A 57,671-nucleotide genomic window follows, 5' to 3' on the forward strand; every position below is an offset into this window, starting at 1 on the left:
ACCGAGGTGGCAACGGTGCTGGCCCAATTGGCGGCACTCGAAGATCCGAAGATCCGCGCGGTGAACGCCAAGCACGGCGACGATCACGCCGTGAATCTCACCAAGCTGCGCGCGGTGGCCAAGGAACTGAAGACGCAACAGGAACTGGCCGTGCGACTCTGGGCGACCGGCGACAGCGCGGCACGGCTGGTGGCATTGCTGATCTGCCGGCCGAAGGCGTTCACCGGCGACGAACTGGACGCGATGGTGCGCGCGGCGGGCACGCCCAAGGTGCACGACTGGCTGGTGAATTACGTGGTGAAGAAGAGCCCGCACGCCGAGCAGCTGCGGGTGGCGTGGCTGGCGGACCCGGATCCGGTGGTGGCGAGCGCGGGGTGGGCGCTGACCAGCGAGCGGGTGGTGAAGAAGCCGGCGGGGCTGGATCTGGCCGGGCTGCTCGATGTCGTCGAGGCCGAGATGCGGGACGCGCCGGACCGGTTGCAGTGGGCGATGAACCACACCCTCGCCCAGATCGGCATCGAGCACCCCGAGCACCGGACCAGGGCGGTCGGCATCGGCGAACGGCTGCGCGTGCTCGAGGACTACCCGACGCCGCCGGGCTGCACCTCACCGTTCGCGCCCACCTGGATCGCCGAGATGGTGCGCAGGCGCGAGGCCTAGCTTTCGCCGCTTCGCTTGCTCAACACGATCGCAATACTCCATGATCGTCGTACCTCCATGTTCCGAGGCTTGTGTCGATGTTGAGAGCTCGTTTCTGGGCGCACGACGGCCAGGGGTGGGCGCGGCGAGAGAGGCAAGATTTCGTGAGTAGTAGTCGTATTCCCCGGTGGGCCGCGCACGCGGCGATCTGCGCGGCGGCGGTCGGGGCCGCGGTGGCGGCACCGGTGCAGGCCGAACCCCTGTGGCCGGGCGGGCCCGATGTGCCCGGGGTGCCCGCCATCATTCCCGCGCCCGAACCGGAACCGGTGGTGGCGCCGTGCAGCGAGCAGGCGCGCGCGTGCCTGCAGCTGTCGACCAACAATGCCTGGCTGATGGACAACGGGAAGGTCACCTTCGGGCCCAGCCCGATGTCGCACGGCCGCCCCGGCTACGAGACCCCCACCGGCGTGTTCAAGGTCGCGTTCAAGAAGCCGTTCCACTGGAGCACGCTGCACAACGCGCCGATGGAGTACGCGGTGTTCTTCAACGGCGACATCGCCTATCACATCGGCCCTACCGAGGAGCAGTCCCACGGCTGCATCCGGCTGACCCCGGAAGGTGCGAAGGCGCACTACGACTGGCTCGAGCCCGGCGATATCGTCGAAGTCGTGCCCTGAGTTCGCCCGGCGCGCACGGGGAGGCCGGAATCCGGTCTCCCCGTGGCGTTCTCCGCGTCAGGACACCGACCCGGCGAGGGCCGCGGTCAACGCGTCGAACAGCCACAGCTGTGCCGCCCCGGAGGGGACGGGGTCACCGGTGATGGCGCCGGTGAGCCGCCAATAGCGGCGGACCCGGTGATCGGCGCCCGCGGCGTCGGCGAGGAGTCCGCGCCGGAAGTCCGGGGTGTCGCGGCGATCGCGGGCCTCGGCATGGATGCCGACGTAGTGATCCAGTTCGGGTCCGGGGCCCGGCGGGTCGCCCGCGGCGACCCGTGGCGCCACGGCGACGCAAGCATCGGCGATATCGAGCAGCAGGCGGCGTTCGTCGCGGATCCCCGGGGTGCGGCGGTGCCGGATGGTGTCGTAGACGGCCTGAGATACCGCCGGATCCGTCACTGTCGCCAGCAGTTCGGCGTAGGCGACGAGCTCCTCGGGGCGTGCGTCCGCGGTCAGCTCGGGAACGTTCATGTCGAGGAAACCGTCGATCGCCGACGCGGGCAGCGGCCGCAGCTGACCTCGCCAGAACGACACGAGCACATCGCGCGCCGCCCGCGGATCGGCCACGGCGGCGAGCATGTGCACGTAGTCGGCCTGGCGCGCGGGCGCGGCCGACTCCACCGCGCACAGCAACGCCTTGCGGCGGCGTAAGGCCGCGAGTTCGTCGTCGACCGCCCCGCGTTCGGCGGCGATCACCTCCCCGATCGAGCGCGTCCCGCGCAGCACGTCCTCGATGGCGGCCAGGCCGATCCCCAGGGTGCGCAGCCGGCGCAACAGTGTCAGCCGGTCGACCGCCGCGGGATCGAACACCCGATGGCCGGTGCTCGTCCGCGCGGCATCGAGCAGCCCTTCGTCGCAATAGAACCGGATGGTGCGCACCGCCACGCCGGTCCGGGCGGCGAGCTCCCCGATCGTCAGCAGTGTGTTCTGGGTCACTGTCGCTGGCACCTCCACCTCGGTGGAGTTCCTACGGTAGGCGACGACACCGACCGAAGGAGCACATCGTGACCACCCAGCCCCCGACCACCGAGATGATCTGGCGGGCGGTGGCGCGCGACCGCGCCACGCTCGTCGAACTGCTGGACGGCCTGCCCGAATCGGCCTGGGACACCGCGTCGTTGTGCGACGGCTGGCGGGTCAGGGATGTGGTGGCGCACCTGGTGCTGGCCACCCGGGTCACCGTCGGGGCGCTGGTGGTGAATCTGGTTCGGGCGCGCGGGAACGCCGACCGGATGATCCGCGACACCGCGATCCGCCATGCCGAGCGGACACCGACCGCGCGGCTGCTGGCCGAACTGCGCTCGACCGTGGACTCGCGGGCGATTCCGGTCGGCACCACACCCCTCGACCGGCTGATGGATCTGCTGGTGCACGGCCAGGATCTCGCCGTGCCACTGGGCATCGAGCGGGTGATGCCGGCCGACGCGGCGCGCTGGTCGCTGGAGCGGGTGTGGACGATGGGTGCGCCGTTCCACGCACCCACCCGGCTGGCCGGATACACGCTCACGGCCACCGATACCGGCTGGACCGCGGGCGCCGGCCCGGCGGCGATCACCGGCACCGCCGGGGAGCTGCTACTCGTGGTCACCGGCCGGATCGAGCCGGAACGGCACCGTCAGCCACTCCAGGGGCATTGACGATCCGGGACGGGGAACGGGGCCGTTCGCCGGGGGCGTGACGTGGTTGGACGTCTGTACAGGTCACGGCCGGGGGTGTTGTGACGGACACCAACGGCCACCCGCGACTCCACTGGGAAACATCCGTCCGGAACTTACCTGAAATAAACGATTTTCATCCCGGGCGAAATCCGCCGGGTCTACGTTACCCACATCACATCAGAGATCTGATTGTGATCACGTTCCGATCATCGGATTATGCAAGGAGATTCACCATGGGTTCGCTGACCGAGTTGATGATGGCCGCCATTGCGGGAATCGGTTCCGCCGCCGAGGGCGATGGCCTCCTCGGCGTATTCCTGGGCTCGGTCGAGGCCTTCTTCCCGTAAGCCGGAATTCATCCGAAAAATTCGATCGGACTCGATGAGGGGTCCGATCCTCTTCACCGAAGGACAGAGCACATGGGATCTCTCTACGAATTGCTGCAGACCGGCGCGGGCAGCCTCAGCGAGGCCGCGCTGCCGTTCGTGCAGGCGCTGATCTCGGCGAGTGGCGGCACACCCACTCCCGGCAAGTAGCACCGGACGAAACACCACGGGGGCGGACTGCGCAACAGTCCGCCCCCGTCTCGTTGCACGACACATCGGTGGTCGGCAATAGCTTTCCGGCATGACTATGCAGCAAGCGGAAGACGGACCGATCCGCTACGGAATCAACGGGCGATGCCCCGAAAAATCGGGGCAAGACGGCACCAGCAACTTCCCCGTCGCCTACCGCAACCCTTCCGGATCCGAACCCACACCGGCCTCGCCTCCTCCAGATGCCGAACCCACCAGCAGGCCATCAGTCGCAGCTCAGCACCGACGACGCAGAAATCCATCCCCCTTGACACGGCCTCCTGGGAACATCTCCGTTCGCAGCGAAACCGGCCCGAATTCGCTGCAACCACTGGTCACACCTAGCGCGGCGGCGCCGTATCGCAACCGCTGAGCACCTTCCATCGGGAAAGAACAAAATGAACGAATCCCCGAGTGTGAAACATTCGGTTGCCACACAATGGCAGCGGAGTTACGTTACCGGCGTCACAGCGGTCAGCCGACTGTGACCACACCCCCGGCGCCGGGCCGTACCGGCCGGCGGGGGCAGGACAACGAGGCAAGGAGATTCACGTGGGTTCACTGGAAGAGATCATGATGGCGGCGATCGCGGGGATCGGCTCCGCAGCGGAAGGTGACGGCCTGCTCGCCGTCTTCCTCGGCTCGGTGGAAGCGTTCTTCCCCTGATCCGGTGCGCTCGCGCATTTCCGACCGGCTCGATTCGACGAGCCTGATCCACCCGTAAGAAGATTCAGGAGTACACAATGGGTTCCCTCTACGAACTTATGAAGACCGGTGCCGGCAGCCTCAGCGAAGCAACACTGCCCTTCATTCAGGCACTGATCACCGCCAGTGGCGGCACCCCTAACCCGGGCAAGTAGTTCACCACCGATAATTCGGTCAGTGTTCGAAGAATCGGGGCCCGGCGGCATTCGCCACGGGCCCCGTTCGTCATCAGGGAAGTCAGCAGGCACCATGAACAATCACATGCTTCGCGCGATCCTGTCCGCCGCGTGCGCGGTGGCCGTGGCCACCACACCGGTCTTCACCGACGCGCCCCGCGCCCAGGCCGTGCCCGGCGCCCACCTGGTGAGCCAGACCAGATCCGCGCAGACCGTCGAGATCAGCGTCTACTCGCCGTCGATGGACCGCACCATCGCGCTGCGCGTGCTGCGGCCCGCCGACACCAGCACCCCCGCTCCCACCCTGTACCTGCTGAACGGTGCTGGGGGCGGCGAGGATTCGGCCAACTGGTCCGGCCAGACCGACGCGGAGGGCTTCTTCGCCGGCAAGCACGTCAATGTCGTCATCCCGATGGAGGGCGCGTTCAGCTACTACACCGACTGGCTCGAGCCCGACGCCGGGCTGGCGAAGAACCTCGAGAACAACGGCCACAACATGTGGACGACCTTCCTCACCCAGGAGTTGCCGCCGGTGATCGACGCGGCCTTCGCCACCACCGGCGTCAACGCGCTGGCCGGCATCTCGATGGCGGGGACCTCCGTGCTCGATCTGGCCATCCAGGCCCCCGAGCTGTACCGCAGCGTCGCCTCCTACAGCGGCTGCGCGATGACCAGCGACCCGATCGGGCGCGCGTTCGTCTCCCTCGTCGTGCGGATGGGCGGCGGCGATGTCGAGAACATGTGGGGTCCGGTCACCGACGCGATGTGGCGCGAACACGACCCCTACGTGCAGGCGCACCGGCTGCCCGACATCCCGATCTACATCTCGGCGGGCACCGGCCTGCCCGGCCCGCACGACACGCTCGCCAATCCGCGCGTGCACATCGCAGGCAAGAGCCCCAATTCGATTCTGACCAACCAGATGCTCGTCGGCGGCGGCATCGAGGCCGCGGCCGCGTACTGCACCGCCGCGATGGGCCAGCGCACCAGGGAACTCGGGCGCACCAACGTCACCGTCAACATCCGGCCCACCGGCACCCACTCGTGGGGCTACTGGGAGGACGATCTGCACGCGTCCTGGCCGATGATGGCGACGGCGCTGGGCATATGAGCGCCGAACTCCGGGTCGGCGCCGAACAGCTGAGCCCGCGCGACGCGGTGTTCGTCTACGACGAGACCGACCGCCACCTGTCCAATATCGTGGCCGTGTACTTCGCCGACGCGTCGGCGGGTCAGCCGTTGAGCCTCGATCAGGTGCTGGCGTGGGCGCGAGCGCGCATCGGCCATTCCGCGCTGTTCCACCGCAGACTGCACCGCGTGCCGCTGGATCTCGATCTGCCGTACTGGGTACCCGATCCGGCGATGGCGGTGCGTGACCACCTGTCGCTGGTCACCGATGTGCGGACCTGGGACCAGGCGCGCGCCCGGATCGCCGAGATCACCTCGGCGCGTATGGATCTCACCCGGCCGCCCTGGGAGATCCACGTCATGGACGGGGTCGACGGCGTGCCGTCGATGCCGGGCGCGACCACCATCGTGGTGCTGAAGTTCCATCACAGCGCCGGTGACGGCGTCGCGACCCGCGCGCTCGAACAACGGCTCTTCGGTACCGATCCCGCGCCCGCGATCCGCCTCGACGGTGCCCGTCCGCTGACGACGGCGGCCCGCACGGTCGCCGCGCTGGGCACCCAGCCGATCCGTTTCGTCGACGGGTTGCGGCGCGCGAAATCGGCCAGGCGGGAGCTGGCGGCGTCGGTCGCGGCGGGCACGGTCCACGAACCGGCCGCCCTGCGCCCGGCGACCCGGTTCAATCGCGATATCCACTCGGAGCTGACCTTCCACCTGCTGCCGATCCCGATGGCGGCGGTCCAGGCGGCCAAAGCGGCGGCGCCGCAACGGGTCACGATCAACGACCTGATGCTGACCACCGTCGCCGGCGCGCTGGCGAGCTACCTCGCCGAGCACGGCGAGACGCCCGAGGGTTCGCTCGCGGCGATGGTGCCGATGTCGATGCGTGGGGTGGCCGACTGGGATTCGGCGAACCGGCTCAGCCAGATGGTGGTCGACCTGCACACCGACATCGCCGATCCGGTCGCGCGGCTGGCCGCGATCAAGAAGTCGGCGGGCCGGGCCAAGCAGCGCACCGCCGACCCGGTGGTGCTGCGCAGCGACCGGCTGGTGGAGACCGCGCCCGCGCTGCTGCTACGCGCCGCGGGCTGGGCCCGCGCGCAACGGCATTTCGACGGCACCGATACCGTGCCGATGTGCAACACCACGATCAGCAATGTGCCACCGGTGACCGACTCGCTCACCTTCTGCGGCATGCCGGTCGTACGGGCGGTCGGCGCGCTGCCGATTCTCGACGGCGACGGCCTGCGTCATCTGATCTCCGCGCAGGGCGAGGAGCTCGTGCTGGCCTTCACCACCAGTGTCGCGATGATGCCCGACCCCGAACGCTACGGCGAGCTGCTGCTCGGTTCGTTCCGCGAACTGGCGAACGCGCTGGGGACACCCGCGCGGTCCGGGTCCTGACGGATTCAGCGTTGCAGGCAGCTGCTGCGGCGCACCGGAAGTCCGCGTTCCTCGAACGCGCCGAGCAGCAACTGCCCCCGGCGCGCGCCCGCGGCGCTGTCGGCGCGGGCGAGATCGGGCACGTAGGTGGCCGCGCCGACGACGGATTCGCCCACCAGCGACCAGAACCGGCGCGCGGGCAGGCCCGAGCAGCGGGTCAGTACCGACTGCAGCGGGATCAGCGCCGAGGCGCAGCGCTGGGCCAGCCACACCGCCATCGCCGCCTCGCAGGGCAGTGTGGCCGTGCCGGGTTCGCCGGCCTCGGCACTGCCGGCGACGACGCGAATCGTGGTGTCGGACAAGCCCGCCCAGTCGATACCGCCGTCGTTGTCGTGGTGGATCCAGAGGTTGTCCCGGCCCGGATCCCAGGCCTGCGCCGACATCACGAACAGCGCGGTGACCCGGCCGAGGACGGCGTGGATGAGCGCGGTCGCCACCACCTCGGCGGCGATGTCGTCGTTGATCATCTCCGCCGCGTGCCTGCGGTACATCAGTTCGACGCGGCCCTCCGACAGCCCGGTGGGCACATGCCACCAGCGCCGCTTGCCCTGTCCGATCATCGCCGCCACCGCGTAGACCCGCGGGTGTTCCGGTTGCAGCGATTGCAACCGGGCACAGGCGCGGTCGAACGACGCGGCGGTAGCGGTGCGGGACGTAGTGGTGATGACGGGCTCGGGCATCGAACCTCCTCGAACGGTTGGTTCCCGTGACGATGATGTCTCGGAACATAGGTTAGGCTTACCAGACTTGACAAGTCGTGTCCGGTTTCGAGGCAGGAGAAGTTCGTCGCCGTGATCCACCCTGGCACCGTCAGACGCCGTCGGCTGACCGGGCTTCTACTGCTCTTTGCGCTGCTCACCGTCGCGATCGTGGCGAGCATCGCCATCGGCACCCGCTCGCTCGCACCCACCACAGTGTTCGACGCGATCTCGCACGCTCTCGGCTGCGACGGCGGCCCGTTCCGATGCCCGGCCCGCTCCACCGCCGAGGAAATCGTGCGTGAGCTACGTCTGCCGCGCACCGCGTTGGCCCTGGTCGCCGGGATGGCGCTGGGCATCGCGGGCGCGCTCATCCAGGGGTATACCCGCAATCCGCTCGCTGATGCCGGTTTGCTCGGACTCAATGCCGGCGCGGCGTTCCTGGCGGCGCTGAGCGTGTATCTCTTCGGGTTCACCGCGCCGAACCAGTACATCTGGTTCGCCTTCGCCGGGGCGGCGATCGCGGGGTTGATCGTGTTCGGGGCGTCCTCGATCGGCGGCGGCAAGGCGGGCCCGTTGTCGCTGGTCCTCGCCGGTGCGGCGATGACGGCGTTCCTGCAGGCGATGACCAACGCGATCGTGGTGCTCGACAATGTCGCCCTCGACACCTACCGCTTCTGGGTGGTCGGCACCGTCGCCGGGCGCGAGGCCGAGGTGTTCTGGCAGGTGCTGCCGTTCCTGACCGTCGGCATGGCGATGGCGATAGCGGCCGCGCCCGGACTCAATCTGCTCAGCCTCGGTGACGATGTCGCGCGCGGGCTCGGCGTCGACGTGGGCCGGGCCAGGGCCTTCGGGATGGTCGCGGTGGTGCTGCTCAGCGGCGCCGCCACCGCCGCGGTCGGCCCGATCGCGTTCATCGGCCTGGTGGTGCCGCATATCGCGCGCACCGTCACCGGCCCGGACAATCGGTGGCTGATCCCCTATTCGGCGCTGATCGGCGGCTTGCTGCTGCTCGTCGCCGACGTCGCCGGACGCGTGGTGGCCCGGCCGGGCGAACTCCAGGTCGGGGTGATGCTGGCCGTGATCGGCGCCCCGTTCTTCATCGCGCTGGTACGCCGCAAGAAGTTGGTGAGCCTGTGACCACGACGAAAGCCGGCGACGCGGCCGAACAGCACGCCCGCCTCGAACTGCGCAAGGTACGGCCCGCGGTGCGGTTCGGCGGTATCTCCCTGGTCCTGCGACCGGTGATGCTGGCCGCCGTCGTCGCGCTGGCGGTGCTGGTGTTCGTGCTGTTCTGCACCGATATCGCGGTCGGCGACACCACCATCGGGCTGGGCCGGGTTCTCGATGTGCTCGGGGGCGGCGGCAGCCGGTCGCAGCGCTTCATCGTGCTCGATTCGCGGCTGCCGCGTGCGCTCACCGCCGTGGTCATCGGGGCCGCGCTCGGCCTGGCCGGGGCGATCATGCAATCCATCCTGCACAACCCGCTCGCCGGCCCCGATGTGCTGGGAATCACCGCGGGAGCCAGCGTCGGCGCGGTCGCGGTGATGGTCGGGACCGGCGGCGCGGCCACCGGCCTGATGGCCACCGTCGGCACCCCGCTGGCCGCGCTGACGGGCGGGCTGCTCACCGCGGTCCTCATCTATGTGCTCGCGTGGGGGCGCGGCGGCGCCGGGGAACGCGGCGTCACCGGGTTCCGGCTGGTGCTGATCGGCATCGGCGTCAACACCGTGCTCATGTCGGTGATCACCTGGCTGCTCACCCGCGCCACCCTCACCGACGCCGCGCGCGCCCAGCTGTGGCTCAACGGCTCGCTGAACTCGACCGACACCAACCGCCTGATCCCCGCCGCCCTGGCGCTGGCCATGGTCACCGTGGTGGCCGTCGGCTCGGCGCGCACGCTGGCCACGCTGCGCCTCGGCGAGGATTCCACCCGGGCGCTCGGCGTGCGGATCCAGTCGCAGCAGGCGCTGCTGATCGGCGCCGCCGTGGTCGCGGCCTCGGTCGCCACCGCCGTCGTCGGGCCGGTCGGCTTCGTCGCGCTGGCCGCCCCGCAGATCGCCCGGATGGCCCTGCGCACACCCGGTGAACCGCTCATCGCCTCCGCGCTGACCGGCGCCGCGCTGGTGACCGGCGCCGATATCATCGCCCGGGCGGTGCTGCCGGTCGACCTGCCGGTCGGCATCGTCACCGCCGCGCTGGGCGGACCGTTCCTGCTCTACCTGCTCGTCCGCATGAACCGGAAGGCCACAGTCTCATGACCACCCCCGCCCATCGCCTCGCCGCCGACGCCGTGTCCCTCGGTTACGGCGAGCGGGTGATCGTCGACGGGCTCAGCCTCGACATCGCGCCCGGCGTGGTCACCACCGTCATCGGACCCAACGGCTGCGGCAAGTCCACCCTGCTCAAGTCGCTGGGCAGGCTGCTGCGCCCGCGCACCGGCCAGGTGGTGCTCGACGGCAAGGCCATCTCGACGATGAAGACCAAGGACGTGGCCCAGATCGTCGGCATGCTGCCGCAGACCCCGGTGGCACCGGAGGGCCTGACCGTGGCCGACCTGGTCGCGCGCGGCAGGCATCCGCATCAGAGCTGGTTGCGGCAGTGGTCGGCCGACGACGAGACCGAGGTCGCGGCCGCGCTCGCGCAGACCGGCATCGCCGATCTGGCCGAGCGCACCCTCGACGAACTCTCCGGCGGACAGCGCCAGCGCGCCTGGATCTCGATGGCCCTGGCGCAGGGCACCGACATCCTGCTGCTCGACGAGCCGACCACCTACCTCGACCTCGCACACTCGCTCGAAGTCCTCGACCTGGTCGACCGGTTGCACGACGAGCTGGGCCGCACGGTGGTGATGGTGCTGCACGACCTCAACCTCGCCATCCGCTACAGCGACGAGCTGGTGGTGATGGCCGAGGGCCGGATCGTCACTCGCGGCAAGCCCGCCGAGATCGTCACCGCCGAGCTGCTGGCCGAGGTATTCGGACTCGACGCGACGGTCCTCACCGATCCGGTCTCCGGACGCCCGATGATCGTGCCGATCGGCACCCGGCACGTGCACGGCGCGACCGGGTATGACGAATGACACACCAGCAAACGCCCCGTTACGACAACTTGTAGTACGCATCTTTGTCGTTGTGTCCGTAAAATTGTGGAATGGCAGGACTCGGCGAACTCGAAAAAGCGGTCATGGACCAGTTGTGGTCGGCCGATGAACCGCTCACGGTGCGGCAGGTACACGAAGCACTGGCGGCGCGGCGCGAGCTCGCGTACACGACAGTGATGACGGTGCTGCAGCGATTGGCGAAAAAGGATCTGGTAGTGCAGCGACGCGACGATCGCGCGCATCGATACGCACCGGTACACAGCCGCGACGAACTGGTCGCGAGCCTGATGGTCGACGCGTTGCAGCAGGCCGACGCCGCGGGCAGTCGCGCCGCGGCGCTGGTGCACTTCGTCGAACAGGTGGGCAAGGACGAGGCCGATGCGTTGCGTGAGGCGCTCGCCAAGCTCGAATCCGACGAGAAGAGCAGTTAGACTCCCTGGCGGCTCTCACAACGACGTGAGCGCCCCTGGTCCCACAACGCAGTGAGCAGAGTCGATGAACGCAACCGCGGCAGTCTTCGCCGGTCTCGCCTTGCTTCTCGCAGGGCCGGTACCAGCGTTGCTCAGTCGCGCGACCTGGGTGCATCGCACGCCCCGCGCCGCCCTGGTGTTGTGGCAGGCCATCGCGCTGGCCGCGGTGCTCAGCGCCTTCGGTTCCGGGCTGGCCATCGCCAGCCTGCTGCTCGTTCCCGGCCCCGACGGTAGGCCGACCACCTCCCCCACCAAGGAGATCGACGCGCTCGGTCTGCCACTGTGGACGGTGTACGTGTTCGTCTTCGCGCTTACCCTGATGGTCGGCGCGCGCCTGATGTTCTCGATCGTGCGCGTCGGCGTGCACACCCGGCGCCGCCGCTCCCGCCATCGCATGCTGGTCGACCTGCTCGATCAGAGCGGTCCGGTGCGCCGCGCCGCCGACATCCGGGTACTGGCCGCCACCGAACCCATCGCCTACTGTCTGCCCGGCCTGCGTCAGCGCGTCGTGCTCAGCGAAGGCACCCTGACCAGCCTCGACGATGCCGAGGTCACCGCCATCGTGAGCCACGAGCGCTCGCATCTGCGGGCCCGCCACGACCTGGTGCTCGAGGCGTTCACCGCCGTGCACGAGGCCTTCCCCCGGGTGGTGCGCAGCAAGGCCGCGCTCGGCCAGGTGAAACTGCTCATCGAACTGCTCGCCGACGACTCCGCGGTGAAGGTGACCGGACCCAAGCCGCTGGCCCGCGCGCTGGTCGCCTGCGCGAAGTCGACCGCCCCGCAGGGCGCGCTCGCCGCGGGCGGGCCGACCACGCTGATCCGCATCCAGCGCCTCGCCTCGGTCACCGGAGACGTGAGAGTCGCCACGGCCGCCTACCTCGGATCGGCGGCCATCCTGGTGGTCCCGACCCTCGCCGTGGCGGTGCCCTGGCTGCAGGAACTCACCCGCCTGTTCCGTAGCTGACCTGGCGAACTACCGCCGCGCGCAGGCCCGGCCGGACACCCCGGCGCACGCGCTGGCCACCATCACAACAAACGTTGCCACAATCTCGTGGCTGACCAGCGTGTTTACCCACCCGAGGCCGAACACGCCTATCGTGGGAGACCGGTCCTTCCTGCTGGGCCGCACCCCGTGCACGCTGTCTGCGTATCCGGGTCAATCGGCGCCGGTCATCTTCCAGCGCGATTCGCAGCCCAACGAAAGGCCATTTTGTCTACCTCTTCGCGTCCCGAACCCACCTTCGCCGACCTCGGCCTGCCCGTCGCACTGGTGCAGACCCTGCGCAACGCGGGTATCGAGAAGCCCTTCCCCATCCAGGCCGCCACCATCGGCGACGCGCTCGCCGGCCGTGACGTGCTCGGTCGCGGCCCGACCGGCTCGGGCAAGACCCTCGCCTTCGGCCTGCCCATGCTGACCCGCCTGACCGGCGCCTCCGCCCGGCCCGGCCGCCCGCGCGGTCTGGTGCTGGTCCCCACCCGCGAACTCGCGACCCAGATCGAGCGCGCGCTCGACGAGGCCGCGCTCTCCCTCGGCCTGCGCGTGGCCTCCGTGGTCGGTGGCGCGCCGATCAAGCGGCAGGCCGACCGGCTCGCACGCGGCGTCGACCTGCTCATCGCCACCCCCGGCCGCCTCGACGACCTGATCAAGCAGCGCGCCGCCGATCTGTCCGACGTGACGATCACCGCGCTCGACGAAGCCGACCACATGGCCGACATGGGCTTCCTGCCCCAGGTCACCCGCCTGCTGGACCGCACGCCCAAGAACGGGCAGCGGCTGCTGTTCTCGGCCACCCTCGACGGTGACGTGGACAAGCTGGTCAAGCGCTACATGAACCAGCCCGTCACCCACTCCACCGCGCCGCCGGAGGCGTCGGTGACCACCATGTCGCACCACCTGCTCTACGTGCGCGACAAGAACGTCAAGCGCTCGGTCGCCACCGAGATCGCCGCGCGCGAGGGCCTGACCATCATGTTCGTGCGCACCAAGCACGGTGCCGACCGCCTGGCCAAGCAGCTGCGCGGCGCCGGTGTGGCGGCGGGCTCGCTGCACGGCGGCAAGGCGCAGAACAACCGCACCCGCACCCTCGCCGCCTTCGCCGACGGCTCGGTGCCGGTGCTGGTCACCACCGATGTCGCCGCGCGCGGTATCCACATCGACGGCGTCTCGCTGGTCGTGCACTTCGACCCGCCCGCCGAGCACAAGGCCTACCTGCACCGCGCGGGCCGCACCGCACGCGCCGGTGAGGACGGTGTCGTGGTCACCCTGGTCACCGACGAGGAGCGCAAGGACGTCGCCGCGATGACCCGCAAGGCAGGCGTGCGGACCGACGGCGTCGAGGTGCGCCCCGGTGATCGCAAGCTGGTGGAGATCACCGGCGCGCGCAAGCCCTCCGGCATCGCGCTGGCCGCCCCCGCCGCACCGGCGCAGGCCACCGCGCCGAAGTCGTCGAACGGCAACCGCCCGCGTCGCGGAAGGTCCGGTGGCGCACCAGCTTCCGACGCCGCGCCGGGTCACAGCCGGGGCGCGGGCGCACCGCGTCGCGAACGCCCCGCGGGCGAGTCGCGCACCCGCAAGCCGGCGGGAACCGGCGGACACGCCCGCAGTGGCGACACGCCGACGAATTCGCGTCGCCGGGCCGCGCGTCCGGCCGGTGCCGCACCCCGCCGCAACCGCACGGCAAACTGACGCTGTACTGAATTGCCCCGTGGCCGAACCGATTACGGTTCGGCCACGGTCGTCTCCGGAGCACCCGCACCGGCGGCGAACTGCCCATGGCCACCCGGTGACCGCACCGGACCGGCCCGGGCCATTGCGGCTGTCCGCTCGGGCATCCCCGGCCGCCGGGTCGGGCCCGACTCGCCCACGGCGGTCGGGCGCCGAGGAAGGGCGATCGGCGACACTGAGCGGGTGACGAACCGTGAGATCGCCACGATCGGGTGCGCGCTGCTGGCCGCGCTCCTGTTCGCGGTGTCCTCGGTGGCGCAGCATCAAGCGGCCGCCGCGGTCCCACCGGGCTCGGGGTTGGCGCGCACGCTCGTGCGCAACCCGCGCTGGTGGGCGGCGATCGTCGGTGACGCGGGCGGGTACGGCATGCAGGTGCTGGCCCTGGCCTTCGGCGCGGTGCTGGTGGTGCAGCCGATCCTGGTGTGCTCGCTGGTGTTCGCGCTGCCGCTGGCGGCCCGGCTGAACCGGCAGCGGATCAGAGGGCAGGCCGTGCTCGCGGCGCTGGCGCTGGTCGTGGCGCTGGTGCTGTTCCTGGTGATCGGCGATCCGACCGCGGGCGCGGACACCGCGCCGCTGCGGGAGTGGCTGGTCCCGCTGACGGTGCTGCTCGGTGTGGTCGTCGTGGCGACGCTGACCGGAACACTGGTGCGCGACAAGGCGGTGCGGGCGCTGTCGCTCGGACTCGCCGGTGGCGCGCTGTTCGGCCTGGCCGCCGCGCTCACCGACCGCGTGGTCACGCTGTTCGGGGAAGGCCCCGGCAGCGTTCTCACCGGTTGGCAGACCTGGGCGCTGGTCGCCGCCGGCCTGGTCGGTTTCGCCCTCCAGCAACGCGCCTACCAGGCCGGGCCCCTCGCCGCCTCGCTCCCGGCCGCCGCGGTCGCCGAGCCCCTCGCGGCCGCCTATCTCGGCCTCACGGCGCTGGACGAACGGTTGCGCACCGGCGATACCGGCCTGCTCGTGCTCGCGGTCTGTGTCGTGGTGATGTGCGTGGCCACGGTCGTGCTCAGCCGCGCGCAGGCACCGTCCGACGCCGCGACCACCACCTCCTGACCGGCGCCGGACGCGGCGCACTGCGGTACCGCCCACACCCCGCCGCACCCGGCTATCATCGAACGAGTGCGATTTCTTCCGGGACCCCAGCCGCCGTACGACCTCACCTACGACGACCTCTTCCTGGTCCCGAACCGGACCGATATCGCGTCCCGGTTCGATGTCGACCTGGCCAGCGTCGACGGCACCGGCACCACCATCCCCCTCGTCGGCGCGAACATGACCGCGGTCGCGGGCAAGCGGATGGCCGAGACGGTCGCCCGGCGCGGTGGCCTCGTCGTCCTGCCGCAGGATCTGCCGATCCCCGCGGCCGCCGAGACCATCGCGTTCGTGAAGAGCCGCTCGCTCACCGCCGACACCCCGGTCACCCTGGACCCCGACAGCGCGGTGTCCGACGCGGTGGCGTTGATGCACAAGCGCGCCCACGGCGCGGTCGTGGTGGTCGAGGACGGCAAACCCGTCGGCGTCGTCACCGAAGCCGCCTGCGCCGACGTCGACCGGTTCGCGCGGCTGCGCGAGGTGGCCGCCACCGATTTCGTCTCCGCCCCCGTCGACCTGTCACCGCGCGAGATCTTCGACCGGCTCGCCGAGGCGCACGCCCAGCTCGCCGTGCTCACTCACCCGGACGGCACGCTGGCCGGCGTGATGACCCGCACCGGCGCCATCCGCGCCGGGATCTACACCCCAGCCGTCGACGCCGCGGGCAAGCTGCGGGTCGCCGCCGCCATCGGCATCAACGGCGATGTGGCCGCCAAGGCGAAGGCGCTGGCCGAAGCGGGCGCGGACGTGCTCGTCATCGATACCGCGCACGGCCACCAGACCAAGATGCTCGAATCCCTGCGCGCCGTCGCCGAGCTGGGTCTCGGGCTGCCGCTGGCGGCGGGCAATGTGGTCTCCGCCGAGGGCACCCGCGATCTGGCCGCGGCGGGCGCGACCATCATCAAGGTCGGGGTGGGCCCCGGCGCCATGTGCACCACCCGGATGATGACCGGTGTCGGCCGGCCACAGTTCTCGGCGGTGGCCGAATGTGCCGCTGCCGCACAGGAACTCGGTGTGCACGTGTGGGCCGACGGTGGTGTGCGGCACCCGCGCGATGTCGCCCTGGCACTGGCGGCGGGCGCGTCGAACGTGATGATCGGTTCCTGGTTCGCCGGCACCTACGAGTCCCCCGGCGATCTGCGCGTCGACCGCGACGGCAACGCCTACAAGGAGAGCTTCGGCATGGCCTCCAAGCGCGCGGTGGCAGCGCGCACCGCCGCCGACAGCGGCTTCGACCGGGCCCGCAAGGCCCTGTTCGAGGAGGGCATCTCCAGCTCGCGGATGCGCCTGGACCCCGAACGTCCCGGCGTCGAGGACCTCATCGACCACATCACCTCCGGTGTCCGCAGCGCCTGCACCTACGCCGGTGCCCGCTCGCTGCCGGAGTTCCACGAGCGCGCGGTACTGGGCGTGCAGTCCGCCGCGGGCTTCGCCGAGGGCCGCCCGCTGCCCAGCGGCTGGTAGTCACCCGTGGGCCGGCCGGGCGACGACCCGGTCGGCCCGCGCCGCTGACACATCATCGGTGGGGACCCACTAGTATTGACAGTGCCGATCTCGGCACCGCTCTTTCCCCACCTCGAAAGGATCCAGTTGTCACCCGCGTCCAAGGGCGCCACACAGGAGGGTTCCTCTACGGAGCCGGGTGACAAACCCGGCGTCCTCCTTTCCGCAGCGTCCGTTCGCTCCGCCGCTCTTCCGACATCCCGGTGGTGTCGTCGATGACCACCGTGTTGACCGTGCTCAGCCTGCTCGGCTTCGTCGCACTCACCGTCGGCACCGCCCTGTTCGTGGCCGCCGAATTCTCCCTGACCGCGCTCGAGCGCAGCACGATCGAGGCCGCCGCCCGCGCGGGTGATGCCCGGTCCCGCCTGGTCAAGCAGGCCCACAATTCGCTGTCGTTCCAGCTCTCCGGTGCCCAGCTGGGCATCACCATCACCACCCTGATCACCGGCTACATCGCCGAACCAGTGCTGGCCCGGCTGCTCGATCCGCTGCTGAGCACGATCGGGTTGAGCGAGAACGCCGCCCACGGCGTCGCGCTGGCACTGGCCCTGGTGCTGGCCACCTCGCTGTCGATGATCTACGGCGAACTCGTGCCCAAGAACATCGCCATCGCCAAGCCGATGGCGACCGCCCGGCTCACCGCGGGCCCGATGATCGGCTTCTCCGCCCTGTTCAAGTGGCTGATCCGGTTCCTCAACGGCGCCGCCAACTGGGTGGTGCGCCGGCTCGGCATCGAACCGGCCGAGGAGCTGCGCTCGGCGCGCTCCCCGCAGGAACTCGGCTCGCTGGTGCGCACCTCGGCCCAGCGCGGCGCGATGGATCAGCGCACCGCGCAGGTGATGGACCGCTCGCTGGAGTTCGGCGAACGCAGCGCGGAGGATCTGATGACCCCGCGGGTGAAGGTGGAGTCGCTCGACCGCGCCGACACCGTCGCCGACCTGATCGCCGCCTCCGCGCGCACCGGCTACTCCCGGTTCCCGGTGATCGACGGCGATCTCGACAACACCCTGGGCGTGGTGCACGTCAAGCAGGCGTTCCTGCATCCGGCGCACCTGCGCAAGCAGATCCCGCTCAGCCGCCTCGCCGTCGCGGTGCCGATCGTGCCGGCCAGTCTCGACGGTGACGAGGTGATGGAACGGGTCCGCGCCGACGGCATGCAGGTCGCGCTGGTCGTCGACGAGTACGGCGGCACCGCGGGCCTGGTCACCATGGAAGACCTCATCGAGGAGATCCTCGGCGACGTGCGCGACGAACACGACGAGGAGGAACGTGACGTGCGCCGCGTGTCCGACGGCTGGGACTGCTCGGGTCTGCTGCGCATCGACGAGGTGTCGCGCGCGACCGGCTACGACGCCCCCGACGGCGAATACGACACCCTGGGCGGTCTGGTGCTGACCCAGCTCGGCCGCATCCCCGCGACCGGCGACGACGTGGTGCTGCCCGCCTCGCGCGGCACCGGCGGCGGCTGGGTCGCGCGGGTCGAGCGCATGGACGGACGGCGGATCGACCGGATCCGGCTGATCCCCGTCGACGCGGCACATCTGGCGGCACGGGAGCACAATCATGGGTGACCTGTTCGGAATCGCACTGACCGTGGTGCTGCTGGCGGGCAACGCGTTCTTCGTCGCCGCCGAGTTCGCGCTCATCTCCGCCCGCCGCGACCGGCTCGAAGCCCTGGTCGCCCAGGGCAAGAAGAAGGCGCAGACGGTGATCGAGGCGGGCGAGAACCTCTCGATCATGCTGGCCGCGGCCCAGCTCGGCATCACCATCTGCTCGATCCTGCTCGGCCGGGTCGGTGAACCCGCGATCGCGCATCTGATCGAGCGCCCGTTCGAGCTGCTCGGCCTGCCCGATCAGCTGCTGCACCCGGTCGGGTTCGCGCTGGCGCTGACCATCGTGGTGATCCTGCACATCCTGCTGGGCGAGATGGTGCCGAAGAACATCGCCCTGGCGGGGCCGGAACGTTCGGCGCTGCTGCTGGTCCCGATCCATCTGGTCTGGCTGCGGATCGCCCGCCCGCTCATCGCGCTGTACAACCTCGCGGCGAACATGACGCTGCGGATGCTGCGGATCGAGCCCAAGGACGAGCTCGACGCGACGGTGTCGACGGTGGAGCTGGCCGAGATGATCGGCGAGTCCCGCTCGGAAGGTCTGCTCGACGAGGAGGAGCACCGCAGGCTCACCCAGGCGCTGGGCACCTCCGACCGCATCGTCGGCGATGTGATGGTGCCGTTGGCGCAGGCCAGGTCGGTGCCGTTGCGCGGCAACGGCACCACCCTCGGCGATATCGAGGCCGCCGTCGCCGAGACCGGGTTCTCCCGTTACCCGGTGCGCGCGGTCGACGGTTCGCTGGTCGGCTATCTGCACGTCAAGGACGTGCTGGACAAGGTCGCCGACGACGCGGCAGGCCCCGAGACGGTCATCCCCCGCACCGATATCCGGCCGCTGCCCACGGTCAGCAGTGGCACCACCCTCTACGAGGCGCTGGCCCGGCTGCGTCGCACCAGCAGCCACCTGGGCAGGGTGGTCGACAGCCGGGGCAACACCGTGGGCGTGGTCGCGCTCGAGGATCTGGTCGAGGAGTTCGTCGGGACGGTGCGCGACACCACCCATCGCAACGTCGAGTGACCGCGCGACACCTATGACCTCGCTGTTCCGGTCAGCGAACCTGCTGGGTGGGACAGGAGTCGACGGGCACCGCGAGTTGCAGGGCACCGGCACGTTCGAAGCGGAAACTCATATCCACATGCCGGCCGGGACTCACCCAGTCCCGCAGCCCGCTCACCCGGACGGTGACCGGTTCCTCGCTGCCGGGGCGTGCGGGTTCTTCGATCGCCTGCCCCGCAGCGAGCCCGCCGCCGGCCGGAATGACGAGTTCCTCCGGTGTGGCGCGCAGCTCGACCGAGGATGCCGGCGGCCCGTCGATGCCGATCAACCGGTCCGGCTCGCGAGCATTGTTCGTGACGGTGAAACTCAGTTCCGCCGGGGCGTCCACCTGGATCACACAGCCCCCGGGCTGCGTCGTCGGCACCAGGTACGCGTTCTGCACAGTGACCGCTCCGACCTGCCCGATACTGCCACGAGCATGGCTCGACCCGACACTGCCGCGATCATCGCAGCCCGCGATCGCGATCACGGGTACCGCCAGCATCATCAGAATCCATCGGCTCCGCATACACCCCGTATGCCCACCGCACCGGGTTCGAATCCGGGCCGCGATCACCGATTCGGGCGAACAGCCAGACTGCCTGAACGCATGTATGGACATCTGTCCATACATGCGGGATGTTGTTCTGGTCGAGACGATGGCGTCGAGGTCGGGAGTGGACAGCAATGACCGGAACAGGATTGGCGATCACCGCGGCGGTATCGGCCGGAGCCGACGATCCGCTGACCCTGCGACAGCTGCGGCTGCGTGCGCCGCGCCCGGACGAAGTGCTGGTGCGTGTCCTCGCCTCGGGGATCTGCCACACCGATCTGACCACCCGGGCGGCCGTGCCCGCGGAGTTGCCGATCGTGCTCGGGCACGAGGGCGCCGGGGTTGTCGAGGCGGTCGGTGCTCAGGTGACCGGGGTCGCGATCGGAGACCTCGTGCTGCTGACGTATCAGAGCTGCGGCACCTGCGCCGAATGCCGGCGCGGGTTCCCCGGCTACTGCGCGCAGTGGGCAGTGCTCAATGCCGGGCGGTTCGGCGCGGATTCGCCGCTCACCGGGGAGTCGGGCCCGGTGGTCGGCGCCTACTTCGGTCAGTCGAGCTTCGCCTCGCACGTCCTGGCGACCGCACGCAATCTCGTCGTCGTCGATCCCGGGGTCGACCCCGTGCTGGTCGCGGCGTTCGGCTGTGCCGTGCAGACCGGGGCGGGGGTGGTGGCCGAGGTGCTCGCGCCGGGGCCCGACTCGGTGCTGGCGGTGTTCGGGGTGGGCGGAGTCGGGATGTCGGCGGTGATGGCGGCCCGCGCGCTCGGCGTCGGCACGGTGGTCGCGGTGGACCTGTCCCCGCAGCGGCTCGCCCTGGCGGCCGAACTCGGCGCGGATCTGACCATCGCCGCCGGTGCCGGCGACGCGGCCGCGCACATCGCCGAACTCGGCGGCGCCACCCACGCACTCGACACCACCGGCGCGGCACCGGTGATCGCGACGGCCCTGCAATCACTCACCGCGCGCGGCACCTTGGCCCTGGTAGGACTCGGCCCGTCCCCGTTGCCGATCGACGTAGCGGCGCTCATCGGCCGCGGAAAGACCTTGCGCGGCAGCATCGAAGGCGATGTCGACCCCCAGGTCTTCCTGCCCCGCCTGATCGACTGGCACCGCCGCGGACTGCTGCCGATGGAGCGGGTGGTGCGCAGCTACCCGATCGACCGGATCAACGAAGCCATCGCCGACATGGCCTCGGGCGCGGTGGTCAAGGCCGTGGTGACCTTCCCCTGACCACCACGGCGGCGGTCGTGCCACGGAGCGGTGCGGGAGAATGGACAGGTGAGCACGCGCGAGGACCTGGACCACACCACTGACCTGCGGATATTGCCGCCGGTCGAGTGGCAGGCACAGGCGCTGGCGCATCGGGAGCGGCTCGATCGGCTGGTCGGGCCGTATCTGGAGCGCCGTGCGGCGGGTATCACCCATCCGGTCGTGGATTTCCTGTTCACCTACTACGGCAACAAGCCCGCGCAGTTGCGGCGCTGGCATCCCGGGTTCGGGATCGGGCTGCGGGACGCGCACGACTACGCCGGGGCGCGGGGGTATCACCGGGTCGGCGCGGACGTGTACACCGCCGATCCGGCGTATCTGGCCAAGCGTGGTGACACCATCGCGTTCGTGGCGCGACTGCTCGCCGCGACCGCGCGCCGCCCGGCCCAGCTGTCCTGCTTCGGTCTGCACGAGTGGGCGATGGTGTACCGCACCGACGACGTGCGCCACCAGCAGGTGCCGCTGCGGCTGGGGCCTGCGGGCACTGATGCCGTGGTGGAGTCGATGTCGTTGCGCTGCACCCACTTCGACGCGTTCCGGTTCTTCACCCCCGACGCGGTCGGCCGCAATGCCGAACCCCTCACCCGGGCCGGCCAGGTGGATCGCGAACAACCGGGCTGTCTGCACGCCAATATGGACATCTACAAGTGGAGTTTCAAACTCGCGCCGCTGATCTCCTCGGAGCTGGTTCTCGACTGTTTCGAACTCGCCTGCGCCGCACGCGAACTCGACATGCGCGCCAGCCCGTACGATCTGCGCGAGTTCGGCTACGCGCCGGTGCGTATCGAAACACCGTCCGGGCGCGCGGAGTACGTGCGGTCCCAGGTGGCGATCGCCGAATCCGCCGACACCCTGCGGGATCGGTTGCATCGGGCCTGCCTCGCGTTGGCGGCCACCGCACCCCGGCCCGAGGACTAGGCTCTGCTCGGTGCCGTGGCCAGGTCCGCCGCGATCATGTCGACGGTTTCCGTCGCACACCGCCGGTTCTCACCGGCCCCGCCGCGACCACCGCGCTTGGCCCAGCCGACCACGTAGAGTCCCTCGATCGGCGCACCGGTCTCGGGGACGACGACCCGGCCCCGCCGGTTGGACACCGCACCGTCGGACCCGAGCGGGACACCCGGCAGCGGCGCACAGGTGAATCCCGAGGCCAGGACGACCGAGTCGGCGGTCACTGCCGTCTCCCCCGCGAGCGGGCCCGGATCACCCGAGGTGATTCGCCGGGTGTCCACGCGAATGCGCCCGGCGGCCGCGTGCAAGCCGGTGACCTCCCGGCCGAACCGCACCTCGACCGCGAGCCCCGAGCGCGGCGACGGACGTGCACCCTGCGCGAGTTCGGTCAGCAGCCGATCGAGGGGGCCGGGCGCAACGGCATCGAGCCGGTGGCCGCCGGTGTCGACGGTGATGTCCACGTCGAGCTGGCGCAGCTCGTGCAGCGCCGAGAAGGTGAACGGCGGCCGGGAGGCGGGTGCGCGGGCGAGGACGATCACCCGCGCGATCGGTGCGCCCGAGCGGGCGACGATGCGCTGCCGGGCGACCCCGGTCACCACATCCAGCGCTACATTGCCGCCGCCGGCGATCGCCATCGTCGGACCCGCCACCGCGGGTGCGCCACCGGACCCGACCGCATGGGCGCCGGTCAGCAGATCGATCGCCTGATGGACCTCCGGCATCGACGCCCCCGCCACCGCCCGCGGCGCGGCGGCCCCGAAGGCCAGGATCACCGCGTCGAATCGGCTGCGCAGGGCATCGATCGTCACGTCGGCACCGACCCGGGTGTCGAAGCAGGTCTCGACCCGTGAGTCCGCGAACGGAACGTCGAACAGCCGGGTCAGCCGCCGGATCCCCCGATGTCCCGGCGCCACCGCAGTCCGCAGCAGCCCGCCGAGCTGCGAACTCTGCTCGAACACCGTCACCCGGACAGCACTGGATCGCTGTAGCAGCTCCCGGACGGTGTACATCGCCGCCGATCCGGCACCGACGACGGCGACGCTGATCCGGCCCCGCCCACAGCTCAGGGCGGCCGGGAGCTCGGGTCTGCCGGGGCGCGGTGCGCGTGGCGACGCAGGCAGTTGCGCGCCGATGTACACCCGCTCGGCGTCGGTCAGCGCCACTTCGGCCTTGATGGCGTCCACCGGGCAGGCGTCCACGCACGCCGAGCAGCCGATGCAGGCGCCGGGATCGATGGAAAGATGGTCGGCCGCAGCGAATTCCGGGTCGCCGGGAGTGGGGCGAATACAGTGCTGTGGACAGACCTGCAGGCAGGATCCGTCCTTGCAGCAGTGTCCGAGAATCACGAAACTCACTGTCGGCTGCCTTTCACAGGAGGTTCGACTTGCGGTAGATGGTGCGCGCGACGCCGTTGAGCAGTCCTTCCCGGTCGAGGAACTCCACCAGCGGCGCGGTCGCCCTGCGGAACATCATGCGATGGTGTTCGTTGCGATCGATATCGAGCTTCGCGGCCCGCCAGTCCAGCCCCAGATCCCGGTAGATCGCCTTGTTGACCAGGCCCTTGGCGATGATGTGCGCGCCCACCGCGATCAGCACGGCGCTCACATAGCGGCGGACGCGGGAGACCTCGCGCAGGTGATCGCGCATCTTCTGGCGCGCGAAACTCATGTGCCGGGACTCCTCGACCACGTGCACATACGAGCTGCGGCGCACCGCCGGGGCGACCCGCTCGTCGATCGACCAGTCGCGTTGCATCACATCGAAGACCTCTTCGCCGGCCAGGACGATCCCGTAGGCGACCTCGTTCCACGCGAAGGTGCGGAACACCCAGCCCATCAGGAGCATCACCCGGTCCAGCGGGCTGTAGCGTTCCCCGAGCTGCTCGATCGCGCCGACGAACATCAGCGAGTGCATGTTCTCGTCGGCGCACTCGTTGAACAGGAACTTCACATCCGCGCGTGTCGGATCGACGCTGTGGTTGCGCCGCAGCAGCACGATCTGCAGCGCCACCTCCAGCCAGATGGCCACCCCGAGGAAGTGCGAGACCTCGCGCCGGGTCAGCCGCCGCCGCTCCGGCTCGCTCATCCGGATCCACATCGGGGTGCCGTAGAGCGGGGACCACTCCGGGGTCATGCCGTGCCGGTCGGTGTCGGTCCCGGTACCGGCCTCGCAGTCGCGCAGGTCGAAGGAAAGCCGGCGGGCCGACTCGAGCAGCTGGCCGTAGAGCGTCGCGGAATCCTCTGGCTCGGGCATGGTCGACTCTCCGGTGTGATCGGCGGGTGAGCTGCTTCTCCTGAGCGATTCGGTGCACGATAGTATATCCGCGCTGTCCTGCGGAAACGGGTTGCGCCCGGCGCGGCGCCTAGCCCCGTTCGAGGTCCCGTTCGAGCACGGCCGGATCGATCGCCTGCTCTTCGTCGGTGGCCTCGGTGACCAGTGAGAAATCACCCTCGTGCAGCTCGGTGCCCTTGTCCACGGCCACCTCGACGAGCTCGATGCCACGATCGGCGCGCAGGATCAGCGGGTCGTCGCGCAGATCCTTGTAGAGCGACACGCACATGCCGACCATCACCACCAGGAACGGGAGCGAGACCACCGTCGTCAGCGCCTGCAAACCGGTCAGCGCCCCGCCGAGATTGTCGGAATCGGCGATGACCAGCATGATCGCGGCGACCGCGCCGGTGGCCGCGCCCCAGAAGATGACCGTCATCCTGGACGGCTCGATACTGCCGCGCTCGGACAGCGTGCCCATGACGATCGAGGCCGCGTCGGCACCGGAGACGAAGAAGATGCCGACCAGGATCATCACCACCACCGTGGTCACCGAGGCGATCGGATAGTGGTCGAGCAGGTGGAACAGTGCGTTGTCGGAGTCGACGCTGCCGTCGGGCTCGGTGAGGTCGTGGTGCTCGGTCTGCTCGGCGATGCCCGCACCGCCGAAGATCGCGAACCACAGCAGGCTCACCGCGCTCGGTACCAGCAGCACGCCGGTGACGAACTGACGGATGGTGCGGCCCCGGCTGATCCGCGCGATGAACATGCCGACGAACGGGGTCCAGGAGATCCACCAGGCCCAGTAGAAGATCGTCCAGCTCGACAGCCAGGCCTTCATCGCCTCGTCGCCCGCGCCGGTGCGCGAGGCCATCGTCGGCAGGAATTCGACGTAGTCGCCGAGCGAGATCGGCAGCATGTTGAGCATGAACAGGGTGGGCCCGGCGACGAAGACGAAGGCCGCGATCGCCAGCGCCAGCACCATATTGATATTGGACAGCCACTGGATGCCCTTCTCGACACCGGAGACCGCCGAGACAACGAATGCCACGGTCAGGCCCGAGATGATCGCGACCAGACCCACCTTGCCGATCCCGTCGATCCAGCCGTTGAACTCCATGCCGGCGCCGATCTGCAGGGCGCCCAGGCCCAGCGAGGCCGCGGAACCGAACAGCGTCGCGAAGATCGCCATCATGTCGATCGCCCGGCCACCGATGCCCTCGGCGCGCCGGCCGAGCAGCGGGCGGAAGACCGCGGAGATCAACTGCGAGCGGCCTTTACGGAAGGTGCCGTAGGCGATGGCCAGACCGGCGACCGCGTAGATCGCCCAGGGGTGCAGGGTCCAGTGGAACAGCGTGGTGGCCATCGCGACCTCGGCCGCTGCCGGGCTGCCCGGCTCGGCGGTGTGCGGCGGCGGATTCACGAAGTGCGACAACGGTTCGGCCACGCCCCAGAACATCAGCCCGATGCCCATGCCCGCGCTGAACATCATCGCGATCCAGGACACCGTGCGGAACTCGGGCTTCTCGTCGTCGGTGCCGAGCGGGATCCGCCCGTATCGGCTGATGGCCAGCCAGATCACGAAGAAGACGAACGCGGTCGCGACGAGCACGAACAACCAGCCCGTGTTGGTGATGACCCATTTCTGCGCGGAACCCGCTGCGGAGGCCAGACTCTCGTCGTCGAGTACACCCCACGCCACGAAGGCCAGCGCGCCGATCGCGGTGGCGCAGAAGACGAACAGATCCAGGCGGGGCCTGCCCGGCGATCGGTGGGCTACCGCGTCCGCGTTCCCGTCCGTGCCACCCGAGGTGCCAACGACATCGTTCGACATGGATTCCGAGTCCTTTCCGGTCGCGGAGCCGGCACGCTCCACCGCGCCGTTCGCTACCTGAGCAACCGTACAGCGTGCCGCGATCCCAGTCCGGGATTCGGCTGTCCGGGCGAGCGGCCGATTCGCCGAAACCCCGCGTGCGCGCGGCCTGCTCGCTCTACCATCCGAAGACAGGTAACTGTCTGAGCCAGTTGCCGTGGGACGGGTACGGTCGGGGAGGCACGATGCACGCACGGACACTGCGCCGCTGGACGGCACTGGCGGCGGTCGCCGCGCTGACAGCCATCGGACTGCCCGCGGGAGCCGGCGCCGATCCGGTCGCCGACCTCGCGGGAACCGTGCGCGAGTTCCTCGATGTCGGGCGCACCGCGGTCCCCCGCGCCGACTGCGGCCCCGGCTCGCTCCCGGAGACCGGCCTCCAGGGCGACGTGCCGGCGGCTGACCGGGACAGTGGCCGCAGCACCCAGGGCTACCGCTGCAATATGTCGATGGTCGGCGGCTACACCGGGCGCGGCGCCGGCATCACCTCGACGAGCTTCGAACACTGCGCCTATGTCGGCTCGTTCTTCCCCGGCACGCTGCTCAGCGAGCATCCCGGCGTCCAGGTGATCGATGCGTCCGATCCGGCGAATCCGGTGCTGACCGCGACCCTCGCGGAACCGGCCATGCTCGCCGGAACCTGGGAGACGTTGAAGGTCAACACGACTCGCAAACTGCTCGTCGGCACCGGCGTCCCGGTCGGTCTGGGAGCGGGGTACCTGTCGGTCTACGACATCTCCGATTGCGCGCATCCGCGGCTGCTCAACCCGGGCACCGGCTCGAATCTGCTGATGCCGCTGCCGATCACGACCCACGAGGGCGGCTTCTCCCCCGACGGGCGCACCTACTGGGCATCGGGTCTGGTGCCCGGTTTCCTCAGTGCCGTCGATCTGACCGATCCGGCGAATCCGCGGGTGATCTGGCAGGGGCTGACCGGGATCGAGGCGCACGGGATGGGCGTGAGCCCGGACGGCAACCGGCTCTACATCTCCGCGCTCGGCGGTTTCACGGTGCTCGATGTGAGCGCGGTGCAGCGCCGTGATCCGAATCCGCAGGTGCCGCATCTGGGACGGACCTTCTGGACCGACGGATGGGCGACCCAGCACAGTGTGCCGGTCACCTACGACGGTGTGCCGCACCTGTTCACCGTCGACGAGGGCGGCTCGGGTGGGGTGAAACTCATCGATGTCAGCCAGGACAGCGACCCGCGGATCCGGGCCAAGGTCAAACTCGAGATCAATCTGCCGGAAAACATCGATGCCGGAATCGGTTCGGCCATGGGCGGTTCGGCGTTCTCCTACGAATCGCACTACTGCACCGCCGATCGGCCCGACGATCCGACAGCGCTGGCCTGCGGGTGGATCTCCTCGGGGATCCGGGTGTTCGATGTCAGCGATCCCGACGCGATCCGCGAGATCGCCTACTTCAACCCGCCGGCCAGGACCGGGCACAACCTCGAGATCTGGAACTCGCCGCACGCGCTGGCCTCGATCATCGGCATTCCGGTGATGACCGCGCCCGCGGCGCTGCGTTCGCTGGCCGAGGGACTGATCGACCCGGCGCAGATCCTGTCCGCCCGGGCCGGGGACGTCGCCTTCGGTGACCTGTCCACCGACTGGTGCCTGTCGCCGCCGGAGTGGCGTGGTGATCAGCTCTATGTCACCTGTTCGGACAACGGGTTCATGGTGTTGCAGCTCGACAACGGTGTCTACACGCCGCCGGCGAATCAGCAGTCGACGGTGGGATCGTGACCGGGGCACGGCTGTCGCGCCTGGCCGCCGCGGGGGCCGCCGCCGTGTTCCTGCTGGTGCTCGGCGCCGCCCTGCGCCCGCTGCTGATCCCCGAAACAGCCGCGCCCGCACCGGTGCTGACCGCGGTCGAGCTGGGATTCGTCCAGGACATGACCGCGCACCACCAGCAGGCGCTGATCCTCACCCAACGCCTCGACCCCGCCGTCGATCCGACCGTGCGCCGCCTCGCCGACCAGATCGCCGACACCCAGCGCGTGGAGATCGGCACCCTGCTGGGCTGGACCCAGCTCGCCGGAGCCGCCCCGACCTCGAACCAGCCGATGGCGTGGATGCCGGAAAACACCGGCCACCACCACGATTCGACCGCCGCCACCACCACCACGATGCCGGGCATGGCGACCCTCGCCGAACTCGACGCGCTGTCCGCCGCCCGCGGCAACGCGGCCGAAACCCTGTTCCTGCAACTGATGTACCGCCACCACGCCGGCGGCATCACCATGGCCCGCAGCGCCGACAGCCTGCTCACCTCCGGCGCGGTGAAACAGTCGGCCCGCGCGATGGTGCAATCCCAGAGCCAGGAGCTGGGCTATCTCGGGGTCCTCCTCGATGCGCGCGGCGTACAGCCGTGATCCGATACCGCTCCAGAATGCGAACATGAGCGGCGACTCGCGTACCGGCGCCATCCTGTGCGGGTATTCGTCATCACGACGAACATCGCCTTCGCCAGGATCGCGATTCCGTTCACCGTGATCGAGATCGAGATCGAGATCGAGATCGAGATCGAGATCGAGATCGAGATCGAGATCGACCGGGGTGAATTCGGCATGAGCCGACCCGGGGTGCGCGGATGTGTCCGAGTGCGCACCGGGGGTGGGGTGGGTGGGTGAGGACAACGTCATCGTGGGGCAACTGCTCAGAAAATCGCAGGCAATGGGGGTCGCCGACGATATGTCGGATTGTCGGTGAGCTGTAGGCGGAGGCTGGACGTGGTGGTGAGCGCACGAGCGGGCGTAGTGGTGGCCGAGTGCGGTCTGGCCAGGGTGCGCGCGCGGATCGCGGCGGAACTGGCGCCGATCGCGGTGCGTGAACTGCCGGTGGCCGACGCGGTCGGGGCGACCCTGGCGGTCACGCTCACCGCCGGGACGCCGCTGCCGCGCGTGGACAGCGCCGCCATGGACGGATACGCGGTCGCCGGGCCCGGACCGTGGTGGCGGCTGCATCAGCAGGTCACCTACGCGGGCCGCAAATGCTCGGTGGTGCTGGCGCCCGGGGAGGCGGTGCGGATCGCCACCGGTGCGGCCACCCCGTCGGGCACCACCGCGACCCTGCGCGACGAGCACGTGATGACGACGACAGTCTCGGGCAACCCCGTGGTGATGCGTGCACCCGAGGCGCCGCTGCGCGACGACACCCGGCGGCAGGGCGAACACTGGCACAGCGGCACCCAGCTCGCGCGCGCCGGTGCGCGGGTGTCGGCCGCTCTGGCGTCGGCCGCGCTCAGCGCCGAAGCCGAAACCGTCACCGTGCGTGGGCCATTGCGGGCCGATGTGGTGATGACCGGTGACGAGATCCGCGCCGTCGGCCCACTCGCGCCCGGCGAGACCCGCGATTCGCTCGGCCCGGTCCTGCCGGAGTTCCTGCGCTGCTGCGATATCGAGAGCACCGGGCTGTGGCATCTGGCCGACAGCCAGGACCTGCTGCGTTCCTGGCTCAGCCTGAAATCCCACGCCGACCTGGTGGTGATGGTCGGCGCGACCGGCCGCGGCGCCGCCGACCACCTGCGCACCCTGCTGGCCGACCTGGGCGCCCGCATCATCGTCGACCGGGTCGCCATCCGCCCCGGCGGCTCCACCCTCGTCGCCCAGCTCCCCGACGGCCGCGTCCTGCTCGGCCTCCCCGGCAACCCCCTCGCCGCCGTCGCCGCCCTGCTCGCCGTCGGCCCCGCCGTCGCCGACGCCCTCACCCTGCGCACCCCCGGCCCCACCATGTGGGGCCGCCTCTCCGACGCCGGCGTCATGACAGGCGAGGCCACCCGCATCATCCCCGTCCAGCAACACCCCGGCGGCGTCTGGCGCAGCACCGGTCCCGCCCACACCCCCCACCTCGCCGGCCTCATCGGCTGCCAAGCCCTGGCGGTACTACCGCCAGGCACCGGCCGAGGCACCCTCGTAGAACTCCTCCCCCTCCCCCACTGATCGCCACCGAAACTTCCAGCGCAGCGCGGACTTTGGAGACGATCAGCCGTTGCCGACCGTGGCGTCGGCAGGGGCCGTCCGGATATCCGGGGGCCGTACGAAGCGATCCACCATCCACATCACCGCGCGGTAGATCAGCACCGAAGGGACGACGACCAGCAGCGCGATCCGCAACACCACCAGCACGGCCACCGCGAGTACGAATACCGGGCTCAGCCCGTCGGGTGACCCGAAACCGTGGCGAGCGGACAAGGCCGCCACGACCGTGTGCAGGACGAGGTAAGCCACGCCGAGAACGACGGGCAGTCGGAATGTCCGCCACCAGGCGCGCAGCACGGTGGTGGTCATCGGGCCAGCTCTGGGCCGGAGGTCAGGAAAGCTAGGAGTAGGGCGTTGCCGATGACGCCGCCGGTGGCGAAGCGGGTGCGGTCTCCGCTCTGGAGCGGCAGGCCGAAGAGGTCGGTGGTGCGGAACAGGCGGGTGAACAGGGCGCGGTGGCCGAAGGCGCGGGCGGGGGCGAGGGCGAAGCCGGTGGCCGCGATCGAGATGCCGAGTATCAGCGGGCCGCTGTCCATGTCGCCGGGACCGTGGTAGCCGTCGCCGTACTCGTCGATGGCGCTGAAGCCGAGGACGGTGCGTTCCTGCGCGAACAGCCCTGCCGCCAGTTCCTCGGCGAGGGCCCGGTCGGCGAAGCCCGCGAAGTAGGCGGCCAACCCGGTACCGGAGGCGCGGGGGGCGTCGTGGGCCTTGCCATCGACACCCATGCGCTGGATCACCAGCCCGGTCCGCCGGTCGATCTGCACCGCACGGACCTGCTGGGCCCAGTGCGCGAGGACCGCCGTGTGATCGACGCCGGTGACCCGGCCGTGCACCGCGATCGCCGCCGCCACCGCCGCCACATCCGTCGGGTAGGCCTCGCCGGGGAAGGTATCCAGGAGCCCGGTCGGCGAGGCGAGCAGGCGTCGTTCGAAGGCGGCGATCAGCGCATCGTGGCGGGCGGCGAGATCGGGCGGGAATGCCGGATCGACCAGGCGGGCCATGCCGAGTGCCAGCGCCGGATACGACAGGTAGGCGTGCCCGTCCATGCTGTCGAGCTCGGCCAGACCGTCCCGGCCGTGCCAGGCGTCGGTGAACTCGAACCGCAGCTGCGGCAGCAGGCTCTTCGTCGCCGCGCGGGTGACCACCGGCCCGTACCGCGCCGCCCACTCGGGATGCGCCAGTGACACCTGTGCCAGCCCCAGCGCCGTCATCTGATGCGCGAGCAGCCCCCACATGCCGACCACCCGATCACGCCCACCACCGGCCCGCCACCGATCGTCCTCGGCTTCGAAGGCCACCAGCTCCTCGGCCAGCGCCCGCACCCGCCCCGGCTCACCCTGGAACCACTCCTCGGCGTCACGACCACACCACCACCTCGGCACCGTCGCGACGACCGCGACCGACACCACCACAGCGATCCCAATCGCCACCGCACGGCGGAGCCCGCGCACTCCCCGCACTGTGCGGTCAGAACTGCCCATCACTCGAAGGTACCTGCGGCACACCATCGTTCACGGTCGTGAGCGCACCTCGGGATCTGGGCCACCGACGTCGGGAGGTCCCCAGCGCCCTGGCTGCGGCCCTGGCAGGCGCCCCGCCAGGGCGAGGACGTCGGCAAGGGCCTCCGCTGGATCGCCCCGCATCGGTCCCGGGCGCGCAGGTTCGCCTCGTATCGGTCCTGGGCGCACAGGTCGGTTCTCGTACCGGGCCTGCGCCCGACCCAGTGCCGGCGCGAGTAGCGCGGCACCGGCGACACAGGCACCACATCGCCGCCGACGGCTGGTCGCCCGGCCCGCTCGCCCGGGACCTGGCGGTGTCCTACGGGTCGCGACTTCGTCCGTGTGGTCGGCGAGCCGTCCGGCCACGGAATTCCGGGTCAGCCGTGCTGCGGCGGCTGCCAGGGGCGGCCGTAGGGGTCGTCGGGGCGGGGCGGCGGGGGCGCCTGATGCTGCTGGGGCGGCGGGGGCTGGTGCGGCTGGGGTGGGGCCGGGTGTTGCTGCGGCGCGATCGGGGGCGGGACCGGCAGGGGCGGCGGGGGTTCCACTGCGGCGGCGGGCTTGGGGCGGGGTGCGTCCAAGCTCTCGACGGGGGTGCGGGCGGTGGCCTCGGCGGCGCGGACGGCCTGTTCGATCTTCGGGTCGGAGGCGGTTTCGAACCAGTCGGCGACATCGGAGTCGTCCTCGATTTTCACCGGGGCCGGTTCCTCGGTGGACGGTTCGTAGCGGAAGACACCGTCCTCGCCCTTGGTGGCGAAGTTCTGCGCGAAACCCTCGAGTGCCTTGCCGAAATCGCTGGGCACCAGCCACACCTTGTTGGCGTCGCCGCGCGCGACCATCGGCAGGGTCTGCATGTACTGGTAGGCAAGCAGTTCCGGGGTGGGCTTGCCGTTCTTGATGGCGGCGAACACCTTCTCGATCGCCTTCGCCTGCCCCTGCGCCTGCAGGTACGAGGCGGCGCGCTCACCCTGGGCGCGCAGGATACGGCTCTGGCGCTCGCCCTCGGCGGACAGGATGGCCGACTGCTTGGCGCCTTCGGCAGAGAGGATCTGCGCCTGCTTGGCGCCCTCGGCGGTCTTGATCTGCGACTCGCGGGTGCCTTCGGCGGTGAGGATCATCGCGCGCTTCTCGCGGTCGGCCTTCATCTGCTTCTCCATCGATTCCTGGATCGACGGCGGCGGATCGATGGACTTGAGCTCGACACGGGCCACTCGCAGACCCCAGCGTCCGGTGGCCTCGTCGAGCACCCCGCGCAGCTGGTTGTTGATCTTGTCGCGCGAGGTCAGCGTCTCTTCGAGGGTCATACCACCGACAACGTTGCGCAGGGTGGTGACGGTGAGCTGCTCGACCGCGGCGATGTAGTTGCTGATCTCGTAGACCGCGGCTTGCGGGCTGGTGACCTGGAAATACACCACCGAGTCGATCTGCAACGTCAGGTTGTCCTGGGTGATCACCGGCTGCGGCGGGAACGAGACGACCCGCTCCCGCAGGTCCACTTTCGCGCGGACGCGGTCGGCGAACGGGACCAGGAAGGTCAGCTGACCGGAGACCGTGCGCGAGTAGCGCCCGAGACGTTCGATCACCGCCGCCTCGGCCTGCGGGACCAGCGCGATCGATTTGAAGACCACCACCGCGACCAGCAGGACGAGGACGGCGGCCACGATCAAGGCAACCATGACTCAGGGACCCTTCCAGACGACAGCGGTGGCGCCGTCGATCTTCATCACGTAGACGGTTACTCCGGTTTCGTACACGTCGTTCGGATCGAGCGGGCGCGCGGTCCACACCTCACCACCCAGCTTCACCCGACCCGAATGCGCCGCCACGTCCTCGAGCACCAGTGCCGACTTGCCGGTGAGGGCGTCGACATTGGTCGGAATCGGCGGTGGCGTACCGAATCTGCGGCGCAGCACCGGCCGCACCCCGAGGAACAACACCCCCGCGACCGCGCCGAAGACCAGCGCGTCACCCCACAGCGGCAGACCGGCGGCGGCGCTGACCCCCGCGGTGCCGAGTGCGGCCACACCGAGCATGAGCAGCGTGAGATCCCCGGTGAGCATTTCCGCCGCCGCGAGAACGATGCCCGCGATCAGCCAGACTAGTGCGGCCACACCATCCACCGTACCGTTCTTCGGGCGGGACCGGCGCAGAAGCACCCGACACTCCCCGATGCCACGTTGGGAGAGTGGACACTTGGCGGTAGCTTCGGGGGGTGAGTGCACGCGGCGGATACGGCGACATCTTTTCCGGACACCAGCGCAGCAAGAAGACACCGGTGCCGACGGTCGTGGCCGAACGCGATCTGGTGGTGGAGGACGCGGCGAGCGGATTCTGCGGCGCCGTAGTCGGTTTCGATCGCAGCTACGACGGCGAGTTCGTGAAACTCGAGGACGGTCGCGGCGCGGTGCGCCTGTTCGCCCTGCGCGAGGCCGCCTTCCTCATCGACGGCACACCGGTGACGCTGATCAAGCCGTCGGCGGCCCCACCGAAACAGCAGGCCAGGTCGGCGTCGGGTTCGACGCGGGTCGATGGGCTGCGGGCCAGAGTCGCGCGGACCAGCCGGATCTGGGTGGAGGGCGTACACGACGCGGCCCTGGTGGAGCGGGTGTGGGGCCACGATCTGCGGGTGGAGGGTGTGGTCGTCGAGCACCTGGAAGGCCTGGACAACCTGGGTGCCCGGCTCACCGAGTTCGGGCCAGGACCCGGCGCGCGGGTGGGTGTGCTGGTCGACCACCTGGTCACCGGATCGAAGGAGACCCAGCTGACCACCGGCCTGGGCCCGCACGTGCTGGTGACCGGGCATCCGTTCATCGACGTGTGGCAGGCGGTGCGCCCGTCCGCGGTCGGTATCGAGGCCTGGCCGACGGTGCCGCGCGGCGAGGACTGGAAGACCGGCATCTGCGCGCGCCTGGGCTGGGGCACACCGCAGCAGGGCTGGCGACGTGTCTACGATGCGGTCGACTCGTTCCGCGATCTGGAATCGCCGCTCATCGGCGCAGTAGAACGGCTCATCGACTTCGTCACCGAACCGGACTAGTCCCAGCGCGGCACTCGCGGCGAACCTTTATGCTCGATGATTATGTGCTCTCCCAGTGCCACGCTGACATTGTGGGCCGGCTCCTGGCTGGCCGGTACGAGCGCGCCCGACGACGTACTGGAAGCGTTGCACGCCTGGGCTTCCCGGCACACCATCGCCGCGGGCGACCCGGTGACCGGCGGCCGCACCGATCTGCCGTGGTCCTCGCAGGAAGCGAGCGCCGGTTCGGGCGCGATGCCCCTGCTCAAAGTGATCCGTGAGGCCATGGCCCCGGCCGGCGCCCAGCTGCGGCTGGTGCTGCCAGCCCCCGGTGACGTGCGCGGGCTGCCCGTCGGCACCGCTTTCGCCGCCGACGCGGTCGATGCCGAGGAAGGCCTGCTGCTCGGTGTCCCCGGTCAGGACGGCACCGGGCTGATCCCGCACTGGGACGACGACGAGACCCTGCAGTGGACGGTGTACAGCGCGAAGGTCCCGCAGGTCGGTGGCCCGGACATGTCCCTCGGCGAGGCCGAGTACACGATGCGCGAATCGGTCCGTGACGCCGCCGACGCGCTGATGCAGCTGCACACCACCTCGCTCGGCAACACCGACGCCGACCCGCGCGAGCAGATCGAGGCCCAGCTGGCCGCCTACTCCCGGCACGCCTACCCCGACTCGATCCCGTTGCGCGCCAAGCGCATTCTCGACACCGCCGATCATGTGGCGGCGATTCTCACCGTCGCCCAGCACGAGCCGGCCTCCTCCCCCACCTCCGCGACCGCGCTCGATTCCCACGAATCGCTGCTGCGCCCGCTGTGGAACACCCTGCGCGAGGCCCGGCTGGTCGCGGTGCACGCCGCGACGGGGCGGGTCGGCTAGGTTCCCTCAGCGATAGGGCTGACACTGCCGCGACGGATACCGTTGCGGCGGAGCCTGATTCGAACTGCTGCCGATCTTGCCAGGACGATCTGCGGCGATACCGGCGCACGAGTCGCGCGAAGTGGCAAGTCGCGGTTCAGAATCCGCCGAGGGCGGCGCGCAGGTCCGGGATCGCGAGCACGGTGAGCATGTGGTCGCGTACGACAGGGCAGGTGCGGACGGTGACGATGTCGACGATGTCGCGATTGTAGGAGAGCGCGGCATTGGCGACGGTGTCCTGGACGGTCCACAGCCGCATGGCGCCGGTGAACGCCACTCGCGCGACCGGCGGGCCCAGCGCCTTCCAGGTGCCCTTCTGGCCGTCGAGGATGCCGCACAGTTCCTCGACCGAGGCCGGCGAGATGGTGGGCTCCGACGGTGCGGGCGGCTCGGTCTCGTATCCGGATTCCTCGCCGCAGCCGCTCAGGCCCAGCGCGGCGGCGGCCAGCGCGAGGACGAGCGCGTATCGGGGCGCTGTCGGACGCATCGGAAGTCCTCCGATCAGTCGAGCACAACTCCGCAAAGCCTACTCCCCGGACCGGGGGTTCCCGACGAATGTTTATCCGGTTGTGTTCAGCGCCGGCCAGGACGGGCAGGCGGCTCGCAGCAGCTGGGCGCGCAGAGGGCGCCGTCGGCGGTGCAGCCGTAGCCGGGCACGTCGCCGAGAGCGCGGACCGGGCCCGCGTCGGTCCGCTCGCGGATCAGCTCGACGATCATCCGGGCGAAACGCGCATCGGTGCCGGGGGTCGCCGCGCGGGCGAAGGCCATGCCGAGTTCCCCGGCGCGCGCCGCGGCCTCGTTGTCGAGATCCCAGATCACCTCGAGGTGGTCGGAGACGAACCCGACCGGGCACACCACCACCGCGTCGACGCCCTTGCCGTGCAGCACGTCGAGGTGGTCGACGATGTCAGGTTCCAGCCACGGCACCTGCGGCGGACCGGAACGCGACTGCCACACCACGTCGTATTCGGCGAAACCGGTCGCGGCGGCACACAATCGGGCCGCATCGGCGACCTGCCTGCTGTAGAGCCTGCCACCGTCACCGGGCGGGCCTGCGGCGAGGTCGGCCGCGACGGGGATGGAGTGCGCGGTGAACACCAGGCGCACCCCGGCCCTGCGTTCGGCCGGGATCCGCGCGACGGCGGCGGTGATCGCGTCGGCGAAGGACTCGATCAGCAGCGGGTGGTCGAAGTACTGGCGCAGCTTCACCAGTTCGGGGGCATCCGCGCCGACGGCGGCCCTGGCGCGGGTGATGTCCTCGTCGTACTGGCGGCAACCGGAGTAGCCGCCCCAGGCCGAGGTCGGGAAGACCAGGGCCGAGCGCACGCCGTCGGCGGTCATCCGGGCGACGGTGTCCTCGACCATCGGATGCCAGTTGCGGTTGCCGAAGTACACCGGCAGGTCGAGCCCGGCGTCGGCCAGATCGGCCTCGAGCGCGGCGATGATCTCCCGGTTCAGCGCGTTGATCGGCGAGATCCCGCCGAAATGCAGGTAGTGCTGCGCGACCTCGGCGAGCCGTTCCGGGGGTACCCCGCGGCCCCGGGTGACGTTCTCCAGGAAGGGGAGCACGTCCTCGGGGCCTTCGGGGCCGCCGAAGGACAGCAGCAGCAGGGCGTCCGGCATCAGTTGGCAGTGAAGCCCTCGGGGAACCACATGTTGTGGCTGGCGCCACCGTCGACGTAGATGATCGAGCCGGTGGTGGCGGGCAGCCAGTCCGAGAGCAGGGCCACGATCGACTTGCCGACGACCCGCGCGTCACCGCCGTCCCAGCCGATCGGCGAGGCGCCGTCCCAGTACTCGTCGAGCTGACGCAGCTGCTTGGCGTCGTCGGTGGCGGTGCCGGCGATGGCCTTGGCCGCCAGGGTCTTCACCGGACCCGCGGCGATCAGGTTGGAGCGGATCTTCTTGGCGTAACCCACTTCCCGGGCCACGTACCGGTTCACCGACTCGAGCGCGGCCTTGGACACGCCCATCCAGTTGTAGTACGGCATCGCCACGCGCGGATCGAAGTCCATGCCGACGATGGAGCCGCCCTCGTTCATCACCGGCAGTACGGCGCGGGCCAGCGAGGCGTAGCTCCACGCGGAGATCTCGAAGGACTTCGCCACATCGGGGCCGGGGCCGTCGAGGAACGGCACCGCGTCCGGGCCCATCAGGGTCTTGGGCGCGAAGGCGATCGAGTGCAGCACACCGTCGATGCCCTCGGGCGCCAGCGCGCGCACCGCGTCGGCCAGCGCGCCCAGGTTCTCCTCGTTGGTGACATCGAGGGGGATGGCGGGGGGCACTTCCTGCGGGAGGCGCTTGGCGATGCGGTCGATGAGCCGCAGCCGTTCCGGGATGCCGGTGATGATCACCTTCGCGCCCTGCTCCTGCGCGACCGCGGCCGCGCTGAACGCGATCGACGAGTCGGTGATGATGCCGGTGACCAGGATGGTCTTGCCTTCGAGCAGTCCGCCCATGAGTTTTCGGTTCTCCTGAGATCAGTGTGGTGTGCCGCCACTTTGTCGGCGGCGCGGGGGGATCCGTTAGCGGATCAGTGGCCCATTCAGAGTATGGGTCAGCCCGCGGGTCGGTGTGCCGTCTCGGGTCAGTGGCCCATGCCCATGCCGCCGTCGACCGGGATGACGGCGCCGGAGACGTAGCGGGCGTCCTCGGAGGCGAGGAAACTGACCACGGCCGCGACCTCCTCGGCCTGGCCGACCCGCCGCAGCGGAATGTACTTCTCGATCATGTCCTTCATGTCTTCGGGCAGCTCAGCGGTCATATCGGTTTCGATGAAACCGGGCGCGACGACATTGGCGGTGATGTTGCGCGAGCCGAGTTCACGAGTGACCGACCTGGCCAGACCGATGACACCGGCCTTGGACGAGGCGTAGTTGATCTGACCGGCCTGGCCCATCATGCCGACCACCGAGCCCAGGAAGACCATCCGGCCCCACTTCGCGCGCAGCATGGCACGGTTGGCGCGCTTGGCGACCCGGAAGGCGCCGGTGAGGTTGGCGTCGATGACCTTCTCGAACTGCTCCTCGGTCATCCGCATGAGCAGGGTGTCGTCGGTGATGCCCGCGTTGGCGACCAGCACCTCGACCGGCCCCTGATGCTCCTCGACCTCGGTGAACGCACGGTCGACCGACGCACTGTCGGTGACATCGCACTTCACGCCGAACAGGCCGTCGGGCACCCCCGATCCGCGATGCGTGACGGCGACCTTGTGGCCGTCGGCGAGCAGGCGCTGGGCCACCGCGAGACCGATACCGCGATTACCGCCGGTGACCAGGACCGACCGGGATGTGACGTTCGACATAGGGTCCAACCTATCTGTTCCAGTTCGTGCGCCCCGCGTCAGGGTCGCGGCACTGCGAGGTCTCACAACGCGGGGCGATGCGTGCTAGGGCAGGCGTTGACGATAGAGCAAACTCACCACGATGCCCGCCGTGACGAACAGCATGCCCGCCAGCAGCCAGGGCCTGCTCGCGTCGCCGCGGGTGGTCTCGTAGCCGATCTGCTCTTCGAGGGTGTCGTAGACCGCGGTGAGCTCGGCCAGCGAGGAGGCGGTGTAGAAGTCGCCGCCGGAGAGCTCGGCGATCTCGCGCAGCGAGTCGTTGTCGACCGGCACCTTCACCCGCTGCGAGCCCTTGCCGTCGGAGTCCGGGATCTCGACGGTGCCCCATTCGGTACCGAAGGAGATGGTCGAGACCGGGATGCCCTTGTTCTTGGCCAGCCGGGCGGCGGTGAAGCCGTGGCGCGGGTTGTCGATGTCCTTGTCGTCGGGCACGGTCTGCTTGCCGTCCGACATCAGCACCACCCGCGCGGGCGGGGGTGTCTCGGCGCCGCCGAGTACCGCGGCCAGGGTGTCGATCGACTGCAGGGCGGTGAGGATGCCCTCGCCGGTGGCGGTGCGCTCGGCCAGCTTGATGTTGTCGATGGCGTGCTTGACGGCCTCGCGGTTGGTGGTCGGCGAGACCATCACCGAGGCGGTGCCGGCGAAGGTGACGAAGCCGAGGTTGATGCCGGGGGTCAGGCCCTCGACGAATTCCTTACCGGCCTTCTGGGCGACCGAGAGCCGGTCGGGCTCCACATCGGTGGCCTCCATCGACAGCGACACGTCCATCACCAGCACCACGGTCGCCCGGTTGCGCGGAACCTTCTGCACCGCGGTAGGTCCGGCGGCGGCGATGGTGAGCAGGATCAGGCCGACCAGGATGAGCGCGATCGGTGCGTGCCGCATCGGGCTGGGCCGCGTCGGCGCCACCTTCTCGAGCACGGTCATGTTGCCGAACTGCAGCATCCGCTTGTGCCGCGCGCGCTGCACCAGCACATAGCCGAGGACCAGCAGCGCGACGACGACCAGGAAACCCAGCCAGACGACGGCCGTGAAATGCGAAATACTCACTGGCGAGGCACCCGCCCGCTCGGGGCGCCGAGGCTGTGGCGCCGGGTGGACACGAACCGGACCACGTCGGCGATCCAGTCCCGATCGGTCTGCAAACTGAGCACCGGCGCGCCGCAGCTGCGCAGCGCCTGCTGTACCTGCTCGCGCTGGGCCTTGGCCGCGGCCGCGAAATCGGCGCGCAGCGTGGGGGTGACGCTGAATTCGCGGGTGCGCCCGGATTCCGGATCGTGCAGCACCACGTCGCCGCCGTCGGGCAGGGCCACATCGAGCGGGTCGAGCACCTCGACCGCGAGCAGGTCGTGGCGCGCCGAGATCGCGCGCAGCGACCGCTGCCAGTCGACGTCGCCGAGGAAGTCGCTGATCACCACGGCCAGCCCGCGCTTGCGCTGCGGACGGCGCAGCGATTCGATGCCGGCTTTCAGGTCACCGCGCACACCGTCGCGGGCGTGCGGGGTGGTCGCGATGCCGCGCAGCATGGTCTGCGCGTGCAGGCGCCCGCTGCGCGCGGGGATGCGGACCAGGTCCTGACCGGTGGCCACGACGGCGCCGATACGGTTGCCGCCGCCGGAGGTCAGGTGAGTGACGGCCGCGGCCGCCGCGATCGCCAGATCGCGTTTCTGCACCCGGCCGGTGCCGAAGTCCAGGCTCGACGACAGGTCGACCACCAGCCAGGTCTCGAGCTCGCGGTCGGCGATCATCTGCCGCACGTGCGGATGGGTGGTGCGAGCGGTGACCGACCAGTCCATCTGCCGCACATCGTCGCCCGGCTGGTAGAGCCGCGCCTCGCCCGGTTCGGAACCGGGTCCGGGGATCAGGCCCTGGTGGTCGCCGTGCAGCACCCCGTCGAGGCGGCGCCGCACGGTCAGTTCGAGGGTCTTGAGCGCGGCGGCCAGCTTCGGATCGGTCAGCTCACCGGCCCGGAACGACGGCGGCGCGTGCGACGGCGGGGCCAGGCGGACAACGGGTTCCGGTGCACTCACTGGGGTCCGGCGTGGCCGGCGGGCTGGGACTGCTGCCCGTTCACCGGCTGCGGCGCGGGCTGTTGCTTGACGGGCGGCTGCGGCACCGGCGGCTGCTGCGGGGCCGCCTGGCCGCCGACGGCCTGCGGGGCGACCTGCGGCAGACCGACGGTCTGCAGCACGCGCTTGATGACGTCTTCGGGGGTGACCTCGTCGGCCAGCGCGTCGTAGGACAGCACCAGACGATGCCGCAGCACGTCCGGGATGACCTCGACGACGTCCTGCGGGACCACGTAGTCGCGGCCGCGGATCAGCGCCACCGAGCGGGCCGCGGCGATGATGCCCAGGCTCGCGCGCGGCGAGGCGCCGTAGGAGATCCAGTTGGCGACGTCGGCCATGCCGAATTCGGCGGGGGTGCGGGTCGCGGTGATGACCCGGACCACGTAGTCGACCAGCGCGTGGTGCACGAAGACATTGGCGGCCAGCTTCTGCAGCCGGATGATGTCCTCGGGGGCCAGGATCTGCTTGGGCTCCGGCGGGGTCACGCCCATCCGGTAGATGATCTCGCGCTCTTCCTCGACCGAGGGGTAGTCGACGACGACCTTGAACAGGAAGCGGTCGCGCTGGGCCTCGGGCAGCGGGTAGACGCCCTCGCTCTCGATCGGGTTCTGGGTCGCCATGACCAGGAACGGATCGGGCATCGGGTAGGTCTTGCCGCCGATCGACAGCTTGCGCTCGGCCATCACCTCGAGCAGGGCCGACTGCACCTTGGCCGGCGCGCGGTTGATCTCGTCGGCGAGCACGAAGTTGGCGACGACCGGGCCGAGCTCGGTGTCGAATTCCTCGCGGCCCTGCCGGTAGATGCGGGTACCGATGAGGTCGGTGGGCACCAGGTCCGGGGTGAACTGCACCCGGGAGAACGATCCACCGACGACCTTGGCGAAGGTTTCGACGGCCAGGGTCTTCGCGACGCCGGGCACACCCTCGAGCAGCACGTGGCCACGCGCCAGCACGCCGACGAGCAACCGCTCGACGAGCCGATCCTGTCCGACGATGACCCGTTTGACCTCGTAGATCGCCTTCTCGAGAGTCGCGACGTCACGCTCCAGGGTGCTCGGCGCAGCCGTACCGGCGTCCTTCGCCAGCTTCGGCCCGCTCACACCTTCCGTCGAAGTCACCAACATCCCCGCTTTCGCTTTGGTCCTGTGCGTGCGGCACCAACTATTCCATTGAATCGCCCGGTGTGCCGCAACCGACCGGGTCCAGACGCGAATTCGTAGCCTCGCCCGGCGCAACCGCGCGGGCGAAACCGCCGCGCTCGGTGCCGCACAGAACCACTACCTACCTGCGTCTACCGCACCCAACGTAGCTCGAGCGCGCGGAGTTCGGCACCGCACCGCCGATTCCGGGTGCGCCGGGCCGGTGTGCCGGGGCCGGGTGTCAGCCGGTGACCACGCGCACCGCGTACGGCATGATGCCGTCTTCGCGGACCGGTGAAATCTTCACCACGTCACCGGATTCGGGTGCCTCGATCATGGTGCCGTCGCCGAGGTAGAGCGCGACGTGCGCGCTGCCGCCCGGGCCCCAGAACAGCATGTCGCCGCGTTCGCGGTCCTCGACGTCGACGCGGGTGCCCGCGTTGTACTGGTAGCCGCTGTAGTGCGGCAGCGAGACGCCGATGCCGGCGAAGGCGTAGAGCATCAGGCCCGAGCAGTCGAAGCCGACCTTGTTGTAGTCGCCGTGCGCGTCGGCGGTGCCGCCGTCGCGGATGCCGAGGGTCGGCCCGTCCTCGTCGCCACCGCCCCACGCGTATTGGACGCCGAGCTGCGACATCGCGCGGTCGATCACGGTCTCGATGGCGGCCGAACCGCCGATCTGCGGAGTCGTCGACCGCGGTCTCGGCGTGCGGGGGGACGCCGGGGTGGACTCGAGCTGCGTGTGCGGGCGTTTGCCCTCGCCGAGCTGGGCGGCGCGGTCGCGGGCGGCCTGGTCGGCGGCGGCGCGGGCCGCGGCGGCGTTGGCGGCGGCCAGCAGCGCGGTCAGCTCGGCCTGGCGCTGGTCGTCCCAGGCCAGGAAGACCTCGCGCTGGCTCTGCAGGCCCGAGACCGTGGCCCGGGCGACGTCGAGGGCGGTCTGCGCGGCGGCGCGGTCACGCGCGAGGTCGTCGCGGGCCACGGCCTGGGCGTCGAACTCGGTCTGCGCCACGCGCACCGCGGTCTGGGCGGCGTTCTTCTGCTGTTCGGCGGCAGCGGCGGCGGCGTCGGCGTCGGCCTTGGCCTGGCGGGCGGCCGCGTTCTGGTTGGCCTGGGCGATCTGGGCGCGGCGCAGCTCGTCGAGCACCTGGCGCTGGTTCTTCGACACCATGTTCAGCACCTGCGCGCGATCCATCGCGGCATCGGCGGTGGCCGAGGACAGATAGGTGACGACCGAACTGCTCGACGGCCGCACATAGGCCTGGGTGGCGACCTGATCGAAGTCCACCCGGGCCGCATCGACTTTCGCGCCGGCGGCGTCGAGCAGGCTCTGGGTGCCGGTGACCGCGGCGGCGGCCGTGTCGGCGGCGTCGCGGGCGGTCTGCAGGTCGACCAGCGCCTGGTTGACCGCCTCGCGTTTGACGGCCAGCGCGTCGTCGAGGGCTTGGAGCTGCTGGTCGGCGGCGGCGATCCGGTTGATCAGGTCGCCGATCTCGCTGACCCGCGCGTCGACCTGCGCCCCGGCACCGGCGAGCTCGCCGTCGGAGGGGTTGGCCGGTGGTGGTGGTACCGCCGCGACCGGTCCGGCGGCCACGACGACAGCCAGCGCCATCAGCAAACCGATCGCTATCCGTAGGAGACCTGTTTCGTCCCGCCTGCCCGCAGCGCGCACGGCACCTCCGAGTAACTCGACTCGACACCTGTCACCGGCGCATCAGCCCACCCACCGACCTCAGAAGTCGACCAATGCCCCCTGTACCACTGCTTTCCCGATCGTGAACATCGCAACCGTACGACACATAGTTCACAAAGGAAACATCCGTCACAGAATGACACGGGCGTAATTCGCGAGTAGCCCGAAATTAGCCTGATGGGCGACAGTGTTCTACGGCGATAAGCAGACCGGAGGCCTGGAAATGCGACTGGGGGTGAACCAGTTAACTGGCGGAGCCCGCATCGACGTGCGGGGGCAGCGCCGCGTCCTCGCGTCCGCGCCGCGACTTCACGACATACAGCCCGGCGATCACCAGGGCGGTCAGGGCGAGCACGACCCCGGTGAGCACACTCCAGGACGTGCCCTCGGGCTGCTCGAGCCGATCGATGAAGGCCTGCACGGCCTCTTCGGGGTGATTGCCCCGGTACTTGGCGACATCCTCGGCCCATTCGAGCTTGACCCGGCTGAGGCTGTCGCTGTAGGTGCCGATCCAGTCGTCACTGACGACGACGACAGTTCCCTGGGTGGTCTCGCCGATCTCGGTGGCCAGGTCACGTAGGCTCGAGTCGTGGCCGGGGTTTCCGGGAACGACGACGACGCTGAGCGGGATCCCCTCGGATCGCGCCGCAGCGACGATCGCCGCGAGTTCCTCCTGGTCCTTCCCCTCGGGGGCGGCGACATGATTGTCGGCGAGATCGGATCGAACACTGCTCAGCACGATATTGGGCGGCAGTTCCGCGGCCATCGGCGCAAAAGTGTGCAAGACGGTCATCTTCCATCCGGTCTGTCGAGCCTCGGTCGCCGGTATTGCGACGGGCATCCAACACTGCAGGGTGAGCGTCACTGCGTCTGTCCCCGACTCGCTCGACAGGCACAGTACGCGACACCACGGCCGAACATGCTCGCACGTCACCCGCAACCGCCCCCGCGTATTTCATAGGACAAGCGTACTGTTAGGCTCGTACGGCGAGGAAAACGGCGCTCACGGCGCCGGATCCCCCTCCGAAGACGCGAGCCGCCGGCACAGCCCCGCCGGCGGCACACCCTCACACATGAGTGGAGCTGACGTGACGAAGATTGATACCTTCGGCGCCAAGGGGACGCTCGAGGTCGGAAGCAACTCCTACGAGATCTTCCGTCTCTCGGCCGTTCCCGGCACCGAGAAGCTGCCCTACGCCCTGAAGGTGCTGGCGGAGAACCTGCTGCGCACCGAGGACGGCGCCAACATCACCGCCGATCACATCCGCGAGATCGCGAACTGGGACCCCTCGGCGCAGCCGAGCGTCGAGATCCAGTTCACCCCCGCGCGCGTGATCATGCAGGACTTCACCGGCGTGCCCTGCATCGTCGACCTCGCCACCATGCGTGAGGCCGTCACCACTCTCGGTGGCGACCCGAGCAAGGTGAACCCGCTCTCCCCCGCCGACATGGTCATCGACCACTCGGTCATCCTGGACGTCTTCGGCCGCGCCGACGCGCTGGAGCGCAACGTCGAGCTCGAGTACGAGCGCAACGGCGAGCGTTACCAGTTCCTGCGCTGGGGCCAGGGCGCCTTCGACGACTTCAAGGTCGTCCCCCCTGGCATGGGCATCGTCCACCAGGTCAACATCGAGTACCTGGCCCCGACCGTCATGGTCCGCAACGGCCAGGCCTACCCCGACACCTGTGTCGGCACCGACTCGCACACCACCATGGTCAACGGCCTGGGCGTGCTGGGCTGGGGTGTGGGCGGCATCGAGGCCGAGGCCGCGATGCTGGGCCAGCCGGTCTCCATGCTGATCCCGCGCGTGGTCGGCTTCAAGCTGACCGGTGAGATCAAGCCGGGCGTCACCGCCACCGACGTGGTGCTCACCGTCACCGACATGCTGCGCAAGCACGGCGTCGTCGGCAAGTTCGTCGAGTTCTACGGCGCCGGCGTGTCCGAGGTGCCGCTCGCCAACCGCGCCACCCTGGGCAACATGAGCCCCGAGTTCGGCTCCACCGCGGCGATCTTCCCGATCGACGAGGAGACCATCAACTACCTGCGCCTGACCGGCCGCACCGACGAGCAGCTCGCGCTCGTCGAGGCGTACGCCAAGGAACAGGGCATGTGGCACAACGCCGACAACGAGCCCGCGTACTCGGAGTACCTGGAGCTGGACCTGGGCACCGTGGTGCCGTCCATCGCCGGTCCGAAGCGCCCGCAGGACCGCATCCTGCTCAGCGAGTCCAAGAGCGCCTTCCGCTCCGACATCGTCAACTACGTCGGCGAGGGCGAGCTGACCGCGCTGGACGAGGCGGGCGAGGAGTCCTTCCCGGCGTCCGATCCGATCGCCGTGTCCGCCGGCGCCGCCGACGACACCTACACCCCGGCCCACTCGGCCGCCAAGGGTGCCAACGGCCGTCCGTCCAAGCCGGTCCAGGTGCGCTCCGACGAGCGCGGTGACTTCGTCCTCGATCACGGCGCCGTCGTGGTCGCGGGCATCACCTCCTGCACCAACACCTCCAACCCGTCGGTCATGCTGGGCGCCGCCCTGCTCGCCCGCAACGCGGTGGAGAAGGGCCTGTCGACCAAGCCGTGGGTGAAGACCAACATGGCGCCGGGTTCGCAGGTCGTCTCCGACTACTACGAGAAGGCCGGCCTGTGGCCGTACCTGGAGAAGCTGGGCTTCTTCGTCGGTGGCTACGGCTGCACCACCTGCATCGGTAACACCGGCCCGCTGCCCGAGGAGATCTCGGCCGCGATCAACGACAACGACCTCTCGGTCACCGCCGTGCTGTCGGGTAACCGCAACTTCGAGGGTCGTATCTCCCCCGACGTGAAGATGAACTACCTGGCCTCCCCGCCGCTGGTCATCGCCTACGCGCTCGCGGGCACCATGGACTTCGACTTCGAGACCGACGCCCTCGGCCAGGACACCGACGGCAACGACGTCTTCCTGAAGGACATCTGGCCCTCGGCCCAGGAGATCGACGACACCATCAAGTCCTCGATCAACCAGGACATGTTCCGCAACTCCTACGCCACCGTCTTCGACGGTGACGAGCGCTGGCAGGGCCTGGCCACCCCGGAGGGCGACACCTTCGCGTGGGACGAGAAGTCGACCTACGTCCGCAAGGCGCCGTACTTCGACGGCATGTCGATGGACCCGAGCCCCGTCACCGACATCAAGGGCGCCCGCGTCCTGGCGCTGCTGGGCGACTCGGTCACCACCGACCACATCTCCCCGGCAGGCCCGATCAAGCCCGGCACCCCCGCCGCGCAGTACCTCGACGCCAACGGTGTGGCCCGCAAGGACTACAACTCGCTGGGCTCGCGTCGCGGTAACCACGAGGTGATGATTCGCGGCACCTTCGCCAACATCCGGCTGCGCAACCAGCTCCTCGACGACGTCTCGGGTGGTTACACTCGCGACTTCACCCAGGACGGTGGCCCGCAGGCGTTCATCTACGACGCCTCGCAGAACTACCAGGCCGCGGGCATCCCGCTGGTAGTGCTCGGTGGCAAGGAATACGGTTCGGGCTCCTCGCGTGACTGGGCCGCCAAGGGCACCAGCCTGCTGGGCGTGAAGGCCGTCATCACCGAGTCGTTCGAGCGCATCCACCGCTCCAACCTCATCGGCATGGGCGTTGTGCCGCTGCAGTTCCCGGCCGGCCAGTCGGCCGCGTCGCTGGGCCTGACCGGCACCGAGACCTTCGACATCGAGGGCATCACCGCCCTCAACGAGGGTGTCACCCCGAAGACCGTCAAGGTCACCGCCACCGCCGAAGACGGCAAGGTCACCACGTTCGACGCGGTCGTGCGCATCGACACCCCCGGTGAGGCCGACTACTACCGCAACGGCGGCATCCTGCAGTACGTCCTGCGCAATATGATCCGCGGCTGACAGCCTCGGAGTCCGGTGGTGCAGTATCGAATGATGCTGCACCGCACGGGCATCCGGGAACGGATGCCCACCTCGCGACAGCCCCCGTCTCGGAATTCCGGGGCGGGGGCCCGTGTATTTCCCGTTGGAGGACGCATGCCCAAGGTCAGCGACGACCACCTCGCCGCGCGCCGCAGCCAGATCCTCGACGGCGCACGGCGCTGCTTCGCCGAATACGGCTACGACGGCGCCACGGTGCGCCGGCTGGAAGAGGCGATCGGTCTCTCGCGCGGCGCCATCTTCCACCACTTCCGCGACAAGGACGCGCTGTTCTTCGCCCTGGCCAAGGACGATGCCGAGCGCATGGCCGAGGTCGCGGCCAATCAGGGCATCGTGCAGGTCATGCGCGACATGCTCGCCCGCCCCGAGGAATTCAACTGGCTGGGCACCCGCCTGGAGATCGCCCGCCGGGTGCGCACCGACCCGGAGTTCCGGGCCGGCTGGACCCAGCGTTCGGCCGAACTCACCGCGGCCACCCTGGCCCGTCTCGAGCGCCGTAAGGCCGCGGGCGCCCTGCGTGACGACGTCCCCACCGATGTCCTGCTCGGCTATCTGGACCTGGTCCTGGACGGCCTGATCGCCCGGATCGCCTCCGGCCACACCGACGACAATCTCTCCGCCGTGCTGGATCTCGTCGAGGCCTCGGTTCGCCGCCGCGACTGAGAACCGCACCGCCGCAACCCTTCCGGTTAGGGTGAGGGGTGTCGGTCAGCCGCGAATTCGTCCTCGATCTCACCCGTAGCGCCGCCCGCGATCTGGGCATGCGCACCTACTGGACCTCCTGGCTTCTGCTGCTGGCACTGGTGCAGGCGTGCCGCCGTGACGCACTGAGTCTGCCCGCCGCCGACCGCCACGACGCGCGCCGCGGCGAACTGGCCGAGGAACTCGGCGAACTCCGTGACATGGTGTGGCGCGCGGGGATCGATCCCGATCGGGCCGCCGAGACGGCCGCGGCGACCTGGCGGGCCGACCTCTCCACTCCATGCCACGAGGACGGACCGCGCCTGCGACCGCACACACAGGCCACCCTGGTCCTGGGCAGCATGCACGAGCGCGCCGCGGCGGATCCCCGCGCCACGGGCGGCGACGGCGAGCCCGATCCCCGTGCCGTCCACCTGTTCCTGGGTCTGCTCGACCACCCCGACGGCGCCGTCGGCACGTTCCTGCGCGAGCTCGGCACCGATGTCGTCGCCGCCAGGGAGGCCGCGGCGGTGCCGGGTGACGAGTGGGCGCTGGGCGAGGTGGTCGACGAGCGCTACGAGGTCACCGCGATCATCACCGCGGGCGGGATGGGCGTGGTCTACCGGGTGCATCACCGGGACTGGGGAATCGACCTCGCGGTGAAGGCGCCGCGTGGCGCCCACTTCGCGGATCCGTCGGTGCTGCCGCTGTTCGAGGCCGAGGCGCGCGCCTGGCTCGAACTCGGGGCGCACCCGCACGTCGTCGGATGTCGCTATGTGGCGCGCTATCGCGGGTTGCCGCGGGTCATGGCCGAGTGGATGCCCGGCGGCAGTCTCGCCGACGCGATCGAGAACCGCGAGCTCTACGCGCCGGGCGGATCCGCCGCGCTCGCCCGGATTCTCGACATCGCGATCCAGAGCGCCTGGGGGCTGGACCACGTACACCGGTGCGGTCTCGTGCACCAGGACGTCAAGCCGGGCAATCTCCTGCTCGCGCCCGAACCGGACGGCCGGATGCTCGCGAAGGTCACCGATATCGGCCTGGCCAGGGCGTGGACGGTCGGCGTGCCCCGGCAGGTCGACGCCCTGCGCCGGGCCGTCGATCTGGCCGGGACGGTCGCGGCCGGGTACGCCGGATACACCCCGGCGTACTGTTCGCCCGAGCAGTACGCCTGGTCCACCGGGCACAAGCAGCTGCTCGACCGCGCCACCGACGTATGGTCGTGGGCGGCAACGATTCTCGCGATGTTCCACGGCCACCGGCCCTCGCTGCTCGGCACCGAAACGCCCCGGTTGCTGACCCAGCTGACCGGCGGCGGCGGGCAGGCCCCGCCGCCCGGCCCTGACGTGCCCGCACTACCGCGGGCGGTCGCCGAGATCCTGGCACACTGCCTGCTCCCGTACGAGCTGCGACCGCACGACATGAACGCCGTCGCCGAACGGTTGATCGCGGCCCACCGCTTGCTGTTCGGGACCGATTATCCCCGCGAGCGCCCGGCCCCGCCGGAGCGGCGTTCCACCGAGGGCATGGTCAACGAGGCACTGTCCTGGCTGGAACTGGGCGACCTCGACACCGCCCGCACGCTGCTGACCGCCGCGGTCGGGCAGGACCCGTCGCACCCCTACGCGGTCTTCCACCGGCTCCGGCTGGAGTGGCACCGCGCGGCGATCACCGATACGCAGATGCGCGCGGCGGTGCTCGACGCCCAGCGCTCGGACCCGCTCGACCCCGTGTACGAGTTGTTCCTCGGCGCGGTCGCGCTGGAACGGTGCGACGGCCGCGCGGCGCGCACCCACCTCGAACTACTCCCCTGGCAGCTGCCGCACGATCCGATGGCGCAGCGCCTGCGGGCGACCGCGCACCGGCGTCAGGTGCACGGCGCGGGGTTCACCGCGCGGCTCGGCGCGCCGATCACGCAGCTGGCCGTAGCCGACCACCAGGCCTTCGCGGCGGTGATCGGGCGGTCGGTGCACGTCTACGGTCCGACGTTCCGGCGGCGCACGGTGCTCACCGTGCCCGGAGATGCCCCGATCACCGTGGGCTGGTGGGTGATCCGGGATCTGCTGGCCGTCGGCGCCGGCGACACCGCATACGTCCACGACCTCCGGTCCGGCGCACTGGTGCGCGAACACCGGCTGCCCAGCGCGGAGGTGACCGGGATCGGCTTCCTCGAGGAGGAGGCGGGCGAGCAGCTCTGGGTCGCGTCGGCCACCGGGATCTGGCGGATCGGCGCCGACGGTGCCGTCACCGATGCCGACGGCACGTTCGCGCGGCCGTCCCATTCCGCGCTACCGTCCCGTTCCGCGGCGACCGGGCGGCCGGAACCGCAGACCACCGCCACGAGCGTCGGCGGCGCGACCTTGCTCACCGTGTCCCCCGACGCCCGGGTCACCACCCACGACACCGCGACCGGCCGGTTGATCGCCCAGGGGCCGTGGACATTCCACGAACCCGGCGCGCCGACGGCGGTGGGCGTGTCCCGCGACGGCGCACTGGCCGTGGTCGGCACGGCCACGGGCGCGGTCCTGCTCGCCGAGGTCACCACCGGCCGGATCGTGCGCACCCTCGTCACCGGTGGCGCGCCAGTGACCCACGCCGCCCTGACCGACCGGGAACAGACAGTCGTCGTGGCCACCCAGGAGGGCACCGTGACCGCCTTCCACCTCTCCCAGCGCGTCGAGGCCACCCTGCTGCTGCCACCGCCGGGCTGGCGGCACCGGCAACGCGCCGTCCGCGCCGCGATCGACCTGACCCGCCAACTCCTCGACGCGGGGAATCTGCCCGCAGCGCGGGACTGTCTGCGCGCGGCGCACCAGGTACCGACGGCCCAGCGGCATCCCGCGCTGATCCGGCTGCGGCGCGAGGTTCTCGGCGGGCGGCGCGGCGAGTTCCGGGCACTGTGGCCCCGGCCCCTAGGAATCGGCTCGGGCGAGGACATCCACCTCGACCCCGACGGCACCCGGGTCGCGGTCCGCGCGCCACGGGACTTCGCCGGTGTCACCGCTGCCGGTTGGTGGCGGATCGACACCATCACCCGGCGCATGACCCCGGCCGATGATCGGGTACCCGGCGTGCGCCCACCGGCGCGGCTGCCCGGCGGATCACTACTGGGTGTCGACCGGGACGGGCACCTGACCAGGCTGGACGGGGACGCGCGGCCGGTCGACGAGATGGCCGGCGCGGACCGGGTGCAGGTCAGCGCGGACGGTCACACGGCACTGCTCACCGGGCAGGACGGCTCCCAGCGCGTCTGGTATCCGGACGAGAACCGCGCCGGTCCGGCCCTCCCGCCCGGCCCGGTCCGCCCGGCGGCCCTGGCCGCGGACGGCACCTTCGCCCTCGTCCACCGCAGCGGACTGAAACTGTTCGACCTGAGCTCCGGCGAACTGTTCGGCGGCACCGACTATCCCGTCGTCGGCCTGACCGACGTGCAGCTCTCCGCCGACGGCCGCACCGCGATCACCGTCGAACCCGGCGCGGTCACGGTCTGGGAGCTCCTCTGGGACTGAGCCGCCCGGTCGGGCTCAGCTCTCCCACTCCCGCAAGAGATTTCGCGCGATGCGGTCCAGGGCGTCGCGATCGGCCGGATCGAGCACCGACAGCATCGCGGTCTCGTTCTCGGTGTGCGCGACGACCACGGTGTCGACCAGTTCACGGCCCGCCTCGGTCAGAGCGACCCGCACGGCCCGCCGGTCCGCGCGATCAGCGATCCGCTCGACCAGCCCCGCCGATTCCAGCCGGTCGATCCGGCCGGTCATCCCGGCCCGCGAGAGCATCAGCGTCGCGGCCAGCACCGATGGGTTGAGTTCGTAGGGTGCACCCGAACGACGCAGGGCCGCGAGCACATCGAACTCCCCGCGCTGCAATCCGTGTGCGGCGAACACCGATTCGATCCGGGCCGTCGCCAGATTCAGCAAGCGACCCAGCCGACCGAACAGTGCCATCGCCTCCAGCTCGAGTTCGGGGCGTTCGCGCCGCCACTGCGCGGTGATCGCGTCGACGACATCCGGTTCATCCATGGACAGGATTCTATTCGACGCGATATAGTTCGGTAGCGAATTATCAACCAACGAATGGAATCGGCCATGACGAACGCCCGCGACATCGCCCTCTGCCTGCCCGAGGACGCCGAGACCCTCGGCACCGACGCGGTGCGGATGCGCCTGCTCACCGACGCCGACGCCAGCGACGGCTCGGTCAGCACCCTGGAGGTCACCATGGCCCAGGGCGCCGACGGCGCGGCACCGCACTTCCACACCCGCTCCGACGAGCTGTTCTACGTCGCCGACGGCGAACTCCAGGTCATGGCAGGCGACCGGATCCTCACCGTCGGCGCGGGCGGCTCCCTGGTCGTGCCACGGCACATGCCGCACGCCTTCGGCGCCACGCCCGACAGCGGCGCGCGCATCCTCATCGCGCTGATGCCCGGCGTGCAGCGCTTCGAGTACTTCCGGCTGCTGGACCGGCTGCTGCGCGGCGAGGCCGGGCACGACGAATTCGTCGCCGCCCAGGAGGAATTCGACAACCACTTCGTCGACGCGCCCGCCTGGTGGGCCGAGCGCGCCGCGCACCGCCGCTGACCGCCCGGTCATGCGGTTCCCGGCCGGATGTGGCCGAGATTGCAGCGGAATCGGGAACATCCGCCCGGAATCCGCCGGTTGTACACCGTATGACGTTTTCCGTACCGGTCCTCGTCCGTGGCTATGAGCTCGACACCCAGGGACACCTCAACCACGCCGTCTACCACCAGTACGGTGAGCACGCGCGCTGGGAGCTGATGCGCGCCGCGGGGATCGCGCAGGACAAGTTCATCGCCAGCGGCATCGGCGCGGTGGTGCTCGAATCGACCATCAAGTACAAGCGCGAGCTGCGCGGCGGCGACGAGGTCACCGTGAGCTGCGCGGCGGAGTGGCGCGAGGGCGAGAAGGTCTTCCGGTTCCACCACCGCATCGTCAAGCTCGACGGCACCGTCGCCGCGGAGATCACCGTGGTCGCCGGCGCGATGGATCTGACCACGCGCAGGCTGTACCCGACCCCGGCGGATCATTTCCGCGCCCTCGCCGACCGCCCCGAACTGCTCGGCCTCTGACCCACGCGACGGCGCGGCGGGACGCCACCGGCAATTGCCCGGTGACCCCCGCCGCGCCGTCGCCGTTTTCGTTTGCTGACCAATTGCCGTGGTGATCGCCGGATCACCACCCGAGTTGTCCGAAATTCTGTTCCCCCAAGGAGATCACGCGCCGCTCTGCGGTTTGCCCGGCGCCCCGGAAATCTGGCGAACCGGCTCGGCGGCGGTCACGTTCGCGCTATGATCCGAAGCACCTTCGGGGGTTCTGGCAAATGATGAGCAGACGACAAGATCGGAGTGCACACCCATGACCGACGCCGTCCACCTCCCCGCTACCGCGTCGCCCCGGGACCGGGGCCCCGCCCTGCGCGGACTACTGGTGGCCGAGTCCGAGCGCGACATCTCCGTCCGGGTCGAGACAGGCACCTGGACCTTCGATCGCCGGGATGTCCTGCGCCTCATCGAGGACCGCGCCGAGGCAGGCGCCCGGCAGGTCCGCGTCGACATCCGTCCCGGCGCCACCGCCGATTTCACCCGCCGCATGCGCGTCGAACTCGTCGACCGGCCGATCACCCTGGCCACCGAGCCCTCCGAGGCGCACGGCGACGACCAGCTGACCCAGGACACCCGCCGCTGGGCGAGCGGGCTGCGGATCGCCGAGCGGGGCGGGGTCACCGGCGCCACGTTCACCTTCCGTGACGGCATCAACTGCGACAGTCTCGACTGAAGCGGCACCGACCATGGAACGCGCGACCGATGCCGTGCTCATCGTCTCCGAAACCGACGACCTGCATGCCGACGCGCTCGCCGCCACCCTGCGCGAACAGCACCGGCTCGATCCGATCCGCCTGGATCTGCGCGACTTCCCCACCGAGACAGGCAGTTTCCGGCTCGACAAGACAGGCACCAACCGCGCGATGTCGCACCTGCACGGTCTCGACGACGTGCGCGCGGTGTGGTGGCGCAGGCCGCATCCGTGCCAGGTGCCCCAGGGCGTGCGCGCCGAGGACGACGAGTTCCGCCAGGCCGAGTGCGACGGGTTCCTCCAGGGCATGCTGTGGTCGATCCCGGCCTACTGGGTCAACGATCCGGCCGCCGAACGCACCGCCGCCCGCAAGATCGTGCAGCTCGAGACCGCGCAACGTGCCGGGTTCACCATCCCGGAGACACTGATCACCAACGATCCCGACGAGGCCCGCAGTTTCGTCGAATCCCGGTGCGGCCCCGTGGTGTACAAGCGCACCGGGACCGGGCGTGGTGAGTTCTCCGAGACCAGGATCATCACCCCGCCCGAGCTGAAACGGCTCACCGCCATCCGCTCGACACCGACGACCTTCCAGGACTACGTCGAAGCGAGCTGCGATCTGCGGGTGGTCTGGGTCGACGGTATCGAGTGGGCGGTGCGTATCGATTCCCAGGCCGGAGTCGGGCGGGTCGACTCACGGCTGGACACCTCGGTCGCGTTCGCGCACGCCCGTCTGCCCGCCTCGGTCAGCAAGTCCCTCGCGACGCTCATGGGCGCGCTCGGGCTCAGCTTCGGCGTGGTCGATCTGCGCCTGGGCACCGACGGCGAGTACTACTTCCTCGAGGTGAACCCGCAGGGGCAGTTCGCGTATCTGGAGATCAAGACCGGGCTGCCGTTGTTCGCCAGCCTGGCGAACCTGCTGGTCCGCGGCGACGGGGCCGTGCCGGGGTGGTGAGCGCGCTCTCAGCCGGCCGGATTCTTGCGCCGGTTGGCGCCGCCGCGCCCACGCAACTCGACGTGTGACTCGACCAGCACATTGTGGATGAAGCCGTACGAGCGGCCGGTGGACCTGGCCAGGGAACGGATGCTCGCTCCCGCCTCGTACTGCTTCTTCAACTGGGACTGCAGCCGGTCACGGGACTTGCCCGTCACCCGGGTGCCCTTTCCCAGCGTCTTGCCGATGGTTTTACCCTTGGCCGACCTTGCGGCCTGTCTCGCACTGTCGCTCATGGCTTCCTCCGAGTCGCCGAGCAGCTCATTCCAGGCTAGACACTCCACTGCCGGTGATCAACGAAAACAGTGATGAAACTCACCCGATCACCGCGAGTTCCGTCGCGACACAGCGTTTCACGCCCCGACACACCGTGCTAAGCGAGATCGATGAGCTCCGCGTACTCCTTGGACCAATGATCTTCGGTGCCGTCGGGCAGCAGAATCACGCGCTCGGGGTTGAGCGCCTCGGCCGCGCCCGGGTCGTGCGTCACCAGCACGACGGCGCCCGCGTAGGTGCGCAGCGCCTCGAGCACCTGCTCGCGCGAGATCGGGTCGAGGTTGTTGGTCGGCTCGTCGAGCAGCAGCACATTGGCCGCCGAGGAGACCAGCCCGGCCAGCGCCAGGCGGGTCTTCTCACCGCCGGACAGCGTGCCCGCGGGCTGTTCGAGCTGCGGGCCGGTGAACATGAACGCGCCGAGCAGACTGCGCAGTTCCTGCTCACCCGCGTCCGGGGAGGCGTGCCGGATGTTCTCCCACACCGTGGCGGTGTCGTCGAGGGTGTCGTGCTCCTGGGCGAAGTAGCCGACCTTGAGGCCGCGACCCTGCTCGATACCGCCGGAGGTCGGCGTCTCGACACCGGCCAGCAGTTTGAGCATGGTGGTCTTGCCCGCGCCGTTGAGGCCGAGCACCACCACACGACTGCCCTTGTCGACGGCGAAATTGACGCCGGTGAAGATCTCCAGAGATCCATAGAGCTTGGTCAGGTTGCTGACCATGAGCGGGGTCTTGCTGCACGGAGCCGGCTCGGGGAAGCGGATGCGGGCGACCTTGTCGGCCACGCGCACGTCGTCGAGTTCGGCCATCAGACGCTCGGCGCGACGCACCATCTGATGTGCCGCAGCGGCTTTGGTGGCCTTGGCGCCGAGCTTGGCGGCCTGCTGACGCAGCGCGCTCGCCTTCTTCTCGGCATTGGCGCGCTCGCGCACCCGGCGCTGCTCGTCGGTGGCGCGGGCGTCGAGGTACTTCTTCCAGCCCATGTTGTAGACATCGGGTTCACCGCGCACCGCGTCGAGGAACCACACCTTGTTGACCACGGCCTCGAGCAGTTCGACATCGTGGCTGATCACGATCAGGCCGCCGTCGTGGTTCTGCAGGAAGCCGCGCAGCCAGGTGATGGAGTCGGCGTCGAGGTGGTTGGTCGGCTCGTCGAGCAGCAGGACGCGGTCGGAGCGCCCGCCGCTGCCGTCGGAGGCGGAGAACAGGATGCGCGCGAGCTCGATGCGGCGGCGCTGACCACCGGAGAGGGTGCGCAGCTGCTGGCCGAGCACGCGGTCGGGCAGGCCGAGGCTGTTGCAGATCCGCGCGGCCTCGCTTTCGGCGACGTACCCGCCCAGCGCGGAGAACTGGTCCTCGAGGCGGCCGTACTTGCGGATCGCCTTCTCGCGTTCCTTGTCGTCGGCCACCTCGGCCATCAGCGCCTGCTGCTTCTCCATGTCCCGGATCAGCGTGTCCAGGCCGCGCGCGGAGAGCACCCGGTCGCGGGCGATCACATCGAGATCGCCTTCCTTCGGGTCCTGCGGGAGATAGCCGATCTCGGTGGAGCGGGTGATCTTGCCCGCGTAGGGCTCGCCCTCACCGGCCAGGATGCGCAGCGTAGTGGTCTTGCCCGCACCGTTGCGGCCGACCAATCCGATCCGGTCGCCGGACTGCACCCGCAACGCCGGCCCGGGGGCCGAGAGCAGGGTGCGGACTCCGGCCCGGACCTCCAGGTCGGTCGCCGTGATCACAGAGCTTCTCCTCGTGTCGGAAAACGGTGGTGGCCGCGCCGACCCCATCGTGCACCGTGGTCCGCGGCAAGAACCACTCATTTTACCGCCGGGTCGCGACAGGACCGAACCCGGCGCCGCGCGGTGTGAGCGTGGTTACTCTCGTCGCATGACTACCGATCTCCTGGGACGTACCGCCCTCGTCACCGGCGCCAGCCGCGGCATCGGCCTGGCCACCGCCGCCGAACTGCTGCGCCGTGGCGCGAATGTGCTGATCACCGCCCGTAAGCCGGAACCGCTCGAGGACGCGGCCGTCGAGCTGCGCGCGCTCGGGCACAAGGGCCAGGTGAGCACGCTGGCCGGTAACGCGGGTGACGCGGACGCGCGCGCCGAGGCCGTCGCCCGCGCCGTCGCCGAGTTCGGCTCGCTG

General features: G+C 70.0%; 53 protein-coding genes (2 of these 53 cut by a window edge). 31 read left to right on the forward strand and 22 right to left on the reverse strand.

The window, feature by feature from the left end; translation table 11 throughout:
- Together ACFXK0_RS10150 and ACFXK0_RS10155 are read left to right on the forward strand one after the other, a co-directional pair.
- On the forward strand, positions 1–660 hold the 3' portion of the coding sequence (locus tag ACFXK0_RS10150; RefSeq protein WP_379409691.1) for a DNA alkylation repair protein. Its footprint begins 3 nt before the window's first position; 660 of the gene's 663 nt are visible here — the last part of the coding sequence; its start codon lies beyond the left edge, outside the window; it ends in the stop codon at positions 658–660.
- A 143-nt stretch (positions 661–803) separates the two neighbouring features.
- Entirely contained in the window at positions 804–1,316 is a 513-nt protein-coding gene (locus ACFXK0_RS10155; RefSeq protein ID WP_379409692.1) for a L,D-transpeptidase, read from the forward strand.
- A gap of 57 nt (positions 1,317–1,373) precedes the next feature.
- Here the strand turns inward: ACFXK0_RS10155 and ACFXK0_RS10160 are convergent, their stop codons facing one another.
- Positions 1,374–2,291 carry a MerR family transcriptional regulator gene (locus tag ACFXK0_RS10160; RefSeq protein WP_379409694.1) on the reverse strand — a complete coding sequence of 306 codons (918 nt, stop codon included), beginning with the start codon at positions 2,289–2,291 and terminating at the stop codon, positions 1,374–1,376.
- A 68-nt stretch (positions 2,292–2,359) separates the two neighbouring features.
- Here ACFXK0_RS10160 and ACFXK0_RS10165 point away from each other — a divergent pair, with 68 nt between their 5' ends.
- From ACFXK0_RS10165 to ACFXK0_RS10175, 3 genes are all read left to right on the forward strand, one after another.
- Positions 2,360–2,992, forward strand: a complete 633-nt coding sequence (locus ACFXK0_RS10165) for a maleylpyruvate isomerase family mycothiol-dependent enzyme (RefSeq protein WP_379409695.1) — start codon at positions 2,360–2,362, stop codon at positions 2,990–2,992.
- A gap of 1,562 nt (positions 2,993–4,554) precedes the next feature.
- Positions 4,555–5,580 (forward strand): alpha/beta hydrolase, encoded by a 1,026-nt coding sequence (locus ACFXK0_RS10170; RefSeq protein WP_379409696.1) that lies wholly within the window; start codon positions 4,555–4,557, stop codon positions 5,578–5,580.
- Positions 5,577–7,001, forward strand: a complete 1,425-nt coding sequence (locus ACFXK0_RS10175; protein WP_379409697.1) for a wax ester/triacylglycerol synthase family O-acyltransferase — start codon at positions 5,577–5,579, stop codon at positions 6,999–7,001. Before ACFXK0_RS10170 ends, ACFXK0_RS10175 begins: the two co-directional genes overlap by 4 nt.
- Before the next feature lie 5 nt (positions 7,002–7,006).
- On the opposite strand, the gene ACFXK0_RS10180 is transcribed toward ACFXK0_RS10175, so the two are convergent.
- Complete coding sequence (locus ACFXK0_RS10180; protein ID WP_379409698.1) at positions 7,007–7,720, reverse strand: hypothetical protein; 714 nt, start codon at positions 7,718–7,720, stop codon at positions 7,007–7,009.
- 111 nt (positions 7,721–7,831) lie between these two features.
- On the opposite strand from ACFXK0_RS10180, the gene ACFXK0_RS10185 reads away from it, so the two are divergent.
- The 10 genes from ACFXK0_RS10185 (at position 7,832) to ACFXK0_RS10230 (ending at position 19,256) form a co-directional block, all read left to right on the forward strand.
- Entirely contained in the window at positions 7,832–8,878 is a 1,047-nt protein-coding gene (locus ACFXK0_RS10185) for a FecCD family ABC transporter permease (protein ID WP_379409699.1), read from the forward strand.
- 107 nt (positions 8,879–8,985) lie between these two features.
- Positions 8,986–9,999 (forward strand): FecCD family ABC transporter permease, encoded by a 1,014-nt coding sequence (locus ACFXK0_RS10190; RefSeq protein ID WP_379409824.1) that lies wholly within the window; start codon positions 8,986–8,988, stop codon positions 9,997–9,999.
- Positions 9,996–10,820 (forward strand): ABC transporter ATP-binding protein, encoded by an 825-nt coding sequence (locus ACFXK0_RS10195; protein ID WP_379409700.1) that lies wholly within the window; start codon positions 9,996–9,998, stop codon positions 10,818–10,820. The genes ACFXK0_RS10190 and ACFXK0_RS10195 overlap by 4 nt, the downstream gene beginning before the upstream one ends.
- A gap of 71 nt (positions 10,821–10,891) precedes the next feature.
- Complete coding sequence (locus ACFXK0_RS10200) at positions 10,892–11,272, forward strand: BlaI/MecI/CopY family transcriptional regulator (RefSeq protein ID WP_379409701.1); 381 nt, start codon at positions 10,892–10,894, stop codon at positions 11,270–11,272.
- Between the two features lie 64 nt (positions 11,273–11,336).
- On the forward strand, positions 11,337–12,275 hold the full coding sequence (locus ACFXK0_RS10205) for a M56 family metallopeptidase (RefSeq protein WP_379409703.1): 939 nt from the start codon (positions 11,337–11,339) through the stop codon (positions 12,273–12,275).
- 246 nt (positions 12,276–12,521) lie between these two features.
- A complete protein-coding gene (locus tag ACFXK0_RS10210) occupies positions 12,522–13,997 on the forward strand; it encodes a DEAD/DEAH box helicase (RefSeq protein ID WP_379409704.1) in 1,476 nt (491 codons plus the stop codon).
- A 222-nt stretch (positions 13,998–14,219) separates the two neighbouring features.
- Entirely contained in the window at positions 14,220–15,086 is an 867-nt protein-coding gene (locus tag ACFXK0_RS10215; protein ID WP_379409706.1) for a DMT family transporter, read from the forward strand.
- A 66-nt stretch (positions 15,087–15,152) separates the two neighbouring features.
- A complete protein-coding gene (locus tag ACFXK0_RS10220) occupies positions 15,153–16,589 on the forward strand; it encodes a GuaB1 family IMP dehydrogenase-related protein (protein WP_379409707.1) in 1,437 nt (478 codons plus the stop codon).
- Positions 16,590–16,843: 254 nt separating this feature from the next.
- The gene (locus tag ACFXK0_RS10225; RefSeq protein WP_379409708.1) at positions 16,844–18,199 is read left to right on the forward strand and encodes a hemolysin family protein; all 1,356 of its coding nucleotides are present in this window, start codon (positions 16,844–16,846) and stop codon (positions 18,197–18,199) included.
- Positions 18,192–19,256 (forward strand): hemolysin family protein, encoded by a 1,065-nt coding sequence (locus ACFXK0_RS10230; RefSeq protein WP_379409709.1) that lies wholly within the window; start codon positions 18,192–18,194, stop codon positions 19,254–19,256. Before ACFXK0_RS10225 ends, ACFXK0_RS10230 begins: the two co-directional genes overlap by 8 nt.
- Before the next feature lie 31 nt (positions 19,257–19,287).
- On the opposite strand, the gene ACFXK0_RS10235 is transcribed toward ACFXK0_RS10230, so the two are convergent.
- A complete protein-coding gene (locus ACFXK0_RS10235; protein WP_379409711.1) occupies positions 19,288–19,782 on the reverse strand; it encodes a hypothetical protein in 495 nt (164 codons plus the stop codon).
- Positions 19,783–19,976: 194 nt separating this feature from the next.
- On the opposite strand from ACFXK0_RS10235, the gene ACFXK0_RS10240 reads away from it, so the two are divergent.
- Both ACFXK0_RS10240 and ACFXK0_RS10245 read left to right on the forward strand, forming a co-directional pair.
- A complete protein-coding gene (locus tag ACFXK0_RS10240; protein WP_379409825.1) occupies positions 19,977–21,056 on the forward strand; it encodes an NAD(P)-dependent alcohol dehydrogenase in 1,080 nt (359 codons plus the stop codon).
- Between the two features lie 48 nt (positions 21,057–21,104).
- Positions 21,105–22,013: a 3-methyladenine DNA glycosylase gene (locus ACFXK0_RS10245; RefSeq protein ID WP_379409712.1), complete on the forward strand. Its 909-nt coding sequence runs from the start codon at positions 21,105–21,107 to the stop codon at positions 22,011–22,013.
- On the opposite strand, the gene ACFXK0_RS10250 is transcribed toward ACFXK0_RS10245, so the two are convergent.
- The 3 genes from ACFXK0_RS10250 to ACFXK0_RS10260 form a co-directional block, all read right to left on the reverse strand.
- A complete protein-coding gene (locus ACFXK0_RS10250) occupies positions 22,010–23,392 on the reverse strand; it encodes a 4Fe-4S binding protein (RefSeq protein ID WP_379409714.1) in 1,383 nt (460 codons plus the stop codon). The two genes, ACFXK0_RS10245 and ACFXK0_RS10250, sit on opposite strands and share 4 nt — an antisense overlap.
- A gap of 22 nt (positions 23,393–23,414) precedes the next feature.
- Entirely contained in the window at positions 23,415–24,299 is an 885-nt protein-coding gene (locus ACFXK0_RS10255; protein WP_379409715.1) for a diiron oxygenase, read from the reverse strand.
- A gap of 109 nt (positions 24,300–24,408) precedes the next feature.
- Positions 24,409–26,151 (reverse strand): BCCT family transporter, encoded by a 1,743-nt coding sequence (locus ACFXK0_RS10260; RefSeq protein ID WP_379409716.1) that lies wholly within the window; start codon positions 26,149–26,151, stop codon positions 24,409–24,411.
- A gap of 224 nt (positions 26,152–26,375) precedes the next feature.
- On the opposite strand from ACFXK0_RS10260, the gene ACFXK0_RS10265 reads away from it, so the two are divergent.
- The 4 genes from ACFXK0_RS10265 to ACFXK0_RS10280 all read left to right on the forward strand — a co-directional run bounded on the left by ACFXK0_RS10265 (position 26,376) and on the right by ACFXK0_RS10280 (position 30,136).
- Positions 26,376–27,941 carry an LVIVD repeat-containing protein gene (locus ACFXK0_RS10265; protein ID WP_379409717.1) on the forward strand — a complete coding sequence of 522 codons (1,566 nt, stop codon included), beginning with the start codon at positions 26,376–26,378 and terminating at the stop codon, positions 27,939–27,941.
- Positions 27,938–28,570, forward strand: coding sequence for a DUF305 domain-containing protein (locus ACFXK0_RS10270; protein ID WP_379409719.1), 633 nt, complete (start codon positions 27,938–27,940; stop codon positions 28,568–28,570). Before ACFXK0_RS10265 ends, ACFXK0_RS10270 begins: the two co-directional genes overlap by 4 nt.
- A gap of 57 nt (positions 28,571–28,627) precedes the next feature.
- Complete coding sequence (locus ACFXK0_RS10275; RefSeq protein ID WP_379409720.1) at positions 28,628–28,828, forward strand: hypothetical protein; 201 nt, start codon at positions 28,628–28,630, stop codon at positions 28,826–28,828.
- A gap of 105 nt (positions 28,829–28,933) precedes the next feature.
- Positions 28,934–30,136, forward strand: coding sequence for a molybdopterin-binding protein (locus ACFXK0_RS10280; RefSeq protein ID WP_379409721.1), 1,203 nt, complete (start codon positions 28,934–28,936; stop codon positions 30,134–30,136).
- A 42-nt stretch (positions 30,137–30,178) separates the two neighbouring features.
- On the opposite strand, the gene ACFXK0_RS10285 is transcribed toward ACFXK0_RS10280, so the two are convergent.
- The 4 genes from ACFXK0_RS10285 to ACFXK0_RS10300 all read right to left on the reverse strand — a co-directional run bounded on the left by ACFXK0_RS10285 (position 30,179) and on the right by ACFXK0_RS10300 (position 33,782).
- Positions 30,179–30,484, reverse strand: a complete 306-nt coding sequence (locus ACFXK0_RS10285) for a hypothetical protein (protein ID WP_379409723.1) — start codon at positions 30,482–30,484, stop codon at positions 30,179–30,181.
- Entirely contained in the window at positions 30,481–31,656 is a 1,176-nt protein-coding gene (locus ACFXK0_RS10290; RefSeq protein WP_379409724.1) for a hypothetical protein, read from the reverse strand. The genes ACFXK0_RS10285 and ACFXK0_RS10290 overlap by 4 nt, the downstream gene beginning before the upstream one ends.
- A gap of 395 nt (positions 31,657–32,051) precedes the next feature.
- Entirely contained in the window at positions 32,052–33,347 is a 1,296-nt protein-coding gene (locus ACFXK0_RS10295; RefSeq protein ID WP_379409725.1) for an SPFH domain-containing protein, read from the reverse strand.
- Between the two features lie 3 nt (positions 33,348–33,350).
- Positions 33,351–33,782 (reverse strand): NfeD family protein, encoded by a 432-nt coding sequence (locus ACFXK0_RS10300; protein ID WP_379409726.1) that lies wholly within the window; start codon positions 33,780–33,782, stop codon positions 33,351–33,353.
- Between the two features lie 101 nt (positions 33,783–33,883).
- Between ACFXK0_RS10300 and ACFXK0_RS10305 the strand changes: the two genes are divergently transcribed.
- The gene (locus ACFXK0_RS10305; RefSeq protein WP_379409728.1) at positions 33,884–34,708 is read left to right on the forward strand and encodes a DUF3097 domain-containing protein; all 825 of its coding nucleotides are present in this window, start codon (positions 33,884–33,886) and stop codon (positions 34,706–34,708) included.
- A 42-nt stretch (positions 34,709–34,750) separates the two neighbouring features.
- Positions 34,751–35,566, forward strand: a complete 816-nt coding sequence (locus ACFXK0_RS10310; protein WP_379409730.1) for a hypothetical protein — start codon at positions 34,751–34,753, stop codon at positions 35,564–35,566.
- A gap of 136 nt (positions 35,567–35,702) precedes the next feature.
- Here the strand turns inward: ACFXK0_RS10310 and ACFXK0_RS10315 are convergent, their stop codons facing one another.
- The 9 genes from ACFXK0_RS10315 to ACFXK0_RS10355 all read right to left on the reverse strand — a co-directional run bounded on the left by ACFXK0_RS10315 (position 35,703) and on the right by ACFXK0_RS10355 (position 44,636).
- Complete coding sequence (locus ACFXK0_RS10315; RefSeq protein WP_379409731.1) at positions 35,703–36,092, reverse strand: hypothetical protein; 390 nt, start codon at positions 36,090–36,092, stop codon at positions 35,703–35,705.
- An 86-nt stretch (positions 36,093–36,178) separates the two neighbouring features.
- Complete coding sequence (locus tag ACFXK0_RS10320; protein WP_379409733.1) at positions 36,179–37,228, reverse strand: ferrochelatase; 1,050 nt, start codon at positions 37,226–37,228, stop codon at positions 36,179–36,181.
- Complete coding sequence (gene inhA / locus ACFXK0_RS10325; RefSeq protein ID WP_379409734.1) at positions 37,228–38,064, reverse strand: NADH-dependent enoyl-ACP reductase InhA; 837 nt, start codon at positions 38,062–38,064, stop codon at positions 37,228–37,230. The genes ACFXK0_RS10320 and inhA overlap by 1 nt, the downstream gene beginning before the upstream one ends.
- Positions 38,065–38,192: 128 nt before the next feature.
- Positions 38,193–38,909 (reverse strand): 3-oxoacyl-ACP reductase FabG1, encoded by a 717-nt coding sequence (gene fabG1 / locus ACFXK0_RS10330; protein ID WP_379409735.1) that lies wholly within the window; start codon positions 38,907–38,909, stop codon positions 38,193–38,195.
- An 84-nt stretch (positions 38,910–38,993) separates the two neighbouring features.
- Complete coding sequence (locus ACFXK0_RS10335; RefSeq protein ID WP_379409736.1) at positions 38,994–39,998, reverse strand: VWA domain-containing protein; 1,005 nt, start codon at positions 39,996–39,998, stop codon at positions 38,994–38,996.
- Entirely contained in the window at positions 39,995–40,951 is a 957-nt protein-coding gene (locus ACFXK0_RS10340) for a DUF58 domain-containing protein (RefSeq protein ID WP_379409826.1), read from the reverse strand. The genes ACFXK0_RS10335 and ACFXK0_RS10340 overlap by 4 nt, the downstream gene beginning before the upstream one ends.
- Before the next feature lie 23 nt (positions 40,952–40,974).
- Positions 40,975–42,141, reverse strand: coding sequence for an AAA family ATPase (locus tag ACFXK0_RS10345; RefSeq protein ID WP_379409738.1), 1,167 nt, complete (start codon positions 42,139–42,141; stop codon positions 40,975–40,977).
- Positions 42,142–42,397: 256 nt separating this feature from the next.
- The gene (locus ACFXK0_RS10350; RefSeq protein WP_379409739.1) at positions 42,398–43,762 is read right to left on the reverse strand and encodes an NlpC/P60 family protein; all 1,365 of its coding nucleotides are present in this window, start codon (positions 43,760–43,762) and stop codon (positions 42,398–42,400) included.
- A gap of 325 nt (positions 43,763–44,087) precedes the next feature.
- Complete coding sequence (locus ACFXK0_RS10355) at positions 44,088–44,636, reverse strand: DUF6676 family protein (protein ID WP_379409740.1); 549 nt, start codon at positions 44,634–44,636, stop codon at positions 44,088–44,090.
- A 280-nt stretch (positions 44,637–44,916) separates the two neighbouring features.
- Between ACFXK0_RS10355 and acnA the strand changes: the two genes are divergently transcribed.
- The 3 genes from acnA (at position 44,917) to ACFXK0_RS10370 (ending at position 51,959) form a co-directional block, all read left to right on the forward strand.
- A complete protein-coding gene (gene acnA, locus ACFXK0_RS10360; RefSeq protein ID WP_379409741.1) occupies positions 44,917–47,730 on the forward strand; it encodes an aconitate hydratase AcnA in 2,814 nt (937 codons plus the stop codon).
- Positions 47,731–47,865: 135 nt separating this feature from the next.
- On the forward strand, positions 47,866–48,432 hold the full coding sequence (locus tag ACFXK0_RS10365; protein WP_019047713.1) for a TetR/AcrR family transcriptional regulator: 567 nt from the start codon (positions 47,866–47,868) through the stop codon (positions 48,430–48,432).
- Positions 48,433–48,470: 38 nt separating this feature from the next.
- Positions 48,471–51,959 (forward strand): protein kinase, encoded by a 3,489-nt coding sequence (locus ACFXK0_RS10370; RefSeq protein WP_379409742.1) that lies wholly within the window; start codon positions 48,471–48,473, stop codon positions 51,957–51,959.
- A gap of 15 nt (positions 51,960–51,974) precedes the next feature.
- On the opposite strand, the gene ACFXK0_RS10375 is transcribed toward ACFXK0_RS10370, so the two are convergent.
- The gene (locus tag ACFXK0_RS10375) at positions 51,975–52,469 is read right to left on the reverse strand and encodes a MarR family winged helix-turn-helix transcriptional regulator (RefSeq protein ID WP_379409743.1); all 495 of its coding nucleotides are present in this window, start codon (positions 52,467–52,469) and stop codon (positions 51,975–51,977) included.
- A gap of 66 nt (positions 52,470–52,535) precedes the next feature.
- Between ACFXK0_RS10375 and ACFXK0_RS10380 the strand changes: the two genes are divergently transcribed.
- The 4 genes from ACFXK0_RS10380 to ACFXK0_RS10395 all read left to right on the forward strand — a co-directional run bounded on the left by ACFXK0_RS10380 (position 52,536) and on the right by ACFXK0_RS10395 (position 55,218).
- On the forward strand, positions 52,536–53,030 hold the full coding sequence (locus ACFXK0_RS10380) for a cupin domain-containing protein (protein ID WP_379409745.1): 495 nt from the start codon (positions 52,536–52,538) through the stop codon (positions 53,028–53,030).
- 89 nt (positions 53,031–53,119) lie between these two features.
- On the forward strand, positions 53,120–53,539 hold the full coding sequence (locus tag ACFXK0_RS10385; RefSeq protein ID WP_379409746.1) for an acyl-CoA thioesterase: 420 nt from the start codon (positions 53,120–53,122) through the stop codon (positions 53,537–53,539).
- A gap of 286 nt (positions 53,540–53,825) precedes the next feature.
- Entirely contained in the window at positions 53,826–54,245 is a 420-nt protein-coding gene (locus tag ACFXK0_RS10390; protein WP_379409747.1) for a hypothetical protein, read from the forward strand.
- 13 nt (positions 54,246–54,258) lie between these two features.
- Positions 54,259–55,218, forward strand: a complete 960-nt coding sequence (locus tag ACFXK0_RS10395) for an MvdC/MvdD family ATP grasp protein (RefSeq protein WP_379409749.1) — start codon at positions 54,259–54,261, stop codon at positions 55,216–55,218.
- An 8-nt stretch (positions 55,219–55,226) separates the two neighbouring features.
- Here the strand turns inward: ACFXK0_RS10395 and ACFXK0_RS10400 are convergent, their stop codons facing one another.
- Positions 55,227–55,493 carry a helix-turn-helix domain-containing protein gene (locus ACFXK0_RS10400; RefSeq protein WP_379409750.1) on the reverse strand — a complete coding sequence of 89 codons (267 nt, stop codon included), beginning with the start codon at positions 55,491–55,493 and terminating at the stop codon, positions 55,227–55,229.
- A 137-nt stretch (positions 55,494–55,630) separates the two neighbouring features.
- On the reverse strand, positions 55,631–57,262 hold the full coding sequence (locus ACFXK0_RS10405; RefSeq protein ID WP_379409751.1) for an ABC-F family ATP-binding cassette domain-containing protein: 1,632 nt from the start codon (positions 57,260–57,262) through the stop codon (positions 55,631–55,633).
- Positions 57,263–57,410: 148 nt separating this feature from the next.
- Between ACFXK0_RS10405 and ACFXK0_RS10410 the strand changes: the two genes are divergently transcribed.
- Positions 57,411–57,671, forward strand: the beginning of a protein-coding gene (locus ACFXK0_RS10410; RefSeq protein WP_379409752.1) for an SDR family oxidoreductase. Its footprint extends 504 nt past the window's final position; 261 of the gene's 765 nt are visible here — the first part of the coding sequence; its start codon is at positions 57,411–57,413; the stop codon falls past the right edge of the window.

It is taken from the genome of Nocardia sp. NPDC059177, from assembly GCF_042755165.1.
Lineage (GTDB): Bacteria > Actinomycetota > Actinomycetes > Mycobacteriales > Mycobacteriaceae > Nocardia.

Excerpts from the sequence above, each read along its gene's own strand:
- ACFXK0_RS10170 (WP_379409696.1), top strand. The coding sequence starts at position 4,555 with ATGCTTCGCGCGATCCTGTCCGCCGCGTGCGCGGTGGCCGTGGCCACC.
- ACFXK0_RS10175 (WP_379409697.1), top strand. The coding sequence starts at position 5,577 with ATGAGCGCCGAACTCCGGGTCGGCGCCGAACAGCTGAGCCCGCGCGAC.
- ACFXK0_RS10180 (WP_379409698.1), bottom strand. The coding sequence starts at position 7,720 with ATGCCCGAGCCCGTCATCACCACTACGTCCCGCACCGCTACCGCCGCG.
- ACFXK0_RS10190 (WP_379409824.1), top strand. The coding sequence starts at position 8,986 with ATGCTGGCCGCCGTCGTCGCGCTGGCGGTGCTGGTGTTCGTGCTGTTC.
- ACFXK0_RS10195 (WP_379409700.1), top strand. The coding sequence starts at position 9,996 with ATGACCACCCCCGCCCATCGCCTCGCCGCCGACGCCGTGTCCCTCGGT.
- ACFXK0_RS10200 (WP_379409701.1), top strand. The coding sequence starts at position 10,892 with ATGGCAGGACTCGGCGAACTCGAAAAAGCGGTCATGGACCAGTTGTGG.
- ACFXK0_RS10205 (WP_379409703.1), top strand. The coding sequence starts at position 11,337 with ATGAACGCAACCGCGGCAGTCTTCGCCGGTCTCGCCTTGCTTCTCGCA.
- ACFXK0_RS10225 (WP_379409708.1), top strand. The coding sequence starts at position 16,844 with ATGACCACCGTGTTGACCGTGCTCAGCCTGCTCGGCTTCGTCGCACTC.
- ACFXK0_RS10230 (WP_379409709.1), top strand. The coding sequence starts at position 18,192 with ATGGGTGACCTGTTCGGAATCGCACTGACCGTGGTGCTGCTGGCGGGC.
- ACFXK0_RS10235 (WP_379409711.1), bottom strand. The coding sequence starts at position 19,782 with ATGATGCTGGCGGTACCCGTGATCGCGATCGCGGGCTGCGATGATCGC.
- ACFXK0_RS10255 (WP_379409715.1), bottom strand. The coding sequence starts at position 24,299 with ATGCCCGAGCCAGAGGATTCCGCGACGCTCTACGGCCAGCTGCTCGAG.
- ACFXK0_RS10260 (WP_379409716.1), bottom strand. The coding sequence starts at position 26,151 with ATGTCGAACGATGTCGTTGGCACCTCGGGTGGCACGGACGGGAACGCG.
- ACFXK0_RS10265 (WP_379409717.1), top strand. The coding sequence starts at position 26,376 with ATGCACGCACGGACACTGCGCCGCTGGACGGCACTGGCGGCGGTCGCC.
- ACFXK0_RS10285 (WP_379409723.1), bottom strand. The coding sequence starts at position 30,484 with ATGACCACCACCGTGCTGCGCGCCTGGTGGCGGACATTCCGACTGCCC.
- ACFXK0_RS10290 (WP_379409724.1), bottom strand. The coding sequence starts at position 31,656 with ATGGGCAGTTCTGACCGCACAGTGCGGGGAGTGCGCGGGCTCCGCCGT.
- ACFXK0_RS10295 (WP_379409725.1), bottom strand. The coding sequence starts at position 33,347 with ATGGTTGCCTTGATCGTGGCCGCCGTCCTCGTCCTGCTGGTCGCGGTG.
- ACFXK0_RS10310 (WP_379409730.1), top strand. The coding sequence starts at position 34,751 with ATGTGCTCTCCCAGTGCCACGCTGACATTGTGGGCCGGCTCCTGGCTG.
- ACFXK0_RS10315 (WP_379409731.1), bottom strand. The coding sequence starts at position 36,092 with ATGCGTCCGACAGCGCCCCGATACGCGCTCGTCCTCGCGCTGGCCGCC.
- ACFXK0_RS10320 (WP_379409733.1), bottom strand. The coding sequence starts at position 37,228 with ATGCCGGACGCCCTGCTGCTGCTGTCCTTCGGCGGCCCCGAAGGCCCC.
- inhA (WP_379409734.1), bottom strand. The coding sequence starts at position 38,064 with ATGGGCGGACTGCTCGAAGGCAAGACCATCCTGGTCACCGGCATCATC.
- fabG1 (WP_379409735.1), bottom strand. The coding sequence starts at position 38,909 with ATGTCGAACGTCACATCCCGGTCGGTCCTGGTCACCGGCGGTAATCGC.
- ACFXK0_RS10345 (WP_379409738.1), bottom strand. The coding sequence starts at position 42,141 with ATGTTGGTGACTTCGACGGAAGGTGTGAGCGGGCCGAAGCTGGCGAAG.
- ACFXK0_RS10350 (WP_379409739.1), bottom strand. The coding sequence starts at position 43,762 with ATGGCGCTGGCTGTCGTCGTGGCCGCCGGACCGGTCGCGGCGGTACCA.
- ACFXK0_RS10355 (WP_379409740.1), bottom strand. The coding sequence starts at position 44,636 with ATGACCGTCTTGCACACTTTTGCGCCGATGGCCGCGGAACTGCCGCCC.
- acnA (WP_379409741.1), top strand. The coding sequence starts at position 44,917 with ATGAGTGGAGCTGACGTGACGAAGATTGATACCTTCGGCGCCAAGGGG.
- ACFXK0_RS10365 (WP_019047713.1), top strand. The coding sequence starts at position 47,866 with ATGCCCAAGGTCAGCGACGACCACCTCGCCGCGCGCCGCAGCCAGATC.
- ACFXK0_RS10375 (WP_379409743.1), bottom strand. The coding sequence starts at position 52,469 with ATGGATGAACCGGATGTCGTCGACGCGATCACCGCGCAGTGGCGGCGC.
- ACFXK0_RS10380 (WP_379409745.1), top strand. The coding sequence starts at position 52,536 with ATGACGAACGCCCGCGACATCGCCCTCTGCCTGCCCGAGGACGCCGAG.
- ACFXK0_RS10385 (WP_379409746.1), top strand. The coding sequence starts at position 53,120 with ATGACGTTTTCCGTACCGGTCCTCGTCCGTGGCTATGAGCTCGACACC.
- ACFXK0_RS10390 (WP_379409747.1), top strand. The coding sequence starts at position 53,826 with ATGACCGACGCCGTCCACCTCCCCGCTACCGCGTCGCCCCGGGACCGG.
- ACFXK0_RS10395 (WP_379409749.1), top strand. The coding sequence starts at position 54,259 with ATGGAACGCGCGACCGATGCCGTGCTCATCGTCTCCGAAACCGACGAC.
- ACFXK0_RS10400 (WP_379409750.1), bottom strand. The coding sequence starts at position 55,493 with ATGAGCGACAGTGCGAGACAGGCCGCAAGGTCGGCCAAGGGTAAAACC.